Genomic DNA, 55,968 nt, shown 5'->3' on the forward strand with positions numbered 1-55,968 from the left:
GGCGTCGCGCGCGCCCGGCGCGGATGCCGAGCCGGCCGGCCCGCGGTCGCGCGGTCCGCCCTGGCGCTGGCTGTCGAAGCGCTGGCGGCTGCCCGGATCGGCGTAGGGCGTGTTGCCGCGACGCTCCGGGTTGTGCTGCCAGGCCACGCGGTTGCCATTGGCATTGCCGGCGTTGATGCGCTGGTTGACGTTGATGTTGTTGTAGCGGTTGACGTTGATGTCGACGTCGTGGCGGCCCCAGTTGAAACCGCCCCACAGGGAATCGACCGCCGCCACCCCCAGGCCGAAGCCGATGCCGGCCACCAGCGAGGTGGCGAACGCCGAGCCGGGCGGTGGCGGGTAGTAGGCGGGCGGATAGGCGGGATAGGGCCAGGTGCCGTAGACCACGGCGGGGTTGTAGCTGGGCACGTAGATCACTTGCGGATCGGCCGGCTCGATCACCACCACGGTCTTGCCGCCCGTATCGGAAGCCGTGACCTTCTGCTGCGGCGTGCTGTTCAGGTTGCCTGCCAGGCGCGCTTGCGCCCGCAGCCGCTGGACCGAGTCCATCACGTCGTCCGGCTGCGCCAGGAAGGCGTCGCCCAGCGACCGGACCCACTCCGGCTGGCGGCCCATCATGTCCATGACGGACGGAAACGCGACCAGGGATTTGACGCTCGGGTCCCAGGGCTCGGCCTGGACCGCCTGCACGGCCGGGTCGCCGGACTGGCTGGCATGCCCGGCGGACCACAGGGCCGCGGCCGCGATGTCATCGGGATAGGTCGCCCCCATCAGGATCTGCGACAGGAGGGCATCGGGATAGAGCGCCACGGGCGCCAGCAGCTGGTCCAGCTGCCCCTTGTCGAGCTTGCTCTGGGCCGTGGCGGGCAGGCACGCGGCCAACCCGAGGCACAGACAGCCGAGGAACCACGCTTGCAGTCGACGCATTTCCCGTTCTCCGTGATCGCAACGCACAAGCCACAAACCTGGAGTGAACCGCCGGATACCGCGCAGACAATATATACCGAAACCGGCGCCCGACAAGCGCCCGTTTCGGCGGTGGCCGCGGGCGCCTACAGCTTGGCGACGGACACCTCGGTGGCCTTGACGAAGGCCAGCACCTCGGTGCCGACCTGCAGGTCCAGTTCCTTGACCGAACGGGTCGTGATGACGGAAGTGACGATGCCGGCAGGCGTGTCCACGTCGACCTCCGAAACCACCGGGCCGAGGATGATTTCCTTGATCTTGCCGCGGAACTGGTTGCGGGCGTTGATGGATTGAATGCTCATGGTGCTGCTCCTGAAAAATGGAAGGATTTCCGTGGGATCCCGCTCGCGCCGGAATGGCGCTTGCCAGGAAAACCGCCCCCGCGGCCGGCGGACTAGGGCCTGTTCACACTACAAGGAGCCTCGCACAGGCCCTAGACCGCGAGACGCAGATGCCGTATCTGTATGACCGGCGCCAGGGGCCTGTCGTCCCCCGCCGCCGGCGCTTCCTGCTTCATCACCACCCGCAGCACCCTGGCTTCCAGCGCCGCGAAGGCGGCCGAGCCGCGCGACCGGGGCCGCGCCAGCTCGACGCGTTCGTCCAGCACCACGCGGCCTTCGTCGATCACCAGGATGCGGTCGGCCAGCGCCACCGCCTCGCCGACGTCGTGCGTCACCAGCACCGCGGTGAAGCCGTCACGGCGCCAGATGTCCTCGATCAGCTGCTGCATGCCGATGCGGGTCAGGGCGTCCAGCGCGCCCAGCGGCTCATCCAGCAGCAGCAGGCCGGGCCGGTGCACCAGCGCCCGGGCCAGCGCCACGCGCTGGCGCTGGCCGCCCGACAACCGCGCCGGCCAGTCGCCGCCGCGGTCGCCCAGGCCGACCTGGCGCAACACCTCGGCCGCCTGGGCCCGCGCCTGGCCGGGCAGGCCCAGCGCCACGTTCTGCAGCACGCTTTTCCACGGCAGCAGGCGCGCGTCCTGGAACATCATCCGTACCCGGCTGTCGGCCGACCACTGCGGAAAGTTGTCGAACAGCACCGGCGAGCGCGCCGGCACGCCGCCCTGCGCCGCGCTGGGCGTTTCCAGGCCGGCCAGCAGGCGCAGCAGCGTGCTCTTGCCGCAGCCGCTCTGCCCCACCACCGCCACGAACTCGCCGGGCGCGATGTCCAGGTCCAGCCCCTTGAGCACCTGGCGCTCGCCATAGCGCTTGGACAGCTGGCGCAAGGTCACGCGCAGCGCGGCCCGCGCCGGCGCGGCATCGGCCGGCTCCGGCTCGCGTTCGCCGCGCCCCGGCACGTCCAGGTGCTGCAGCAGCTCGTACTCGCTGGGGTGGATGAACATGGTCCGGCCTCCGGGCGCCGCGTCCTCAGCGGGACGCCGCCAGCTTCTGCTGGTAATCGGTCTTGACGAAGCCGGCGAACGATTTCTCGGTCACCGCCAGGAACTCGGGCGAGGCGTAGGCCGCGGCGATGTCCTTGACGAAAGGCTTGTCCAGGTCGGCCGTGCGCACCGCCACCAGGTTCTGGTAGGTGGGCGTGGTCTTCTCCAGCGCCAGCGCCTCGGTCAGTTTCAGGCCCGAGGCCAGCGCGAAGTTGCCGTTCACGAACGAGTAGTCGGTGTCTTCCAGCGAACGCGGCAGCTGTGCGGCTTCCAGCGGGATCAGCTTGATTTTCCTGACGTTCACGGCCACGTCCTTCTCCGACACCTGCAGCGGGTCGTAGCCTTCACGCAGCTTGATCCAGCCCAGTTCCTGCAGCACCACCAGCGCGCGCGCCTGGTTGGTCGGATCGTTCGGCACCGCCACGCTCACGCCCTCGGGCGCGGCGTCCACGCTCTTGTACTTGCGGCTGTAGATGGCGATGGGCGCGGTCGGCACCTTGACCAGTTCCGACAGCTCCAGCTTGTTCTTGGCGGCGAAGTTCTTCAGGTACACGATGTGCTGGAACGCGTTGGCGTCCAGCGCGCCCTGGGCCAGCGCGAAGTTCGGCTGCACGTAGTCGTTGAACTCGACGATGCGCACGGTGTAGCCCTGCTTCTCCAGGATCGGCTTGATGCCGAGCTTGATCTGGTCGCTGTAGGGGCCGGCGGTGGCGCCGAAGACGATTTCCTTCTTGGCCGGATCGGCCGCCAGCGCGCCGCCGGACAGCGACAGGACGGTGGCGGCCAGCGCCAGGCTCAGGAGATTGCGTTTGACGGACATGGGGTTCCTCTCGGGATCAGCGTTTGTCGATGCGTCGCGCGACGGTATTGCCGGCGAACTGGATGATCTGCACCAGCACCACGAGCAGCGCCACGGTCAGCACCATCACGTCGGTCTGGAAGCGGTAATAGCCATAGCGGATGGCCAGGTCGCCGATGCCGCCGCCGCCCACCACGCCGGCTACCGCGGAATACGACAGGAAGCTCACCGCCAGCACGGTCAGGGCCAGCACCAGCCCGGAACGCGCTTCCACCAGCAGCACCCGGCGCACGATCTGCAGTTCGGATGCGCCGGCGGCGTGGGCGGCCTCGATGACGCCGCGCGGCACTTCGCGCAGGCATTGCTCGACCAGCCGGGCGAAGTACGGAATCGCCGCGAACGACAGCGGCACCGCCGCCGCCACCGGGCCGATCGAGGTGCCGGCGATCACGCGGGTGAACGGCACCAGCGCCACCAGCAGGATGATGAACGGGAACGAGCGCACGGTATTGACCGTCCAGCTCAACAGCCGGTGCGCCAGCGGGCGGTCGAGCGACTGGCCCGGGCCGGTCAGGAACACCAGCACGCCGAGCGGCCCGCCCAGCAGGATCGACGCGGCCAGCGCGATCGCCAGCATCAGGAAGGTCTGGCCGACCGCCACGCCCAGCTCGGGCAACAATTGCACAAAGGTGTCCAGCATCAGGCGACCTCTTCATAGGGATGGGTGGCTTCGCGGATCAGCTCGCGGCCGAGCGCGGAGGTCAGGTGGACGCCGGCGCCGGAGATCTCGGCCTGCTCCAGCACCTGGCCGTTCTCCATCACCGCCACGTGGCGGCACAGCGCCCGCACCACCGCCAGCTCGTGCGTGACGATGACGATGGTCACGCCCAGGCGCTTGTTGATGTCGCGCAGCACGCTCAACACCGAGCGCGTGGTCTCGGGGTCGAGCGCCGAGGTCGGTTCGTCGCACAGCAGCACCGCCGGCTCGCTGGCCAGGGCGCGCGCGATCGCCACGCGCTGCTTCTGGCCGCCGGACAGCTGCGCCGGATGGCTGGCGGTCTTGTCGGTCAGGCCGACGATCTCCAGGCATTCGCGCACCCGCGCCGCGATCTGCTCGCGGCCGCGGCCGCCATGCACCCGCAGCGGAAAGGCCACGTTCTCGAACACGGTCTCGTTCTGCAGCAGGTTGAACTGCTGGAAGATCATGCCGATGTTCTGGCGCGCGGCGCGCAGCGCCGGCTTGCCGAGCGCGGTCAGTTCGGTGCCGCCGACCCGCACCGTGCCCGCGTCGGGCCGTTCGAGCAGGTTGATCAGGCGCAGCAGGGTCGACTTGCCGGCGCCGCTTTTGCCGATGATGCCGAAGGTGTCGCCGGCGCGGATCGACAGCGACACGTCGCGCACCGCGTCGAAGCGGCCGGCGCGGGTGGCGAACGACTTGCTCACCGCGTCCAGCCGGATCAGCGGCTGCGGCAGCGAGGCCAGTTCGGGAAGGGAGGAAAGATCGGTCATCGGCGAATCAAGGTGAAGGTCATGCGCATCAGGAATACGCGGTGGGTTCGGGAATCTGGTCCAGCAGCGCGTAGCGGCCCAGGTCGCGGATCTTGTAGGCCACGGGGTCGTGCAGGGTGTGCACGCGCGCGTTGCGCCAATAGCGGTCGTAGCCATAGCGCGCCGCGGTGGACGAGGCGCCGGTGACGTCGAACAGGCCGTCGCCCACCTCCAGCGCGGCGCGGTGCGCCAGCACCTTGGCCTGGGCGCCGGCCACCGCCACCTCGCCGCGCTCGTCCGCGGTCAGCGACGGCCCGCGCGCCAGCGCGGCGTCGAGCCTGAGGCCGGCCACGTCGGCCAGCGCCTGCGCCGCCTGCACCCGCAGCCAGAATTCGCCGAAGCGCTCCTGCACATAGGGGTCGTCGGCATGGCGCTGCACGCCGGACGCGAACCAGGGCCGCGCGTCGTCGCGCACGTAGCGGCGCGCTTCGCGGAAGGCGCCGCGGGCGATGCCCAGGTAGAGGTTGGTCATGATCAGCTGGGCCACCTGCGAGCGCAGCGTGGCGCGCGGCGCGGGATCCACGCCCGGCGCCTGCAGCACCTGCACCGGCTCCAGCCGCACGTGGTCGAAGCGCACGGTGCCGCTGTCGGTCTGGCGCTGGCCGAACGCGTCCCAGTCGGGGTTGACGGTGATGCCCTCGGCGCGCGTCGGCAGCGCGGCGATCAGCGCGGTGCCCGAAGCCTTGTGCCAGGCGGAAAAGGTCAGCAGGTCGGAGCCGACCGAGCCGGAGCTGAAGCTCTTGACGCCGTCGATGCGATAACCGTCCAGCTCGGCCCGCGCCACCACCCGCCGGTCGAGCGGATTGAGCGCATTGCCCCAGAACAGGTTGCGCTCGACCGTGGGCCGCAGGAAATAGTCATGCTGCGCGGGCGTGCCATAGAGCAGCACGCCGGCCACCTGCAAGTGATGGAAGCCGAACACGTGCGCCAGCGCGCTGTCGGCCTCGGCCAGCGTGCGCACCGCCGCCAGCACGGTCGACCAGCTGGCGCCGGCGCCGCCGTATTGGGTCGGCACCGACAGGCGCAGCAGGCCGCTGGCGCGGATCCGCTCGCGCTCGGCGGCGGCGTGGCCGCCCTGGCGGTCGCGCTCGACGGCGGTGGCGGCCAGTTGATCGGCCAGGGCCTGGACGGCGCGCGGGATGTCGTCGGCCGCGCGCGCCGGCGCGGCGCCGGCGGCAGGCGCGTGTGCGGTATCGGGGTCGGTCTGGATCTTGGCCATGGAGTCTCGTCGTGGAAAAGGCGGGTCAGGCCGGCCGGTAGGCCGGGTTCCAGCGCAGCAGGCGGCGCTCCAGCAGCCGCGCCAGGGTGTCGGCCGCCTTGCCCAGCAGCGCGTAGAGCAGGATGCCCAGCAGCACCACGTCGGTCTGCAGGAACTCGCGCGCGTTCATCGTCATGTAGCCGATGCCCGATTGCGCCGAGATCGTCTCGGTCACGATCAGGATCACCCACACCAGCCCCAGCGCGAAGCGCAGGCCGACCAGGATTGAGGGCAGCGCGCCCGGCAGGATCACGTCGCGATACAAACGCCAGCCCGTCAGGCCGTAGGAGCGCCCCATTTCGATCAGCGCCGGATCGACCGAACGGATGCCGTGGAAGGTATTCAGGTAGACCGGAAAGAACACGCCCAGCGACAACAGCGCCAGCTTGGCGGTCTCTTCGATGCCGAACCACAGGATGATCAGCGGAATCAGCGCCAGCACCGGAATGTTGCGGATCATCTGCAAGGTGGTGTCCAGCAAGGTCTCGGCGGTGCGCGAGGAACCGTTCAGCAAGCCCAGCGCCAGGCCCAGCCCGCCGCCCAGCAGCAGGCCCCACAGCGCCCGCAGCGCGCTAATGCGCACGTGCTGCCAGAGCTCGCCCGACGCCGCCAGCGACCACGCCGCCGCCGCCACCGCCGACGGCGCCGGCAGGATGCGCGACGACAGCCAGCCGGCCTGCGCCGACAGCTGCCACAGGCCCAGGATCAGGGCGGGGACCAGCCAGGGCGCCAGCGCCGCGCGCCAGCCGCCGGGCTTGCGGGCGTCGGCCATCAGCTGGCCGCTTCCTTGGGCACCAGCTCGGTGGCCATGACTTCGCCGAACGGCCCGGTGAGCACCGTGTTGCCGACCTGCTTGCCGCCCTTGCCGGGCAGCAGCGGGAACACCAGCTCGGCAAAGCGGTACGACTCTTCCAGGTGCGGATAGCCGGAGAAGATGAAGGTCTCGATGCCCAGGTCGGCGTATTCCTGGATGCGCGCGGCCACGGTCTCGGGGTCGCCCACCAGGGCGGTGCCCGCGCCGCCGCGCACCAGGCCGACGCCGGCCCACAGATTGGGCGAGATCTCCAGGTGCTTGCGGCCGCCGTGCTCGTCGTTGAGCTTGCCGCCGTGCAGCGCCGCCATGCGGCGCTGGCCTTCGGAATCCATCTTCGAGAACGCCGTCTGCGCGGCGCGCACGGCGTCCTCGCTCAGGTGGCTGATGAGGGCGTCGGCGGCGGCCCAGGCGGCCGCTTCGGTCTCGCGCACGATCACGTGCAGGCGGATGCCGAAGCGCACCGTGCGGCCGTGCCGCGCGGCGCGCGCCTTGATGTCGGCGATCTTCTTCGCCACGGCCTCGGGCGGCTCGCCCCAGGTCAGGTACACATCGAGCTGTTCGGCGGCCAGTTCGTGCGCGGCCTCCGACGAACCGCCGAAGTACAGCGGCGGATAGGGCTTCTGCACCGGCGGGTAGATCACCTTGCCGCCCTTGGACACCAGTTGCTCGCCCTCGAAGCTGTAGCCTTCGGCCTCGTGGCTGTTCTCCAGGATGCCGCGCCAGATGCGCAGGTAGTCGGCGGTGATGGCGTAGCGCTCGTCATGGCTGACGAAGACGCCGTCGCCCTCCAGCTCGCCGGGGTCGCCGCCGGTCACCACATTGACCAGCAGCCGCCCTTCGGACAGGCGGTCGAAGGTGGCGGCCATGCGCGCCGAGAACTGCGGCGAGCTGACGCCGGGGCGGATCGCCACCAGGAACTTCAAGCGGCGCGTGGCGCCGATCAGGCTGGACGCCACCACCCACGCATCCTCGCAGGAGCGTCCGGTGGGCAGCAGCACGCCGTCGTAGCCCAGCGTGTCGGCGGCCACCGCCACCTGGCGGAAATAGTCGTAGCCGGCCGCGCGCGCGCCGCGGCTGGTGCCGAGATAGCGCGAATCGCCGTGGGTGGGAATGAACCAGAAGACGTCCATGGAATGCCTGCCCTTGTCTATTTCAGGCCCGACGGCGCGGCGTCGAACACGTTGAGGGGTTTGGGGATCAGCTTGAGCGCGTGGAACGCATCGGCCACCTGCTGCTGTTCCTGCAGCACTTCCCGCGTGATCGGCTGCACGCCGTAGGCCAGCCGCTCGGCGGCCAGTTCGACCACCGCCTTGTCCAGCCCCAGCACCGGCTGCAGCAGCGCCACGGCCTCGGCGCGATGGTCGCGGGCCCACAGGTCGCCCTTGCGGATTTCCTCCAGCACGATCTGGATCACGTCGGGATGCGCTTTTTCGTAGGGACGCGCCGCCAGGAAGAACTGGTAGTTCTTGACCACGCCGGCGCCGTCGGCCAGCACCCGCGCGCCCAACTGCTTCTCGGCCGCGGCCTGGAACGGGTCCCAGATCACCCAGGCGTCGACCGACCCGCGCTCGAAGGCGGCGCGGGCGTCGGCCGGCGTCAGGTAGGCCACGTTCACGTCGGCATAGGGCACGCCGGCGCGCTCCAGCTGCTTGACCAGCAGGTAGTGCACGTTGGAGCCCTTGTTCAGCGCGACCTTCTTGCCCTTCAGGTCGGCCACGCTCTTGATCGGCGAGTCCTTGGGCACCAGGATGGCCTCGCTGGTCGGCGACGGCGGCTCGTTGCCCACGTACACCAGCGCCGCGCCGGCGGCCTGCGCGAACACCGGCGGCGCCTCGCCCACCGTGCCGAAGTCGATCGAGCCGACGTTCAGTCCTTCCAGCAGCTGCGGGCCGGCGGGAAACTCCGTCCACTTCACCGTGATGCCCTGCGCCGCCAGGCGCTTGTCCAGGTCGCCCAGGGCGCGCACGATGGTCAGCGTGCCGTACTTCTGGAAGCCGATGCGCAGCGTCTTGGCCTCCTGCGCCTGCGCTTGCGCGGCGGGCCACAACAGCGCGGCGCACAGCAGCGCCGCCAGCCAGCGGAAGACGGAAAGACGCGATATCCAGATGATGCTGCGCATGCAAGCCCCTTGGTTGGTTCAGACGCTGAAGCCGCCCGCGAGCGCGAGCCGGCCAAGATCGAATGCTTCGTTGACGACCACGCCGCGCGGCCGCACCTGCTCGGCCAGGCGTTCCACCGAATCCTCCAGCCGCGTCCGCACCTCGTCGTCGATCACGCTGGCGCCGTCGTCATCGATGCGCACCTGCTTGTCGGTGGCGTAGACGCCGGCCAGGATGTGGCGCGCGCCCAGCGCCGACAGCACCGGCTTGAGGCCATACTCCAGCGCCAGCAGATGGGCCGGGCTTCCGCCCGTCGCGATCGGCAGCACCACCTTGCCCGCCAGCGCCTTCTCGTCCAGCAGGTCCAGCACCGCCTTCAGCCCGCCCGAGAACGAGGCCTTGTAGACCGGCGTCGAAATCAGCACCGCGTCGGCCGCGGCCACGCGGGCTCGCAGCGCATGCGCGGCCGGGCCGGCGTAGTGGCCCTCGACCAGGTCTTCGGCCGGCAGGTCGCGCAGCCCCAATTCGCTGATGGCCAGCCCGCGCGTGCGCAGCAGCTGCGCCGCATGGCGCAGCAGGGCGGAGGAACGGGAACGCTGCGACGGGCTGCCCGCCAGGGTGAGGATGCTCATGTGGGTTGGCCGGTGTTGCGTTGAAGAATCGTGCGCGGCGCCAGGCCGGCTCAGAAGGCGGGAATCAGCGAACCCTTGAATTCGCTGTCGATGAAGGTGCGTACTTCGGGCGACTGGTAGGCGGCCACCAGTTTCTTGACCCAGGGCTGGTCGCGGTCCTTGGTGCGCACCGCGATGATGTTGGCGTAGGGACCATTGGCGGCTTCGCGGCCGATGGCGTCGCGCGCCGGTTCCAGGCCGGCCTGGGTGGCGTAGTCGTTGTTGATCGAGGCGGCGGTCAGGTCGTCGAGCGAACGCGGCAACTGCGCGGCATCCAGCGGCACCAGCTTGAGCTTGCGCGGGTTGGACACCACGTCCGAGGGCGTGGCGTTGTTCTTTTCCTCGGCCTCGGGCTTGAGGGTGATGAGCTTGTAGGCGGCCAGCAGGCGCAGCGCGCGGTTGCCATTGGACGGATCGTTCTGGATGCCGACCGAGGCGCCTTCGGGCAGGTCGTTGAGCGATTTGATCTTGCGCGAATAGAAGCCCAGCGGCGCGGTCACGGTCAGGCCGACCGGCACGATGTCGAAGCCGCGCGCCTTGATCTGGTTGTCGAGGAAGGGCTTGTGCTGGAAGGCGTTGGCGTCGAGGTCGCCGGCGTTCAGGGCGGCATTGGGAAGCTGGTAGTCGTTGAACTTGACCAGCTTGATCTCGAGGCCGTCACGGGCGGCGACCTTCTTGACGACGTCGAAGATCTTCTCGGTGGAGCCGACGGAGATGCCGACGGTGATGGTCTTTTTTTCCTGCGTGTCGGCGTGGGCCGTGCTGGTCAGGGCCAGGGCGAGGGTGGTCGCGGTGAGCAGGTGGCGAGTGAAGGACATCTTGTTTTTCCGACGAGATTCGAATGAGTTGACTGGATTCTGTCATTGCGAAATCTTTGGGAAAAATACTTAGTGGGTATGAGGATATGTGGTGTGGGTTGGTTTTTTTTGGGGTTTGGGGGTTTTGGAAATATGAGGTTATTTCGGGGAGTTTGGGTGGGTGGGGGAGCGGGCAGGGTTTGGGTTCTTAAGGCGCGCGTGGTGGGGTCGGTGGGGGATGGCGGGGCTACGATTGCGGTCCGGAGCGTTCGCTCCGGACTTCCCCTTCGTCAACCTCGTCCGCCTTCGGCTCCCTACGGTTTCCCTCGGGCGCATCTACACGCCCCGCCATCCCCCACCGACCCCGCCACGCGCTCGCGATGAGACTTAGCTACGGGCTTTGGGGCGGGTGGTTTGCTTGGCATGCTGATGCAACGTCAAGGTTGGGGGGAGAGATTTACGGGGCCCGTCCTAAAAGGCCGCCCGGGCGGCCTTTTAGGACTTACGCGGTGTCTTGCGTCTGGCCGATGGCGCTCTCGCGTGTGGGTGGGGGTGTTGGTGTTTTTATGGGGGGCTGGCGTGGATTGGAAGATCTTGCGGTGGTCGCCCTTCCTCGGCCGCGCGGGCGGCCATCGGAGGGCATCCGCGGGGTCTTGCGGTTGAGGATGCCGCTGCGCGCTTGCGAGGAGTGGTGGGGCGGGGCCCGCCTCAAACCGGCCGCGCGGGCGGCCTTTTGAGGCTTACATGACGTCTTGCGATCCGTAATGCCGCTATCGCGTGTGGCGGCGACGAGATCATTGTCTTTGCAAGGCTTGCCGGCACCGCGAGTCGTTTGTCATTGAAGATATGCCAGCACCGCAGCGCATTGCCCCAAGACATACCCGCGCCAAAGCCCTTTGCCATTGAACACCTGCCCGCACCAAGACTGTTTGTGGTCGGCGCGCGAAGCTCGTCACGCGCAACACGGCGCACATCGCGCCGACCACCACCGCCCCTCCCCCTGACGTGCGGAATCAATAGAAAACCGCTCGCCACCCGCGCACAGCGCACCCGCCCCACCTTCAAATGCACAAACGCCCAGCGTGGCCGCCCGCGCGGCCGCGATGGGCAGCCCTGCAGGTTTCATGCCCTGCACACAGCTCTAGCACCGCGACAAGCCTCGAAATCTGTAGCCCCTCGGTCGGGCGGACCCGATGGCGGGCAACCTCGATGCGCCCGAGGGAATCCGAAGGAGTCGCCGAAGGCGAGGACGAGGATGACGAAGGGGCAGTCCGGAGCGAACGCTCCGGACCGCAATCGTGGGCGCCCGCCATCGGGTCCGCCCGACCGAGGGGCGACCTACGAAGCAACATCCGCCACGCAAAAACAAGCTAAGCAATCACCCGCCGATACTCCCCAGCCACATGCTCCCCCGGCAACAACGCCCTCCCCGCCCCAAACAACTTCTCCCGCAACGTCCCCTCCGCATAAGCCGTCTTGTACACCCCCCGTTCCTGCAACTCCGGCACCACCAGATCCACGAAATCCGCATAGCACTCCGGCGTCACCGTCCTCGCCAGGTTGAAGCCGTCGATGTCCGTTTCTTCCACCCACGACGCCAGTTCATCGGCCACCTGCGACGCGCTGCCCACCAGCGCCGGGTAGCGGCCGCCCAGCGCCATGTCCGCCAGCAGATCGCGTACCGTGCGGTCCGTGCGGGCCACCGTCAGGTTCTTCACCGCCGACTCGATCGCGTTGTTCTTCACGTAGCGGATCGGCTCGTCCGCCGCATAGCGCGAAAAATCGATGCCGGTCGAACTGGCGTAATGGGCCAGGCCCGCCTCCGGGTTGGCGTAGCGCAGGTACTCCGCGTGCTTCTCGCGCGCCTCGGCCTCGGTGCGGCCCACCACCGCCGTCACGCCCATGAAGAACTTGATATCGCGCGGATCGCGGCCCTCGCGGGCCACCGACTCGCGCACGCCCGCCACCAGCTTGCGCAGGCCTTCCTTGGTCTGGCTCGACACGAACACGCATTCCGCGTGGCGCGCCGCGAAGGCCTGGCCGCGGCCCGACGAGCCCGCCTGGTACAGCACCGGCGTGCGCTGGCGCGACGGTTCCGACAGGTGATAGCCCTGCACCTTGTAATACTTGCCCTCGTGATCGATGCGCCGCACCGCCGCCGGATCGGCATAGACGCGCGCGCGCCGGTCGGCGCGCACCGCGCCGTCGTCCCAGCTGCCTTCCCACAGCTTGTAGGCCACCTCCAGGAACTCGTCGGCGCGGTCGTAGCGCTCGTCGTGCGCGATCTGTTCCGACAGGCCCATGGCGCGCGCCGCGCTCTCCAGGTAGCCGGTGACGATGTTCCAGCCGATGCGGCCATCGGTCAGGTGGTCCAGCGTCGAAAAGCGGCGCGCCAGCAGGTACGGCGCCTCGTAGGTCAGGTTCACCGTCACGCCGAAACCCAGGTGGCGGGTGGCGGCGGCCATGGCGGAGACCGTCAGCAGCGGGTCGTTGACCGGCAGTTGGATCGACTCGCGCAGCGTCAGGTCGGCCGAGTCCTGGTACACGTCGTAGACGCCGACGATGTCGGCCAGGAACAGCCCGTCGAACAGGCCGCGCTCCAGCAGGCGCGCCAGGTCGGTCCAGTAGTCCAGCGTCTTGTACCGCGTCGACGTATCGCGCGGATGCGTCCACAGGCCGTGGTTGATGTGGCCGACGCAGTTCATGTTGAACGCGTTCAGGAGGATCTGCTTCTTCGCCATGGCGTGCGGTTCCGAGGGAATCAAGTGGTGCCGACGCGGCCGGGCGCGGCGTCGTTCAGGTAGTAGTTGCCGACCGCGTGGCGCTTCCAGCGCACCGGATCGTGCAGCGTGTGGGTGCGGGCGTTGCGCCAGTGGCGGTCCAGGTTCAATTGATCGAGCGTGGCCTGGGTGCCGGCCAGTTCGAACAGCTTGGTGCCGGCGGCCAGGGCCGACTCCGTCGTCAGGGCGCGGGCCTCGGCCACCGCGATGGCGGCGGCCGCCACCAGCTGCGGTTGCGGGTCGGCGGTGGCGATGTCGAGGATGCGGCCGGCGCGGGCCACCAGCGCGCGGGCCGCGTCCAGGCGGATCGACAGGCGGCCGAACTCGCTGACGGTCAACGGATCGTCGGCGGCGCGCTCGACGCCGGCGTCGATCCACGGCCGCGAGCGGTTGCGCACGAAATCCAGCGCATCCGCCAGGGCGGCCTGGCCGATGCCCAGGTCGATCGCGGCGTGGATGATCTGCGCCAGCGGCTTGATGGTGTTGGGCGGCGCGGCCGGATCGATCAGCACCATCACGTCCGCGGCGGGCACGGCCACGTCCTTGAACAGCACGGTGCCGCTGCCCGTCACGCGCTGGCCGAAACCGGACCAGTCGTCGATCACTTCCACGCCGGGGCTGTCGCGGCGCACGAAGGCCAGCCGCTGCAGGCCGTCCTCGCCCACCGTCGCGGTGGGGATCCATTGCGCGTAGAGCGCGCCGGTGCAATAGAACTTGCTGCCGTTGATGCGCCAGCCGCCCTGGCCATCGTCCGACAGGCGGGTGCGGCGCTCGGCCGCGGTGCGCGTGCCGATCTCGGCCAGCGCGTTGCCGAAGCGTTCGCCGGCCAGGGCGCGGGCGTAGAAGCGGCGCTGCTGGTCGGCGTTGCCGTTGACCCGCAACACCTCCAGCGCGTAGTAGTGGTTCTGCGGGATCTGGCCGAGCGAGCCGTCGGCGCCGGAGATGATCGCCGTGACCTGGGCCAGCGTCACCCGCGACACGCCGGCGCCGCCGTGTTCGCGCGGCACGGTGATGCCCCACAGCCCGGACTGCGAATAGCGCTCCAGCTCCGGCAACGGCAGGCGCCGTTCGCGGTCGCGCACGGCGGCGTCGCGAGCGAAGTCGGCGGCCAGTTCGCGCGCGACGTCGAGCGCCTCGGCGTCGCTGCCGATGATCGCGGCGCGCTGCGGCGCCAGGGTCGAGATGGCGATGTCGGTCATGGCCTCAGATCCAGGAATGGCGGTTGGGGCGGCGCCCGTTCAACAGGTAATTGCCGACCGCGTGGTACTTCCAGCGCACCGGGTCGTGCAGCGTGTGGGTGCGGGCGTTGCGCCAATGGCGGTCCAGGTTGAATTCCGCCAGCGAGGCGCGGGCGCCCGACAGTTCGAACAGCGTTTCGCTGGCCGCCAGGGCGATCTCGGTGGTCAGCGCCTTGGCCCGCGCCACCGCGATCGAGGCGGCGGCCACGTCATCGGTATCCAGCGCGCGCGGCGTGGCCTCGTCCAGGTGCGCCGCGGCCTCGGTCAGCACCGCCTGCGCCGCGTGCAGGTCGATGAACAGCCGGCCCACGTCGCCGATCACGTAGGGGTCCTGGGTGGCGCGCTCGACCCCGGCCTCGGCCCACGGCCGGGCGCGTTCGCGCAGGAATTTCACGGTGTCGTTCAGGGCCGCCTCGGCGATGCCGGCGTCGATGGCGGCCTGCATCAGCTGCGCGAACGGGCCTTGCAGCGCTGGCGTCTCCAGCAGCGTCCAGGCCGGCAGCACGGTATCCGCCTCGACCCGCACGTTGTCCAGCAGCACCGTGCCGCTGGCGGTCGTGCGCTGGCCGAAGCTGGACCAGTCATCCACCACCGTCAGGCCGGGCGCGCCGCGCTCGAGCAGCACCGTCACCAGCCGGCCCTCGGTATCCAGCGCCTTGGTCGGAATCCAGTGCGCGTACAGCGCGCCGGTCGAATAGAACTTGCGGCCCGACAGCCGGTAGCCGTCGCCATCCGCCACCAGCCGCGCCTGCACGTCGCGCGCATGGCGCGTGTGGCGTTCGGGGCCGGCGTTGCCCAGCCGCCGGCCGGCCAGCACGCCCTCGTAGTAGCGCCGCTTCTGCTGCGGCGTGCCGACCTGCCGCAGCAGGTTGAGCGCGCCGAAGTGGTTCTGCGGAATCTGGCCCAGCGACGGGTCGGCCGCGCTGATGATGCGGAACACGTCGGCCAGCGTCACGTGCGAGACCTGCGCGCCGCCATACTCGCGCGGCACGGTGATGCCGCCCAGGCCGCTGGCCGAATAGCGTTCGATCTCGCGCCACGGCAGGCTGCGCGCCTGGTCGCGCTGCGCCGCGCCCTGGGCGAAGTCCGCCGCCAGCGCGTGCGCGGCGTCGATGGCCTCGCCGTCGCCGCGGATGCGGGCGGCGGGCACCACGCGCGGGGCCGCGTCGTCATCGATCGGGAGAGAGGAACTCGCGGCTTGGGGCATGGGACGATGCGGACGGAAGGGAAAGATACAGCCTATCGGCCCGCCGCGGCGCGCGGAAGGACGGATTTCTCATGCGGATATTTGGAATCGGTATATGCGCCGGAGCGCGCCCATGCCCTCCATTAGCGGCCCGCGCCCGGGCATATCCAAATCACGAAAGAGTGTTTGCGGCGCGCTTCGGCGCTTGCTTAGAGTCGAGCTTTTCCGTTGACCGCCTGGCGTTGCCCTCATGCCCGAACTGGATCTGCCCATTGCCCTGGACTACGACGGCACGCTGGAAGCGCGCCTGTTCGACGACATCCGCCTGACGGTCGCGCCGAACATTCCGGCCGCGCGCATCGAGCCGCCGCGCGACCTGGCCGGCGCCGCAGAGCGCCAGGCCGCCGGCGAGTACGCCATCTGGAACACGGTGCACGACCTGTTCATCACCCAGGTGGCGGCGCACGCCATCGCCGGCCTGTTCCGCGATGACACCGATTTCCAGTTCGCGCTGGCGCGCCAGCTGGGCGACGACGCCGCCCATGCCGAGTTTTCGCTGGCGCGGGCCACCCTGCTGCTGGATCGCGACGCCAGATCGGAGGTCGAACAGGGCGTGCGCGATGCCTGGGACCTGGTCGGCGGCTTCGCGCTGCGCAACTGGCAGAACTTCCTGGCCTGGCAGTTCCACTACGAGCACTACATCCTGGCGCGCCTGTTCGTGAACCGTCGCACCGCGCGGGTGCTGGACTTCGGCCATCGCGAATTCGGCGAGAACCGCATCCTGCCCGACGAGGAGGCGCATCGCATCCGCATCACGCAGTGGTGGCTGCGCAAGCTGGCCGGCGCCAGCGAGACCGAACGCCACGAGTGGACCGAAGGCCTGATCCAGGCCGACGAGGACGTGCAGCGCCTCCTCGGCCCCTACCTGCGCGACTCCTGGCAGCTGAACCTGCGCGCCACCGGCCTGGACACCCGCGGCCACGTCGCGCTGTACGACGCCTGGCGGCGCGAACTGCTCGCCACCCTCCTGCGCGTGGCGCCCGACGACCTGCCCGCCCTGACCAGCCTGGCCGCCTGACGCGGCCGCACTCCCCCTCACGACCGAAGGAACCCGCATGACCCAGCCCTTGCCCCCGGCGCCCGCCACCGACGCGCCGCAGGATGACGTCAACCCCCTGCGCCGCTGGCTGATGAGCGCCGGCGCGCTGATGGGCGCCGGCGCCCTCTTCCCCAATGTGATCTTCGCGCCCGCCTATGCCGACACGCAGAGCCTGCCCAACACCGTGCAGGGCGCGGTCAAGGGCGGCGTGCTGAACGCGGTGGTGCATCCCGAGCCGCCCACGCTGGCCTTCTACCTGAACTCGTCCACCCCCACCGGCGCCGTGGCCAGCAAGATCTTCGACGGCCTGGTGGAATACGGCCCCGACCTGAAGCCGCGGCCGCTGCTGGCGGAAAGCTGGAGCGTCGCCGACGACGGCAAGACCATCACCTTCAAGCTGCGCCAGGGCGTGCAATGGCACGACGGCAAGCCGTTCACCGCCGCCGACGTCAAGTGGTCGGCCGAGGAAGTCTGGCTCAAGCATGCGCCCAGCGCGCGCCGCGTGTTCCAGTACCTGCAGCGGGTCGAGACGCCCGACGACCACACGGTGGTGCTGCACCTGTCGCAGCCCACGCCGGTGGCGCTCAACGCCATCGACTCGCTGGGCGCGCCGATCCTGCCGCGCCACCTGTTCGAAGGCACCGACATCCAGAACAACCCGTACAACAACAAGCCGGTGGGCACCGGGCCGTTCGTCTTCAAGGAATGGAACCGCGGCAACTACATCGTGCTCGAGCGCAACGAGCACTACTGGCAGCCCGAGCGCCCGTTCCTGGACCGCATCGTCTGGAAGATCGTGCCCGACGTCTCGGGCCGCGCCACCGCGCTGGAGACGGGCGCGGTCTCGTACGGCGAGCGCAATCCAGTGGCGTTCACCGACGCCACCCGCCTGTCCAGGCTGCCCAAGCTGGCGGTGGACACGGCCGGCTACAACGGCTTTGCCGCCTGGCTGTGGCTGGAAGCCAACCTGCGCGATCCGATCCTGTCCAACCTCAAGGTGCGCCAGGCCATCGCCCACGCCGTCGACAAGCGGGCGCTGGTGAAGACGGTGTGGAACGGCTACGCCGAGCCCTTCGTCAGCCCGGTGCCGTCGCTGGTCAAGCCCTATCACAACCCCAACGTGCAGCAGTATCCCTACGACCCGGCGCTGGCCGAGAAGCTGCTGGACGAGGCCGGCTACCCGCGCGGCGCCGGCGGCTGGCGCTTCGCGCTGACGCACGACTACATCCCGTTCGGCGATGATTACCGCCGCACCGGCGAGTTCGTGCGGCAGGCGCTGCGCAAGATCGGCATCGACGTGACGCTGCGCGGCCTGGACCTGGCCACCTGGACCCGCAACGTCTTCACCGACTACAACTTCCAGCTCATCAGCTCGTGGGGCACGGTGCTGATCGACCCGCAGCTGGGCGTGGAGACGCGCTACTGGAGCAAGGCGGAAGCGCGCGGCACGCCCTGGTACAACGTGTCCGGCTACAACAACCCCGAGATGGACCGCGTCATCGAGGCGGCCCAGGTCGAGACCGATCCGCAAAAGCGCATCGAGCAATACAACGAACTGCAGCGCCTGGCGCAGCGCGACCTGCCGCTGATCGGCCTGTTCGAGTTCCGCTGGTTCGGCGTGTGGGACAAGCAGTTGCGCAACGTGACCGACGCCTCGTCGCACTCGCGCAACAACTTCGCCCACGTCTGGCTCGGCAAGGCCTGAGGAAGCCCCCGTCATGCTTGCGCGCCTGCCCCGCCCCGTCCGCTACCTGCTGCAGATCCTGTTCGTGGTGGCCGCCACCGGGGTGGCCAACTTCTTCCTGCTCAAGCTGGTGCCGGGCGACCTGGTGGACGTGATCGCCGCCGAGAACAGCGGCATCACCCCCGCCCACGTGGCCGAGCTGCGGCAGGCCTACGGCCTGGACCAGGGCGTGCTGGCGCAGCTGGGGTACTACCTCAAGAGCCTGGCGTCGCTGGACCTGGGCTACTCGTTCCGCTACGGCGAACCGGTGGCCCACCTGATCCTGGGCCGCCTGCCCGCCACGCTGGCGCTGATCGGCACCGGCCTGGCGCTGTCGGTGGCGCTGGGCGTGCTGCTCGGCGTGCTGGCGGCGCGACGGCCGCACGGCCTGCTGGACACGCTGCTGTCGGGCCTGGCCACGGCGGGCTATTCAGCGCCGATGTTCTGGACCGCGCTGATGCTGATCGTCGGCTTCGGCGTGCACCTGGACTGGCTGCCGGTGGGCGGCATCCGCGACGTCGGCGCCGCCTACACCGGCTGGGCGCTGTGGCTGGACTATGCGCGCCACCTGGCGCTGCCGGTGGCCACGGTGGCGATCTACTACGTCGCCATCTACGCGCGGCTGTCGCGCGCCTCCATGATCGAGACGCTGCAGGAAGACTACATCCGCACCGCCCGCGCCCGCGGCAACGGCGAGGCCCGCGTGATCTGGCGCCACGCGCTGCGCAACGCCATCCTGCCGGTGGTCACCATGCTCGGCCTGCAGAGCAGCGCGCTGCTGGGCGGCAGCATCGTGGTCGAAACCGTGTTCGCCTGGCCCGGCCTGGGGCAGCTGTCGTTCGAGGCCATCGCCAGCCGCGACGTCAACCTGCTGCTGGGCATCCTGCTGATGAGCGCGGCGCTGGTGGCGGTCATGAACATCGCCGTGGACGCCTGCTACGGCCTGCTGGATCCCCGCGTGAGGAAGACATGAAACCCGCCTTGCTGTTCCTGGCGCGCCTGCTGCGCGCGCCGTCCGCCGCCGTCGGCGCGGCGGTCCTGCTGGCGCTGGTGGCCGCGGCCGCCACGGCCGGCTGGCTGTATCCGGGCGACCCGCTCGAAATGGTCGGCGCGCCCTTCACCTGGCCCGGGACCGACGCGGCGTTTCCGGCCGGCACCGACCTGATGGGCCGCGACATCCTGGCCGGCCTGTTCCACGGCGCCCGCGTCTCGCTGCTGGTGGGCGGCGCCTCGGCCGCCATCGCGCTGGCGCTGGGGCTGCTGGTGGGCGCCATCGCCGGCTACGCCGGGCCGCGCGTGGACGCGGCGCTGATGCGCCTGACCGAACTGTTCCAGACGGTGCCCTCGTTCCTGCTGGCGATCGTGCTGGTGGCGATCCTGGGGCCGTCGCTGTCGACCATCATCTTCGCGCTGGGCGTGACCTCCTGGACCGGCATCGCGCGCCTGACGCGCGGCGAGTTCATCACCCTGCGCGAGCGCGAATTCGTGCGCGCCGCGCAGGCGCTGGGCGCCGGCCACGCCCGCATCATCTTCCGCGAGATCCTGCCCAACGCGCTGCCGCCCATCATCGTCACCACCGCGGTGCTGGTGGCCAACGCCATCCTGTCCGAGGCCGGCCTGTCGTTCCTGGGCCTGGGCGACCCCAACGTGGTCAGCTGGGGCAGCATGGTCGGCGCCGGCCGCGAAGCGCTGCGCACCGCGTGGTACATGACCGCCCTGCCGGGCCTGACCATCATGGCGGCCGTGCTGGCCCTGAACCTGCTGAGCGACGCCATCAACGACGCGCTCAATCCCAAGCTGCGGCGGCGCGCCGCCGTAGCGCCCGCCGCCCCGCTACCGACCGCCTCCCCATGAGCACACTGATCGACATCCAAGGGCTGAACGTGGCCTTCCCCGGCCACCAGGCCGTCAGCGGGCTGGACCTGCGCATCGCCGCCGGCGAGACCCTGGCGCTGGTGGGCGAATCCGGTTGCGGCAAGTCCACCACCGCGCTGGCGCTGCTCGGCCTGCTGCCGCGCCACGCCCGCGCCAGCGGCCGCATCCTGTTCGAGGGCCGCGACCTGCTGGCGCTGCCCGAACGCCAGCGCTGCGCCCTGCGCGGCGACCGCATCGCCATGATCTTCCAGGAGCCGATGACCAGCCTGAACCCGGTGCTGACGCTGGGCCAGCAGATCGGCGAGGCCCTGCGGCTGCATCGCGGCGCCTCGGCCCGGGCCGCGCGGCAACGCGCGATCGAACTGCTGGACCTGGTGCGCGTGCCCGAACCGCAGCGCCGCGTCGACGACTATCCGCACCTGCTGTCGGGCGGTCAGCGCCAGCGCGCCATGATCGCCGCCGCCATCGCCTGCGAGCCCGCGCTGCTGGTGGCCGACGAGCCCACCACCGCGCTCGACGTGACGGTGCAGGCGCAGATCCTGCGGCTGCTGGACGACCTGCGCTCGGCGCTGGGCATGGGCCTGCTGCTGATCACCCATGACCTGGCGGTGGTCGGCGACTGGGCCGACCGCGTCGCGGTCATGGTGAACGGCGAGAAGGTCGAGGAAGGCGCCGCCGCCACGCTACTGTCGCGGCCGCGCCATCCCTACACCCAGGGCCTGCTGGGCGCCTCGCTGCGCCTGGACGACGCCACCCACTACCGCCAGCGGCGCCTGCCGGAGATCCGCACCCGGCTGGACCCGGCCTCGGGACGGCCGGTCTTCGGCCTAGTGACGCCGCCGCGCCTGACCGCCGCCAACGATGCGGCGGCGGGCGACCCCCACCCCCTGCCCCTGATGCAGGTGCGCGACCTGCGGGTCGACTACGCCACCCGCCAGGGCGCCAAGCGCGCCGTGGACGGCGTGTCGTTCGAGATCGCGCCCGGCGAGACGCTGGGCCTGGTGGGCGAATCCGGCTGCGGCAAGTCGACCCTGTCGCGCACCCTGGTGCGGCTGCTGGCGCCCGCCGCCGGGCAGATCCTGCTGCGCGGGCAGGACACCGCGCGCCTGGACCGGCGCGGCCTGGCGGCCTACCGCCAAAGCGTGCAGATGATCTTCCAGGACCCCTACGCCTCGCTCAACCCGCGCCACACGGTCGGCGACATCCTGGAGTCGGCGCTGCGCATCCACCACGTCACCGACCGCCAGGAACGGCGCCGCCGCATCGCCCACATGCTGGACGCGGTCGGCCTGCCGCACGCCGCCCTGGCGCGCTACCCCAGCGAATTCTCGGGCGGCCAGCGCCAGCGCATCGGCATCGCCCGCGCCCTGGTGCTGCGGCCGTCGCTGGTGATCTGCGACGAACCGGTATCGGCGCTGGACGTCTCGGTGCAGGCGCAGATCCTGAACCTGCTGGTCGACCTGAAGGCCGAGTTCAACCTGTCGTACCTGTTCATCTCGCACGACCTGTCGGTGGTGCACTATCTGGCCGACCGGGTGCTGGTGATGCACGCCGGCCGCATCGTCGAGGAAGGCCCCAACGCCACCCTGTGGCGCGAGGCCCGCCACCCCTACACGCGCAGCCTGATCGAGGCGCTGCCGCGCGGCCTGGACGGGGAAGGGGAAACCCTGCGTCGCCGCGCCTGACAGGGCGGGGCGCGGCGCTCATCCGAATGCGGTACTGGATTGCGGGCAGGGGCGGGCCTATACTGGATTGGCCCTTGCTGGACGTTCCTTTTCTCAAAGGAGACGCAACATGTACAGGCATCTGCTCATCGCCGTGGACGGCTCCCTGCTGTCCGAATCGGCGTTCAAGAAGGCGCTCGTTTTCGCCAAGGAAATGAACGCCTCCATCACCCTGTTGCGCGCCATCCCGGAAGATCACCTGACGGTCTACCAGGCCGAGATGCTGGGCGCGCACCAGGCCCAGCACACCGACCAGGCCCGCAAGAACGCCAGCGCCTATCTCGACGGGCTGGAGACCGAGGCGCGCCACGCGCTGGTGCCGTGCGAGACCGCCGTCGCCGTCAACGACCATCCACACGAGGCCATCGTCGACACCGCGCAGCAGCGCGGCTGCGACCTGATCGTGATGGGATCGCATGGCCGCCACGGCATGACCGGCTTCCTGCTCGGCAGCGAGACCCAGCGCGTGCTGGCGCGCACCAAGCTGCCGGTGCTGGTGTTCCGCTAGGCGGGCGTCGCCTTACGGCATCGCCGCCGCGGCCGGCGCGTGCTGGAAGGTGAAGCTGTCGGCGTAGACGTGATCGAGGCTGGCCCCGCGCCCCGCCAGCAGCGCGGTCGCCTCGCTGATCATCGCCGGCGCGCCGCACAGGTAGATGGCGTGCTCGGACAGGTCGCCGTGGTCCGCCAGCACCGCCTGTTGCACATGGCCGCGCCGCCCCTGCCAATCGGCGCCGGCGCGCGACAGCACCGGCACGAAATTGAACTCGTAGAGGCGCCCGGCCCAGCCCGCGATCTGGTCGCGCAGATACAGGTCGGCCTCGGTCCGCATGCCCCAGTAGAGCGTCACTGGCGGGCAATCGTCGCTGTCCAGCAGCGATTCCAGGATGGCCTTGATCGGCGCGATGCCGGTGCCGGTCGCCATCATGATCATCGGCCGCCAATCTTCCTCGTGGTAGCTGAACACCCCCAGCGGCGCCTCGATCTCGAGCGCCGCGCCCGGCCGCGCCTGGCCCAGCCACTGGTCGGTGTAGCGGCCGCCCGGAATGCGGCGCACGTGGAAATCCACCAGGTTGCCGGCGGGCGCCGAGGCCATCGAAAAACTGCGGGTGGCGCCGTCCGGCAGCACCACGTTCATGTACTGCCCGGGCGCGTAGTCCAGCGGCGCATCCGGCGGCAGCGCCAGCGTCAGGTGGATGACGTCGTCGCACAGCGCCGCGATGCGGTGCACGGTGGCATCCAGCCGGCGCGGCTCGGCGAATTGGCGCCGGTTGGCGACGCTGATGCACAGGTCGCCGCGGGGCCGCGCCTGACAGGCCAGGGCATAGCCCTGGGCCGCCTCTTCCGGCGTCAGCGCCATCGGGAACTCCTCGTAATCGACCGCCCCTTCGGCCAGCTTGATGCGGCAGGTGCCGCAGCCGCCGAAGGTGCATTCATGCGGCAGCCGGACCGCGGCGCGCTCGGCCGCCGCCAGCACGGATTCGCCGGGCTCGGCCTCGAAGGTCTGGCCGGTCTCGAGCAGATGAATGCGATGTGCCATGGAATTCCCCGCCTGCCGGCGCTTATTTCTTGATGTCCGCCTGCACCAGCACCTTCAGGCCGCGCGGCTCCAGCATTTCGGCCAGCGCCGTCAGCGCCGCCAGGCCCGCCTGGGTGTCCTGTTCGCCGTTGCCGCCGCTCAGGCCCACGCCGCCAATGACCTCGTCGTTGACCACGATGGGAAAGCCGCCCACGAACGCCGCGAACTTGCCCTCGAAGCTCCACTGGATGCCGAAGGCCTCGTTGCCGGGCAGCGCCGGCCCGTTTGGCGGCGTGGTGAACAGGTGCGTCGAACGCTTGTGGCCGGCGGCGGTGAAGGCCTTGTTCCAGGCGATCTGCGGGCCGGTGATGCGGGCGCCGTCCATGCGCTCCAGCGCGATCGGGTAGCCGCCGTCATCGACGATGCACACCGATTCCAGCACGCCGATCTGTTCCGATCGGGCGATGGCCGCGCGCACCATGGCGCGCGCTTCTTCCAGTTCCAGGCGATAGATCTGCTTCATGTCTGTTCTCCAAAGGGCCGTCAGCCGGCGCGGTAGACGGTCTTGATCTGGGTGTAGAACTCCAGCCCGACCCGGCCCGATTCGCGGAAGGTCGAGGTGCTGGAGCTTTTCAGGCCGCCGAACGGCGCGTTGATGAGATTGCCGGTGGTGGTGCGGTTGATCTTGACGGTGCCGGCCTGGATGTCGCGCGCGAAGCGATGGGCGTAGCGCGCGTCGCGGGTGGCGATGGCGGCGGCCAGGCCGTACTCGGTGTCGTTGGCGCAGGCGATGGCCTCGTCGTAGCCGTCCACCGCGATCAGCGCCAGCACCGGGCCGAAGATTTCCTCGCGCGCGATGCGCATCTGCTGCGTCACGTCGGTGAACAGGGCCGGGGTCACGTAATAGCCGCGCTCGAAGCCCGGACCGTCCAGGCGCTCGCCGCCGATCAGATGGGTGGCTTCCTGCTTGCCCAGCGCGATGTAGCTCAGCACCGTGTCGAGCTGCTTGCGGGTGGCCAGCGGCCCCAGGTCGAAATTGCCCTCCAGGCCGTTGCCGATGGTCAGCTTGGCCATGCGCGCCAGCAGCTTCTCGGTGAACGCCGGCAGCACCTTGCGATCGACCAGCAGCCGGCTGGTGCCGGTGCAGGCCTGGCCGCTGAGCGAGAACCCGCCCTTGACCGCCAGGTCCACCGCGCGATCCAGGTCGGCGTCGGCCAGCACGATCAGCGGGTTCTTGCCGCCCAGCTCCATCTGCGTGCGCGTGGTCAGGCCGGCGCCGCGGTGGATCTGCTCGCCGGCGGAGGTCGAGCCGGTGAAGGAAATGGCGCGCACCGCCGGCGCGGTGGTGATGGCCTGCCCCACCTTCGAGGCCGGCCCCGTCACGAAATTCAGCACGCCCGGCGGCAACCCCGCCTCGATCAGCGCCTGCGCCAGGCGGTAGCCGGACAGCGGCGCGTCCGACGACGGCTTGAACACCACGGTATTGCCGGTGATCAGCGCCGGCGCGATCTTGCGCGCCGGAATCGAGATCGGGAAGTTCCACGGCGAAATCACCGTCACCACGCCCAGCGGCTCGCGCTGGCTGTAGACCACCATGTCCGGATCGTCGTTGACGAAGGTCTCGCCGGTGAACGACTGCCCTTCCACCGCATAGAACCGCAGGGTCTGGGCCGAGCGCAGCACTTCGTCGCGGGCCAGCGCCAGGCCCTTGCCTTCCTCGCGGGTCAGTTCGCGCGCCACGCTGTCGGCGCGGTCCTCCAGCAGTTGGGCAGCGCGGAACAGGATGGCGGCGCGCTTGGAGATCGGCGTGTCGCGCCAGGCGGGAAAGGCGGCGGCGGCCGCCGCCACGGCGCGGGCGCCATCGGTGGCGTCCGATTGCTGGAACCGCCCCACCACGTCGGCGCTGTCGGCCGGGTTCAGGTTCGGCGCCGTCGCGCCCGAGGCGCAGGCGACCCATTCGCCGCCGATGTGATTCAGAAATGCCTGCTGCGAAAGCTCGTCCACGGAAGTCCTTCCTTTGCCGGGCTGGCCGGGATGCCCGGAAATTGGCCGTCTGAGGTAATTTCTGAACATTGTATACTTTAATCTAAATGGTTCGATCCGCGTAAACCCGAACGGGCGTCAATGCCAGATCAGCACGGCGCAGATCGTCGACACGAACAGCGCCAGCAGCACGGGCAGCAGCAGCGCCCGCACCAGCGACAGCACGTGGACGCGCGCAAACCCCGCCACGGCGATCAATGACGACCAGGCGATCAGGGTGCCGCCGCCGGTCCACACCGCGCCCATCTGGCCCACCGCCGCCAGTGTGGCCGGGTCCACGCCCACCACCGGCCCCAGCGCGCCCGACAGCGTGCCCGTCAGCGGCAGGCCGGCGAAACCCGAGCCGTCGATGCCGGTGATCATCCCCACCAGCAGCACGCCGAACGCCACCAGGAAGTGGTTCTCGGGAATCAGGTGCTGGCCCGCCGAGATCACTTCGAACAGCAGCCCCGGGGCCTGCGCCTGCGGCATGCCCAGGATCTGCGCGGCGGTCTCGTTGGCGCCGACGAAGAAGAAGCCGGCGATCGGCAGCACCGAGCCCATCGCCTTGAAGGCGAACACGAAGCCGTCGGTGACGTGCTCGGGGCAGACGTCCAGCATCTTGCGCGGCCCTTCGGCGGCCAGCGTCACCAGCATCATCACCACGAACGCCACGCCGCCCACCAGGGCCGCCGCGTCGCCGCCGCGCAGCGCCGGCAGCGACGGGAACAGCCGCGGCAGCACCATCACCGCGATCACGCCCAGGAAGGCCAGCGGCGTCACCACCGCGAACACGCGCGACCAGCGCACCCGGCGCCGTTCCTCGTCGTCCAGCCCCGGCCCGCGCGGCAGCGCCGGGTTGGCGCCCATGGTGCCGCGCGCCAGCTCGGCCTTGTCGAACGAGCCGGACTGCTCGATCTCGGCCAGGCTGCCGTCCTGGGCGCGCGCCTGCCAGGCCGACAACAGGCCCGGGTCGGCCGGCACGATGTGCTTGCGCACCAGCAGGTAGGCGACGGTCAGCGCCACCGCGCCGGTGATCAGCGACAGCACCAGCGCGCGGTCCGCCACCACCGCGGCGCTGACCGCCGCGCCGGCGGCCTTGGCGCTGATGCCCGGCGCCACGCCGATCACGTAGTCGGACGACAGCGCCATGCCCTGCCCGGCGATGGCGATGGCCATGGCGCCCGCCAGCGGCGGCAGCCCGGCCGCGATGGCCGCCGGCAGCAGGATCGCGGACACCAGCGGCACCGCCGGCGTCGGCCAGAAGAACAGCGAGATCACATAGGTACAGAGGGCGATGATGACGAACGACGAATGGCCGCCGCGCATCACTCGCCGGAACGGCTGCACCATGCGCACGTCCGCCTGCAGCGTCTTGAGCGCGTTGAGCAGGGCGGTCATGAAGGTGATGACCAGGAAAATGTTGAAAAGCTCTTTGGCGGCCACGAAGCTGGCCGAGAAGATGCCGATCAGCGCGCTGATCGGGTTGCCGGTGATGGCCAGCACCACCAGAAAAGTGCCGATGACCGACGGCACCACCACGTTGGCCCGCAGGACCATCGTCAGGATGATGGCGGCGACGCTGGCCAGGTACATCCAGTGAGCGGCGTTGAGGACGACGTCCGATTGCATGCGCTATTCCCCTTGTGACGTGGCTGTTGAGATCGCCACTTCGGTATACTATATTTCGTTATGCGCCATACCAACCGAAATATGCGCCGCCTAGGGAAACCGATAATTCTGAAATTTCCATGAATATCCCAGGAAAATCAGTGCATTAAGTTGGGGCGCAAGCCCAATCTTGGTGCACGACCGGTTTTCAGTCAGACTACCGTATACATAAAAGAGACTTCTGACATGCCCGTCGCCCTTCCCGATCTCTGGCATTACGCGGCCATGGCCGCGGTCGTCTTCGGCGCCGCGCTGGCGCAGGGCGTGGGCGGCATCGGCTTCGCCATGTTCGCCGCGCCGGTGGCGGCGCTGTGCTTCCCGCAGCTCGCCCCCGGCCCGCTGCTGACGCTGGGCGGCTTCATCTCGCTGCTGACCGCGCTGCGCGAACGCGGCGCGATCGACTGGCCGGCGGTCGGCTATGCCCTGACCGGGCGCGCCGCCGGCACCTTGATCGCCATCTACGCCATGGCGCGCTTCGCGCCGCAGGCGCTGGGCCTGCTGTTCGCCGCCATGATCCTGGCGGCGGTCGTCCTCAGCGCCGCCGGCCTGCGCTTTGCCGCCACCCCGGGCCGGGTCTCGGGCGCTGGCGTGGCCTCGGGCATCATGGGCACCATGACCTCGGTCGGCGCCCCGCCGATCGCCCTGGTGCTGCAGCACGCCGAGCCGCCGCGGCTGCGCGCCACGCTGGGCATGGTGCTGTTCCTGGGGTCGATCTTCTCGCTGGCGATGCTGGCGCTGGCCGACCGCTACACCGGTTACCACGCCGCGCTGGCGCTCAGCCTGGCGCCGTTCCTGCTGGCCGGCTTCGCCGTTTCCGGCCGGCTGCGCTCGCGGCTGCCGCCGCGCGCGGTGCGCGCCGTGCTGCTGGTCGCCTGCGCCCTCGGCGCGCTGGGCGTGATCGCCAAGGCCCTGTGGGCCGGCTGACGCCGCCCGCCGACGCCGTGGGCGCCCCGCCCGGTAATACAATGAAGACTGTATCCATTCCGCCAGACCTGCTCGCCATGACCACTTCGCCCGTCAGCTCGCAAGCCGTAGACACGCAGCAATCTGCTCCGCTGAAGATCGGCGAGCAGCATCCGCAGTTGTTCGCGGTCATCCGCGACAAGCTGCGCGAGCGCATCCTCAGCGGCGAATTCACGCCCGGCGACCGCCTGGTCGAAGGCCGCCTGTCGGAAGAAATGGGCGTGTCGCGCATCCCGGTGCGCGAAGCGCTGCGGGCGCTGGCCGCCGAAGGGCTGGTCACCATCGAACCGCGCCGCGGCGCGTCGGTGTCGGTGCTGTCGGACGCGGTGGCCTACGACATGGTGGAAGTGCGCGCCACGCTGGAAGGCCTGAACGCCAAGCTGGCCGCGCAGCGCCGCGACGACAAGACCGTCGAACGCCTGCAGGCGTTCCTGCGCGAAGGCACCGAGGCCGCGCGCAGCGAGCAGCTGGACAAGTTCCTGGCGCTGAATTCGCAGTTCCACGAAATGCTGGCCACCATCGGCGGCAACGTGGTGCTGACCGACCTGATGCGTTCGCTGCGCGACCGCACCGCGCTCTTGTTCGCCCCCAGCAACATGCACCGCGCCAAGCAGAACTGGGACGAACACTCGCAGATCCTGAACGCCGTCATCGCCGGCAACGGCGACCTGGCCGCGCTGCTGGCCAGCCAGCACGTGCACAACGCCGCCAAGGCCTACACCGAGACGCGCCAGGCGCACTCGTCGGCCGCCTGAGCGCGGCCGCGGCCATCAGGCGCGGCCGTCGCGGCGCCGTGACGATGACCGCGCGGCGCTCATGACGCGGCCGGCTGCGCCTCAGCGTCCGTCACCACGCCCTTGCCGTCGCGCACCACCCAGGACACGGCCACGTCGCCCAGCACGAAGGTCTGGCAGGCCATGCGATAGCCGGCCTCGAAGTCTTCGGGCCGCAGGTGCTTGCGTTCCTTGGGCTTGATGGCGTCGGTGTTTTCCAGCCCCTGCTCGATGCGGCACTTGCAGGTGCCGCACAGGCCGCCGCCGCACTTGAACGGAATGCCGCCCTTTTCCTTCAGCGACACCCGCAGCAGATTGCTGTTCTCCGGGGCCTGGGCCACCTTGCCGCCATTCGATAGAAACGTGATCTTGACCATGCTGCTCATTGCTCCGCGGCGACGCGGTCGGGATGCCGCGTCAGGGTGGTATCGATGCTGCCGAAGCGGGTCAGGTGGATAAGCTCCTGGCGCGCGGCCTCCAGCGAACCGAAGGCCTCCAGGAACTTGGACGGCACCCGGTTCACCACATAGGGCGGCGTTTCCTCGGTGACCACCAGCCGGCTCGGTCCGCGCAGCCGCGCGATGCTGAAGACGGCGCGCAGGCGGCCATCGCAGGCGTAGTCGTAGGTCTCGACGATCTCGGCCAGCGCGTCCGCCTCGGTGCGGTACACGCCAGGCTTGGACGTCAGGATCACGAACACGGCGTCATTCGCGTCGCGGGTCATGCGCGGTTCCTTTGCAGATTGCGTTCGGGAAGGGCCTGGCGGCTAGCGCTGCTCGGCGGCGGCAACGACCTCGCGCGGCGCCGCCGCCTCGACGTCCTGCGCCAGTTCGATATCGTGGTCGAGCCACAGCTGGCAGGCCAGTCGGTAACCCGCGTCGATGCGCTCGCCCAGCTGCTTCTTTTCCTTCCAGTTCACCGGCGGCAGGTGTTCCGCCCCCGACAGCACGCGGCAGGCGCATTTGGCGCACTTGCCCATGCCGCATTCGTAACGCAGGTGCGGAAAGGGAAACTGCCGGATGCCGGCGCGCACCACCAGGTTGGCGTTGTCCGGCACCACCCCGGTATGGGTCTGGCCGTCTTTGTGGAATACGACGGTAGGCATGGATCAGGTATCCAGTGGCGCCCGCCGCGGTCCGCGCGGACGGCGCGGGCGGCGGCGGCGGGCAGGGGACTCAGGCGGCCAGGCCCAGCTCGGGCAGCGCGATTTCCTGCTGCACGTAGTCGGTATAGAGCGCGGTGGTGTACAGCAGCCGCATCTGCGCGCCGATCTCGCAGATCTTCAGGCAGCGCTGCTGCAGCTCCACCGTGTTGGCGTGCTCCAGCACGATCTGGTAGCCGCGCTCGCCATGGATCTCGTCGGACACGATGTGCAGGTCGAAGAACTCGACTTCCTCATCGGTGAAGCCATATTTCTCGCGCAGGGTCGGCGTCTGCTTGCGGTAGATCGACGGCACCTGCGATTCCAGGCCCACCACCAGGCCGGCCACGGCCACGATCGGGTCTTCGCGCATCGCCACGGCGTAGCACCAGCTTTGCAGCGCCCGCGTCGTGGGCGACATGTTGTCCGGATTGGTGACCCGTTCGCGGGTGGTGCCGCAGGCCTCGGCGAAGCGGATCAGCAGATCGGTATGGCGGTCGCCGCCGATTTCCTCTTCATACATGTTGGCCAGCAGGAAATCCTTGGCCTCGGTGTAGGTGTCGGGCGTGCGGGCGTACAGGTAGCCCAGGTAGTCGGCGAACGGGCCGACGTAGTGGTAGTGGTTCTCGGCCCAGCGCGACAGGTGTTCGCGGCTGAGCTTGCCTTCGGCCCAGGCGATCGAAAACGGCGAGGCGTTGGCGCTCTTGCCCTTGATTGCGTTTTCCAACGCGGTACGGAATTCATCTCGGTTCATCAGTTCAGCCATGACGCGCTCCAGGTCTGGTGAGGGAGGGGCGGCCGAAGTCTTCGACCGATGATGAACATTGTATACCGTCTACCGTTTTGATCGACTAGGGTATTCCCGCTGCGGATCGTTCATAAAAGGGACGGTCCCTCTGATATCAAGGACTTGGCGTGGGCAACCGGGGTTGGCGGCATGGGCGGCCGACTGGTACAATGAATACACTTTCAATGCAATACGGAAATACCATGACCACCCGCCATCCCCTGGGAGACGCCCCCATCGGCCAGCAGCTGCTGGCTCACTACGCCGGCCGCGATGCCGTGCGCCATGCCACGCCCTTGTTCCCCTCGTCGTGGTCGGAATGCCTGGCGCCGTTCCGCAACGCCCGGCTGCGGCCGCAAGCCGCGCCGTCGGTCCAGGCCGACAAGCGCACGCCAGCCATCCAGGCGGGCTGACGCCGGTCGCCCTCCATCAGGACGGGCGCGATCCATCCGGGGCGCCTTGCGCGCGCCCGGCCAGCCCCGATGGCCTAGGTCCCGGCGGCCTGGGAGCCGACCGGTTGACGGCCCGAGCGCCACCGACGCCGCGCCCCGGCCAGCAGCAGCACCAGGAAGAACCCCAGCGTGTAGGCCAGCACGTCCCACCAGTCCGGCACGCTGCCCAGCAGGATGCGCAGCACCGGCTGTTCCAGGCGCCAACCGAACAGCCGCGCCAGGTACTGGCCGAACTCGACCGCGTAGCCGGTCAGCAGCGCCGCGACCGCCAGCGGCAGCACGCCCGCGCGGATGAAGCTGCGATACACCAGATAGGCCCAGCCCACCGCCAGCACATCGCCCACGAACCCGCGCAACAGCGGGTAGGGCTTGCCCAGGGTGGCGATCAGCACCTCCACCACGGTCACGGCGAGCAGGGCGGCGAACGCCGATCGGTTGAAGGTCAGTCGCATCGGGAGGTCAGGCGCGCTGGGCGCGGAAAACGCGGTTATTGGAACGGCCGACGCAACTGTTAACGCATTTGTCAGGCCGGCGGGCGTAGCCTGATTCGACCACGCCGCAGGCGAGGGTACTAGAAAAACACAAGGAGACATGCATGAGCGCATTCGATACGGATGGGCGCAGGCGCTTCCTGCGCCAGGCCTGTACCCTGGGCGCGACCGGCACGCTGGCCGGCCACGCCCTCACCAGCCTGGCGGCCCCCGCCACCGTCACCCTGCCGTTCGCCAATGGCGAGCGCGACCTGATCGCCTACCCCCAGAAACGCCCCCTGATCCGCCAGACCTCGCGGCCGCCGCAGCTGGAAACGCCGTTCGCGGTGTTCAACGACAGCGTGATCACGCCCAACGACGCCTTTTTCGTGCGCTACCACCTGGGCAACATCCCCACCGCTATCGATGCCACCGCCTACCGGCTGCGCATCGGCGGCTCGGTCGGCACGCCGCTGGAACTGTCGCTGGCGGACCTGAAGCAGCAATTCGGCCAGCCGGTCGAGCTGGTGGCCGTGACGCAGTGCTCCGGCAACAGCCGCGGCTTCTTCGAGCCGCGCGTGGGCGGCGGCCAGCTCGGCAACGGCGCCATGGGCAACGCCCGCTGGCTCGGCATCCCGCTCAAGCGCGTGCTGGAGAAGGCCGGCATCCAGGCCGGCGCGCGCCAGGTCACGTTCCAGGGCCTGGACCGGCCGGTGCTGCAGGGCACGCCCGCCTTCGTCAAGGCGCTGGACGCGGCCCATGCGCTGGACGGCGAGGTGATGCTGGCCTACGCCATGAACGGCGCCGACCTGCCGATGCTCAACGGCTATCCCGTGCGGCTGGTGGTGCCCGGCTATTACGGCACCTACTGGGTCAAGCACCTGGCGGACATCCAGGTGCTGGACAAGGAGTTCGACGGCTTCTGGATGCAGAAGGCCTACCGCATCCCCGACAACGACTGCGCCTGTACGCCCGCGGGCAAGGCGCCGGACAAGACCCGTCCCATCGGCCGCTACAACGTGCGCAGCTTCATCACCAGCCTGGCCGATGGCGCCCGCGTCGCCAAGGGCGCGCGCGTGCAGGTGCGCGGCATCGCCTTCGACGGCGGCCGCGGCATCCGCGAGGTGCAGTTCTCGGCCGACGACGGCAAGACCTGGCGCGCCGCCACGCTGGGCCAGGACCTGGGACGCTATTCCTTCCGCGAATGGCATGCCGAGTTCACGCCCACCCAGGCCGGCCGCTACGCGCTCAAGGCGCGCGCCACCAACCAGGCCGGCGAGACCCAGCCGCTGGAGCCGCTGTGGAATCCGGCCGGCTACATGCGCAACGTGGTCGAAACCGTGCGCATCGACGCCGCCTGAGCCAGGAGCCCGCCATGATCCCCTTTGCCCGCCTGGTCCTGGCGCTGGCCGCCGCCAGCGCCGCCGCGCCCGCGTTCGCCCTGGACATCCAGCTGCCCCAGGAAACCGCCACGCTGCATCCCGGCACCGGCCCCGGCGCCCAGGGCGCCACCCTGTGCCTGATGTGCCATTCGGTCGATTACCTGTCTTCGCAGCCGCCCATGCCGCTGGGCTTCTGGGATGCCGAGGTCAAGAAGATGGTCGGCACCTATGGCGCGCCGATTCCGGCCGAACAGGTGCCCCTGATCGTCGAGTACCTGAACCAGGCCTACCCCGGCCCGGCCCCGGCCAAGCCCTGAGCGCGTCCCGCGCGCCGCGCGTCTCCGGGGCGCGCGGCGCCTTGCCTTAACCCGGCCTCTCAATAGGCGTACCATTGGACAGCCCCCACCCGCCGTCGCCGGGTGATCACAGAGGCCTCCATGCTCCAGCCCGTCTCGGCCAACAACGATCTTCCCCCCACATCGCCGGGCGCGCCCGCCGCCGCCCCCAAGCCGGTCCTGCGGGTCAGCACGCTATCCCCCTTTGCCTTCCCGGCGTTCCGCATCATCTGGATCGCCAACCTGTTCGCCAACCTGGGCACCTGGGCGCAGTCGGTGGCCGCGGCCTGGGTCATCACCACCGAGCAGAGCAGCCCGCTGATGGTCGCCATGATCCAGGTGGCCGCCGCCTTCCCGCTGGTGGCCCTGTCGATCCTGACCGGCGTGCTGGCCGACAACTATGACCGCCGCAAGGTCATGCTGGTCGGCATGCTGCTGGAGCTGGCCGGCGGCATCTTCATCACCGTGCTGGCCTTCATCGGCCTGCTGCACCCCATCACCCTGATCGTCTCGGTCTTCTGCATCGCCATCGGCAGCGCCATCGTCACCCCCGCGTGGCAGGCGGCGGTGGGCGAACAGGTGCCGCGCGAGCACATCGGCAGCGCCGTGCTGCTCAACAGCGTCAACTACAACGTGGCGCGCGCGGTCGGGCCGGCCATCGGCGGCCTGCTGCTGGGCGCGGCCGGCGCGCCCGTCGTGTTCCTGCTGAACTGCGTCTGCTACGGCGGCCTGATCTGGGCCATCTGGCGCTGGCGCCGCGACGTGGCGCCGCGCCGGCTGCCGCCGGAACGCCTGCTGGAAGGCGTGGTCGCCGCGCTGCGCTACACCCAGCACTCCACCGTGACGCGGGTGGTGATGCTGCGCGCGTTCGCCTTCGGCCTGTCGGCCAGCGCGCTGTGGGCGCTGCTGCCGCTGCTGGCCTACGACCACGAGGACGGCAACGCGCTGCTGTACGGCTACATGCTGGGCGCGCTCGGCGTCGGCGCCATCCTCGGCAGCGCCGTGGTGCGCCGGCTGCAGGCGGCCTGGGGCGCCAGCGGACTGGTGAGCGTGGCGGCCGGGCTGCTGGCCGCCTGCCTGCTGATCCTGGGGCTGACCAGCACGCTGTGGCTGGCGTTTCCGGCGCTGCTGGTGTCCGGCGCCTGCTGGATCGGCGTGCTGGCCACCTACAACACCACCGTGCAGATGCTGGTGCCCGACTGGGTCAAGGCGCGCTCGCTGGCGCTCTACCAGACGGCGATCTTCGGCGGCCTGGCGGCGGGCTCGTTCATGTGGGGCCACTTCGCCGGCACCATGGGCGTGTCCGGCGCGCTGTCGGCGGCGGGCGTGATGCTGGCCATCACCGTCGCGCTGCTGTACCGCTCGCGGCTGCCGGAGCAGGTCAACACGCAATCGCTGGCGCGCGCCGACACCACCGAGCCGGCGCTCTCGGCCGCCGGCTTCAACACCCAGCACGGCGCGGTGCTGGTGGCGGTGGAATACCTGATCCCCAAGGAAAAGCTGTCGGCCCTGATCGACGCGGCGCGGCCCTTGCGCCTGCTGCGGCTGCGCAATGGCGCGCAGCAATGGCAGCTGTTCCGCGACCTGGAGCGCGAGGGCGTCTGGCGCGAGGTCTTCCTGGTGGAAAGCTGGATGCAGTACCTGCGCATGATCGACCGCATGACGCTGGCCGACAAGATGGTGCTGGACGGCCTGCTGGCGCTGCATGACGGCGACAAGCCGCCGGTGGTGTCGCGCAACGTCAGCTACCTGGCGATGAACGAGGCGCAGGGCTTCTCGCTGCGGCGCGAGCCCGAATCGCTGTAGGGGCGATCCCGGCGCCGGCCCTCAGAACGTGATCGTGACCAGGATCGTGTCGCTGTAGTTGCCCGGCCGCGGCGTGGTCTGCGCCGGCACGCGGCCATAGACCGTGAACTGCTGGTTGGCTCCCGTGCCCGTGCTGTTGAGCGCGGTGCCGCCGGTCACGCCATCGCCCCAGACCGTCGCGTAGTTCGAATCATGGTAGAGCTGATAGCTGACGGTATCCGCGGCGGTCGCGTGCTTCATCTTGCGCGCCAGCACGTTGCCGGCCACCGAGCCGCCGTTGAGCGCGACGGCGAAGGCATTGTTGTTGGTGCACAGCACCGTGATCTGGGCCGTCGCCGTCACGGCCTGCTTGAGCAGCCCCTGCGGCGCGAACGCCATGTTGGTCGTATTGATGGAGCAGTTCTTCTGCACCGTCGCCTGCACCGTCAGCGGCACGTACAACGTCTGGCTGGGCGCGGCGATCGGACAATTCACCAGCAGGCTCGCCAACAGCCCCCAGGAGATGTCGACGCGTATCGTGTTGGTGTAGCTCTCGCTGTACAGCGTGTTGGCGTTGCCGACGGTCGACACGGTGGTCTGGCTGCCCGGCAATTTGGCGTAATAGGCGAACGACGTCGACGCCGACCCTGTCGACAACACCGGCCCGGCCAGCAGCACCGAGGTCGGCGCCGAGGTGGTCGCATTGCCCCAGACCTGGCTGTGGCCGCTGTCGGTGTACAGGTTGTAGTTCATGCGATAGGCGCCCGAGCCCAGCGCCCGCGCCGCCGTCGACGGGCTGGTGGTGCCCACCCCGGCGGAAAAGCACAGACGCGCGCCAAACGCGAGCGCGGTGAAATTGCACGTCACCGCCACGGTGTTGCTGTCGGCGTAGGTATCGGTGGACAGCAGCGGATTGACCGGGCCGAAGTTGGTCGTATTGGTGGTCGCGGCGCCCAGCGAACACGAGGTCGCCTGGGCATCGGCCGACCATCCCGCCCCCAACGCCACCCCCAGCGCGAACAGGATGGACTTCATTGGCCGGGCTCCTTCAACGGCTGGCAAGTGAACGGCCCCAGCGTGGGCAGCGGCCGCGCGGGATCGTGCCGGTACGGGAACTCCACCACGCACGACACGCCGCCGCCCTTGACCCGCAGATGGTTCTCCGCCTGCAGGTCCTCGACAAAGGCGATGCCGTCGTAGCCCACCACCGACTGCTTGCCGCTTTCGATGTGCGCGACCTGCGCGCCCACCGGCACCGCCGCGCCGTCGGGCCGCCGCAGGATGACCGAGGCCGCCGCGTAGCGCTGCAGTTCGAACTTGACCAGCACGCCGGAACCCGACTGCGGCACCGCCACCGCCTTGGTCGTCTCCAGCTTCATGTCCACCGGCAGTTCATCGGGGTCGATGGACAGCCGGTTGACCTGGTAGGAATTCAGGTCCGGCACCAGCAGGTGGCCGGCGCTGTTGGTGCGGCCGAGCTTGCGGTTTTCGTGCAGCACCGAGACATCCGGCGTGCCGTCGGTGCTGACCAGCGCGAAGCCATCGTTGATGCGGCGCGAGGGCGTCAGCGCGCCGTCCATCAGCACCACGGCGCCGGTGGCCTGCAACGCCGCCTGGCTCTTGCCGCCGTAGTCCTGGCCCAGCGCGGTCAGCTGGCCATAGCGTCCCAGGAACTGCACCTTGCCCTGGTTGTACTGCCGGCCGCCGCTGCGGCCGTTCTCCACGCCCCAGCCCCAGCCGCCGTCATAGTCCACATTGTGCTGCGCGCCGACGCTGTAGATGCTCTGGTCGCCCTGCCGGCCCACCGAGGCGCTGGCCTGGGTGTTGTCGCCCAGCAGGATGGAAAAGCCAAGATAGACACCGTGCGAATTGGTTTGCGAGAAATCGTTGTACGCGCTCAGGTTCATCGAAACGCGGCTGTGCAGGTTGGCGGTGTACGAGGCCGATCCGATCCGGGCGGCGGGCGTCTGCGGCATGCGGAATCCGATATAGCTGAACGCGACGCTCTGCGAGGTCGTCAGCGGCAGCGAGAAGGTCACGCGGTCGGTCTGGCGCGGCATCGGCGCGTCCTCGCGCGAGCCCAGGTCGCCATAGTCGCCCAGCGCGCGCACGGTCTGCAGTTCGACGCTGAACGCGGGCTCGACATACTGGTAGCCCACGCTCACCTGGCCGCCGTTGTAGTGCCCGGCGCTGCCCGACAATGCGCCGTTGACCACGCCCGCCTGGCCCAGCCGGACCAGGGCGCCGGCGCCGACGTTGTAGACGCCGGCGCTCATTTCGGAATGGCCCTCCAGCGTCAGCGCGTCGTCCAGGCCGTAACGGCCCGAGGCGGTGACGGCGGGACGCTTGTCGTAGTCGAAGGAGCGCACGCTGAACTGGCGCCGCGCCACGCCCATCTCGATGGAATAGCTGGAAAGCCCGGCCGCCAGCATGCGCGTGTCGATGTAGAGCGGCACCGAAGTGCTGACGCTGCGCCCCAGCGCGTCGCGCGTGACCAGCGTGGCCTGGCCCGAGCCGGTGATGCCCGGGATCTGGTTGACCACGAACGGCCCGGCCGGCACATTGCCCGAATACTGCTGCACGCCGTTGACGTACAGCGACACCGACGACGGCACCACCGACGACGCGCTCAGCGACGATACCGGAAACGTCACCAGGTCCGGACGCAACGCGAAATTTCTCCCCCACTGGATGCCGGCCACCCGCACCGAGCGCGACCAGTTCAGGGACGAGGTGATGGTGTCGCCGATCCGCAGCGTGCGCAGCGTGTCCTGGTTGGAATGGGTCCAGTAGGTGTCGTAGCGCACATAGCGGTCGGCGCGTCCGCCCAGATAGGTGGTGCCGGTATTGCTGAGCGTGCCATGGCTGTCGAAATAGCGCTGTTCGCTGTACAGCGACACGGTGCTGTAGGCATCGGTCTGCGCATAGGCCTCGTAGTTCACCAGCAGGCCGCGCCCCGCGGTCGCGCGCGGCGTCTGCGGCAGGCCGCGGGTATCCACCTGGAACGGTTGGCGCAGCCCGTCGGGGACCACCAGGTTCACCGATTGCATGGCGGCGTTGTAGGTGTAGCGCAGCCCGGCGACGTCATCGAGCCGGATCTCGCTGTCGCGCGCCGCGCCCATCTTGCTCACGTCCACGCCGACCGACCCCAGCGCGCCGGGGCTGGCCGACAGGCGGCCCTGTGCGTCCCGGAAACGCAACAGCTGCGTCGTGTTCACGCCGTTGATACTCACCTCCAAATAGACATCGCGTTCGGCGATATCGCCGAACGACACCAGTTGGATGGGCAAATCCGCCGCCACCGCCGACGCTCCGAACAGCACGAGCGCGAAGCGGCATGCGCAGCGCCCGCATGCACGGATAGCGCGTACTGCCATGGGCTGCCTTCTCTTACCCCGAGGCCGCCGACAAGGCGGCGCGGGACGCAATCAGTCAGTCGGTTCGCGGTGTCACGGTGACGGGATTGCCGTTCACCAGCGCTTTGATCCTTACCTGTCCGGGCGCGGCCTGCCTGGCGGGAAAGCGCCACTCGCGCTGACGCTGCGCCAGGGCATAACCCAGCAGCCCGTCGACCTTGCCCAGCTGCGCATCGGCGCCGCCCACGACCTGCAGGGCCGCCACCTGCGCATAGCGGGTGCCGGTATTGGCGAGTCGCAATACCCATTCCTTGCCGTCGCGCGCCAGGTGCCAGGCCAGCTCCGGCGTCGGTTCGGGCGTGGCGCCGGCCACGAAGACCGGCACCGAATAGCGCATGCGCAACACCACGCCATTGACCAGCGGCGTGGACGGATCGGGAATCTCGTCGATCACCAGCCGGTAGCTCTGCTCCAGCGGCGCCACGTCCTTGCCTGCCCGCACCAGCCGCACCAATTGCTCGCCTTTGGGCGGCACCTGGATAATGGGCGGACTGGCCTGGATCGCCTCGGTCGGCGCCAGCACGTCATCGCCCTGGGCCTGGTCCCAGGCGTAGACGCGCACCTGGCCGTAAATGGGCGTGATGCCTGGATTGCGCAGCATGATGCCGGTGGCGCTCTGCTGCGGCGGCAGGTCCACCAGCACGGGCGATATCTGCAGCGTCGCCGCCCGCGCCGGCACGGCCAGGACGCTCCAGGCGAACGCCGCACCGACCAGTATGCGGAAAAGACGGCCCGCGAATGGGCGGGCCACTAGAAATACACCGTCGCGGTCACGGTCGAGGAATACGTATCGGGCGCCGGCGTGCTCTGCACGGGCACCGTGCCGTTCACGGTCAGCGCCTGCGATGAGCCATTGCCGACGCCGCCGACGCGATCGGTGGAGCCGGTATCGCCCCAGACCACCGTCTGGTTGGGCGCCGGCTGGTACAACTGGTATTGCACCGTGCTGGCGGTATTGCCCGTCCCGGTCCCGTTCATATAACGGGTGGCGAAGGTGGATCCCGAACCGCTGCCGGCGCTCAGGCCGACGGTATAGGGCGTGGTATTGGTGCAGGTCACGTTGACCGTGGTATTGCCCGTCACCGCGGTGGTGAGCAGGCCGTGACTGCCGAAGCTCAGGTTATTCGCGGCAATGGTGCAATTGGCCGTAATGGTCAGCGTCACCGTCATGTTGGCCGTGGTCTGGGCCAACGCCGCCTGGGGCAGGGCGCCGGCCGCCGCCAGTGTCAAAGTCAGAGTCGTCGCGCACAAGGACAAGCGTTTCATGAATCACTCCCACGAAATACTGCTGCACTGTCAGACCTGCATAACAACCATGGTACGGCGAATAAAGTAGGCGGGCACAATTTGGTTAAATTCAAACCCGCATCGCTTACCACTTCTCACCAAACGGATTAAGAATCCCGGACAACGAATTGAATTGTCTCTATGAAAACACGATTAATCCGGGATTGGATATTTTGTTGTAATTCAGCACATTAGAGAATTTCAATTAGTAACAGACGTCCTGAAAAATGCGGGAATTGCCGGCGGCGAGATTATGCTTTGATGATTATTCCGCCGCCGCCACGGGTGACCGCCCGGTCGCATTAATGCCGAGCGGCCGATAATCACCCCGCGCGCGCCATTGCGCTCGCCCGCCATGCGCGCGCCACGCCCGGTCGACGGCGCGGTCATGCGCGCCCGGCTGACGAAGCGTTGAATCGACATGTCGCACTAGAATCAACGCTCACCCACAGCCGTCGGCCCCGGCGTTTCGCCGCGCGTCTCCTCATGTTCTCCTTCTCAAGCAACACCATCCATCCGGCGGGCCGCGGCCTGCCGGCGTCCGAACGCCTGGGCGCGCTGCTGGCGGTCATGCTGGCGGTCTGCATGGCCAGTCTCGACACCGCCATCGCCAACACCGCGCTGCCGACCATCGCGCGCGACCTGCAGGCCAGCGACGCGGGCTCCATCTGGGTCATCAGCGGCTACCAGCTGGCGATGGTCGCGGGCCTGCTGCCGGCGGCGGCGCTGGGCGAGATCCTGGGGCACCGGCGCGTCTACATGGTCGGCATCGTGGTGTTCACGCTGTCCTCGCTGGCCTGTGGGCTGGCGCCGTCGCTGCCGGTGCTGGTGGCGGCCCGCATCCTGCAGGGCCTGGGCGCGGCTGGCGTCATGAGCGTGAACGCGGCCCTGCTGCGCTTCATCTATCCGGCCCCGGTGCTGGGTCGCGGCATGGGCCTGAACGCGATGGTGGTGGGCCTGTCGTTCGCCGCGGGGCCGACCGCGGCCTCCACCATCCTGCTGCTGGGATCGTGGCACTGGCTGTTCCTGATCAACGTGCCGATCGGCCTGCTGGCGGTGGCGCTGGGCCTGCGCGGCCTGCCCCTGACCACGCGCGCGCCGCACGGCTTCGACGGCCTGGCGGCGGCGCTCTGCGCGCTGACGCTGGGCCTGTTCGTGCTCGGCTCGAACGAACTGGCGCACAGCGCGCCGTGGCCGCGCGTGACGCTGGAATGGGGCCTGGCGGCGGCCAGCCTGTGGCTGCTGATGCGGCGCCAGGCCGGCCACCCCGCGCCGATCCTGGCGGTGGACCTGTTGCGCCGGCCGCTGTTCGCGCTGTCCGCCGCCACCGCCGTGTGCGCATTCGCGGCGCAGGCGCTGGCGTTCGTGTCGCTGCCGTTCCTGTTCCAGACGGTGCTGGGCTACACCCAGGTGCATACCGGCTTTCTCATCACGCCGTGGCCGGTGGTGGTGGCGATCATGGCGCCCATCGCCGGCCGCCTGTCGGACCGCTATCCGGCCGGCATCCTCGGCGGCGTGGGGCTGGCGCTGCTGGCCCTGGGCATGGCGTCGCTGGCCGTGCTGCCGGCCGCGCCCTCGGCCTGGGACATCTCGTGGCGCATGGCGCTGTGCGGCGCCGGCTTCGGCTTCTTCCAGTCGCCCAACCTGCGCGCCATCATGACCTCGGCGCCGCCGTCGCGCGCGGGCGGGGCCAGCGGCATGATCGGCACGGTGCGGCTGCTGGGGCAGGCCACCGGCGCCGCGCTGGTGGCGGCGTGCTTCAACGTGTCGACCACCCATGGCGCCGTGATCGCGCTGTGGCTGGGCGGTTTGTGCGCCGCCCTGGCCAGCCTGGCGAGCTTCGCGCGGCTGCGCTTTGGCGCGATCGAACCGGCCGAAGCGCCCGCCGCACGGTGAAAAGACACTTTTATTACAGTTAATGTCGTTATATATCGTGGATCAATCGACACATACGTAAGATGTGCAACACGCGCTAAATATCAAAGGGGGCCGGGCCGTTGTCCGGGGTGAGGCAGTCTCCTACCCCCCTAGAAAGACGCGTATGACACAGTTCCTGAAAGACATCACCATCCGCCGCATGATCCTGAGCACGCTGCTCATGATCAGTGTCCTGTTCGCCGGCCAGGCGACCATCAGCGTCAACGGCCTGCGCCACGCCGGCGAGGCCCTCGAAGCCAGCAACGACCTGCTGAACGAAGTTTCCTCGCTGTCCCTCATCAACGACCAGATCATGCGCGCCCGCCTGCGGCTGGCGCGGCAGCTGGAGTACGCCCGCGACGGCCTGGCCGCGCCGGCCGCCGAAGAAGGCCGCGCGATCGACGCGGCGCTGCAGGAAGCCCGCAAGAACCAGCAGGCGTTCCTGGAGTCGGCCAAGAACGATACCCCCGCGTCGATCCTCGACCCGTTGCGCAACGACTTCGACGCGCTGGTCAACGGCGGCATCGCGGTGCAGCGCAATTTCCTGGCGCAGGATGACATCGAGAAGGCCCGCGCCCATGCTTCGGGGCCGGTCGTCACCGCCAGCCGCGCCTTCGGCAAGAGCATCGAGAACTACCAGGCCTACGCCAGGCAGCGCCAGGAAGACCTGATCGCACGATCCAGCGTCGAACGCCGCGACGCCTATGTCGGCATCGGCATCGTGCTGGGCATCAGCCTGCTGTTGCTGGTGCTGGGCGACCGCTATGTCGTGCTCTTCATGCAGCGGCCGCTGAACGTGGTCAAGCGCCACTTCCAGCACATCGCCTCGGGCGACCTGACCGCGCCCATCGCGACCTACGGCAACAACTGCGTCGGCCAACTGATCCCGTATCTGCAGGAAATGCAGGCCAGCCTGGTCCAGACGGTGCATTCGGTGCGCGACGGCGTGGCCGAGATCAACACCGGCTCCAGCGAGATCGCCGCGGGCAACCAGGACCTGTCCAGCCGCACCGAGCAACAGGCCGCCTCGCTCGAGGAGACCGCGGCCAGCATGGAACAGCTGCTGTCCACCGTCACCAGCAACGCCGACAACGCGCGCCAGGCCAACGCCATGGCCGCCGAGGCCTCGGAAGTGGCCCGCCGCGGCGGCGCGGCGGTGCAGAGCGCGGTCGCCACCATGCGCGAGATCGCGCAGGACTCGGGGCGCATCGAGGACATCGTCGGCGTGATCGACGGCATCGCGTTCCAGACCAACATCCTGGCGTTGAACGCGGCGGTCGAGGCCGCGCGCGCCGGCGAGCAGGGCAAGGGTTTCGCGGTGGTGGCCGGCGAGGTGCGCTCGCTGGCGCAACGCAGCGCCAGCGCGGCCAAGGAAATCAAGCAGCTGCTGGGCGCCTCGGGCGAGACGGTGCAGGCCGGCGCGGTGCAGGTCGAGACCGCCGGCCGCACCATGGAGGAAATCCAGGCGGCGATCGAGCGGCTGACCACGCTGGTCGGCGACATCGCCAGCGCCTCGCACGAACAGGTGACCGGCATCGACCAGGTCAACACCGCCGTCACGCAGATGGATCAGGTGACGCAGCAGAACGCCGCGCTGGTCGAACAGGCCGCCGCCGCGGCGGCCTCGCTGGAATCGCAGGCGCAGCGCCTGCAGCAGTCGGTCAGCACCTTCCGGCTGCCGGCCGGCCAGCAGGAATACGCGCCGCCGGCCCTGCCGGTGCGTGAACGCCTGGCGCTGTCGGCCTGATCCCCGCGCGCGGCGCCGGCCTCGGGCCGGCGTCGCCGCGTCAGTCCAGCGCGGTCGCGCAGACCGGCTCGCCGTGGCGGATGACCCGCTTGGGCAGTTCGCCGCCGATCCAGTACGCCAGCTCGGCGGGATGCGCGATGTCCCACGCCACGAAGTCGGCGACCTTGCCCGGCGCCAGCACGCCGTGGCTGGCCTGCAGGCCCAGCGCGCGCGCCGCGTGGACCGTGGCGCCCGCCAGCGCCTCCTGTGGCGTCAGGCGGAACAGGGTGCACGCCATGCTCAGCATCAGCCGCAGCGACAGCGCGGGCGAGGTGCCCGGATTCAGGTCGCTGGAGATCGCGATCGGCACGCCGTGGCGCCGCAGCAGGTCGATCGGCGGCAGCTGCGTTTCGCGCAGCGCGTAGAACGCGCCCGGCAGCAGCACCGCCACCGTGCCGGCCGCCGCCATGGCGCGCACGTCGGCCTCGGTCAGGTATTCCAGGTGATCCGCCGACAGCGCGCCATGGCGCGCGGCCAGGCTGGCGCCATGCAGCGACGACAGCTGCTCGGCGTGCAGCTTCACCGGCAGGCCCAGCTGGGCCGCGGCCTGGAACACGCGCTCGACCTGCGCCGGCGAAAAGGCCAGGTGCTCGCAGAAGGCGTCCACCGCGTCCACCAGCCCCTCGGCCGCCAGCACCGGCAGCATGCGGCGCGCGACCTCGTCGATATAGTCATCGGCGCGGCCGGCGAATTCAGGCGGCAGCGCGTGCGCCGCCAGACAGGTGGCGCGCACGGTCAACGGCAGGGTCTGCCCCAGGTGGCGCGCCACCCGCAGCATCTTGCGTTCATTGGGCAGGTCCAGGCCGTAGCCGGACTTGATCTCCAGCGTGGTCACGCCATCGCGCAGCAGGTGCAGCGCGCGCCGCCGCGCGCTGGCGTACAACTGCGCCTCGGTGGCGGCGCGGGTGGCGCGCACCGTGCTGGCGATGCCGCCGCCCTGGGCCGCGATCACCGCGTAGTCCACGCCCTGCAGGCGCTGTTCGAATTCCTGGCTGCGATCGCCGCCGAACACCAGGTGGGTGTGGCAGTCGATCAGCCCCGGCGTCACCCAGGCGCCGCCCAGGTCGTGCTCGGCCGCCTCGTCGCCGCGCGGCAGGTCGGCTTCCGGGCCGACCCACTCGATATGTTGGCCGCGCGTCACCAGCGCGGCGCGTTCGACGGCGGCGTATTCGCCGCCGGCCATCGTCGCCACGTGGCAGTTGCGCCAGATCTGTTTCATGGGCGTGCTCCCGTCATCGTCGATGCGCTCACAGGCTGGGCAACAGGCCGGCCGGCATCAGCGCATTCAGGTGGCGGCCGGCGATCAACCGGCTGGCGGCCTCGATGTCGGGCGCGAAGAAACGGTCCTTCTCGTAGTGCGCGACCTGCTCGCGCAGCAGGCCGCGCGCGCGCTCCAGCTTGGGCGAGGTCTTCAACCCCGCGCGGAAGTCCAGTCCCTGGCAGGCGCCCAGCCACTCGATCGCCAGGATGTCGCGCACGTTGTCGGCCATCGGCCAAAGCCGCTTGCCGGCGTTGGGCGCCATCGACACGTGGTCTTCCTGGTTGGCCGAGGTCGGCAGGCTGTCGACGCTGGCCGGATGCGCCAGCGCCTTGTTGTCGCTGGCCAGCGCGGCCGCCGTGACCTGCGCGATCATGAAGCCCGAATTGACGCCGCCGTTGCTCACCAGGAACGGCGGCAGCTGCGACATGTGCTTGTCCATCATCAGCGAAATGCGGCGTTCGGACAGCGCGCCGATCTCGGCCAGCGCCAGGGCCAGGTTGTCGGCCACCAGCGCCACCGGCTCGGCATGGAAGTTGCCACCCGACAGCACGTCGCCCTGTTCGGCGAACACCAGCGGGTTGTCGGACACGGCATTGGCCTCGATCTGCAGCACCTGCGCCACGTGGCGGATCTGCGTCAGGCACGCGCCCATGACCTGCGGCTGGCAGCGCAGCGAGTAGGGGTCCTGGACCTTGTCGCAATCGACGTGCGAATGGCCGACCTCGCTGTCTTCGGTCAGCAGGTCGCGGTAGACGGCGGCCACGTCGATCTGGCCGGGCTGGCCGCGCGCCTCGTGGATGCGGGCGTCGAACGGCACGCGCGAGCCGAGCATCGCTTCCACGCTCAGGCTGCCGCAGACCAGGCCGGCGGCCAGCAGGTCCTCGGTCTCGAACAGGCCGCGCAGCGCATAGGCGGTCGACACCTGGGTGCCGTTCAACAGGGCCAGGCCTTCCTTGGCGGCCAGCGTCAGCGGCGCCAGGCCAGCTCGGGCCAGCGCGGCCTTGGCCGGCAGCCACTCGCCGTCGCAGCGGGCGCGGCTTTCGCCCAGCAACAGCAGCGACATGTGGGCCAGCGGCGCCAGGTCGCCCGAGGCGCCCACCGAACCCTTGAGCGGGATGTGCGGATAGACGCCGGCATTGACCAGCGCGATCAGGCTGTCGATGACCTGGCGGCGGATGCCCGAGCGGCCGCGCGCCAGGCTGTTGATCTTGAGCACCATGATGAGCCGCACCATGGCGTCGTCCAGCGGCTCGCCCACGCCGGCCGCGTGCGACAGCACCAGCGAGCTCTGCAGCGCCTGCAGGTCCTCGCGCGCGATCTTGGTGGAAGCCAGCAGGCCGAAGCCGGTGTTGATACCGTAGGCGGTGCGGCCCTCGGCGATGATGCGTTCGACGCAGGCGACGCTGGCGTCGATCGGGCCGTAGGCGGCCGGGTCCAGCGTCACGCGGCCCGCGTGCTGGTACACCTGGCGCAGTTGCGCCAGGGTCAGGTGGCCGGGGTTCAGGTGCAGATCCATTTCTTATTCTCCAGGACGGATGTTCGGTGTCATGCGATGTCGTGTCCGCGCCGGACCGGGCGGGGCGCGGGCGCCTGCCCGCGGCGGGCGAACACGTAATAGAGCAGGCCGGGCACGATCAGCCCGATGATCCAGGAAATGTCGACGCCGCCCAGGCGCGCGACCATCGGGCCGGTGTAGAGCTTGGTCGAGATGAAGGGCATCTGCACCAGCACCCCGAACACGTACACCAGGATGCCGGGCCAGTTCCAGCGGCCATAGCGGCCGTCCGGATCCGACAGTGCCGCCACATCGTAGCGCTCGCGGTTGATGAAGTAATAGTCCACCAGGTTGACGGCGCTCCAGGGCGTGAAGAAGGCCAGCAGGAACAGGATGAACGACTTGAATGCGTTCAGGAACGAATGCTGGCCCGCCAGCGCCACGCAAGTGGCCGCGCCGACGATCAGCACCACGAATACCAGCCGCTGGCGCCGCGAGATATCCACATGGCCGCGAAAGCCGCTGATGATGGTGGCGATGCACATGAAGCTGCCGTACGAGTTCAGCGTCGAGATCGTGACCTTGCCAAAGGCGATGCTGAAGTACAGCAGCGCCGCGGTGGCGCCGGCGCCGCCCAGGCCGACGATGTAGGCCACCTCGCGGCCGGCGAACTGCCCGGCCGCCATCGCCGCCGCCAGCACGCCCAGCGTCATCGCGATCTGCGCGCCCACCACCGACCCCAGGCCCACCGCCAGAAAGGTCTTGAACGACGAGGTGCGGCTGGGCAGGTAACGCGAGTAGTCCGCCACGTACGGGCCATAGGCGATCTGCCACGAGGCCGCCAGCGACACCGCCAGCAGGAACGAGGCCCAGCTGAAATGACGGATCTGCAGCAGCTGGCCGACGTCGCCCAGCACGATCACGCGGCTGAAGAGGTAGACAAACGCGATCAGCCCCAGCACGCTGGCGACCCGCCCGATGAGGTGGATCATGCGGTAGCCGAACACCGTCACCAGCACGATGACGGCCGCGAACAGCAGGATACCGGCGCTGTCGCTGACGCCCAGCAGCTGGCCGATGGCCTGACCCGATAGCACGGTGCCGGTGGCCGTGAACCCCAGGTACATCAGGCACACCAGCACGATCGGGATGGCCGCGCCGTAGACGCCGAACTGCACCCGGCTGGAGATCATCTGCGGCAGGCCCAGCTTGGGGCCCTGGGCCGCGTGCAGCGCCATGACGGCGCCGCCGAACACCTGGCCGATGAACAGCCCGATCAGCGACCAGAACACGTCGCCGCCCAGCACCACGGCCAGCGCGCCGGTGACGATGGCGGTGATCTGCAGATTGGCGCCCAGCCACAGCGTGAACTGGCTGTAGAGCCGGCCGTGGCGCTCGGTCTCGGGAATGAAGTCGATCGAGCGCCGTTCGATCAGCGACCCGCGGTCCTGCCCCATGCGTTGTCTCCTTGCGGGCGCCGCGCCGCGACGCCCGGTTCTTGGCGGTGCGCGCCGGCCGCGGCTCAGCGCTGGGCGTTGACCATGGGCAGGTCCAGGCCCTGCTCGCGGGCGCAGTCGATCGCGGCCTGGTAGCCGGCATCGGCATGACGCATCACGCCGGTGCCCGGGTCGTTGGCCAGCACGCGGGCGATGCGTTCGGCCGCGGCATCGGTGCCGTCGCACACGATCACCATGCCGGCATGCTGCGAGAAGCCCATGCCGACGCCGCCGCCGTGATGCAGCGACACCCAGGTGGCGCCGCCCGCCGTGTTCAGCAGGGCGTTGAGCAGCGGCCAGTCGGACACCGCGTCGGAACCGTCGCGCATGGCCTCGGTTTCGCGGTTGGGGCTGGCGACGGAGCCGGAATCCAGATGGTCGCGGCCGATCACCACCGGCGCCGACAGCTCGCCGCTGCGCACCATCTCGTTGAACGCCAGGCCCAGCTTGGCGCGCTGCCCCAGGCCGACCCAGCAGATGCGCGCCGGCAGGCCCTGGAAGCGGATGCGCTCGCGCGCCATGTCGAGCCAGCGATGCAGGTGCGCGTCATCGGGGATCAGTTCCTTGACCTTGGCGTCCGTCTTGTAGATGTCCTGCGGATCGCCCGACAGCGCGGCCCAGCGGAACGGCCCCACGCCGCGGCAGAACAGCGGGCGGATGTAGGCGGGCACGAAGCCCGGGAAATCGAAGGCGTTGGCGACGCCTTCCTCCTTGGCCATCTGGCGGATGTTGTTGCCGTAGTCGAACGTCGGCACGCCCTGCCGCTGGAACGCCAGCATGGCTTCGACGTGGACGGCCATCGACTGCTTGGCGGCCTTGACCACGGCGGCCGGCTCGCGCTTGGCGCGTTCGCGGTATTCGGCCCAGGTCCAGCCGGCCGGCAGGTAGCCGTTGAGCGGATCGTGGGCGCTGGTCTGGTCGGTGACCATGTCCGGGCGCACGCCGCGCCGCACCAGCTCGGGCAGCACCTCGGCGGCGTTGCCGCACAGCGCCACCGACACCGCGCGGCCTTCCCGGGTGTAGCGGGCGATGCGGGCCAGCGCGTCATCCAGGTCGGCCGCCTGTTCATCGACATAGCGGGTGCGCAGGCGGAAATCGATGCTGGCCTGCTGGCATTCGATCGTCAGCGAGCAGGCGCCGGCCAGCGTCGCCGCCAGCGGCTGCGCGCCGCCCATGCCGCCCAGGCCGGCGGTCAGCACCCAGCGGCCGGCCAGCTTGCCGCCGTAGTGCTGGCGGCCCGCCTCGACGAAGGTCTCGTAAGTGCCCTGCACGATGCCCTGGCTGCCGATGTAGATCCAGCTGCCGGCGGTCATCTGGCCGTACATGGCCAGGCCCTTGGCGTCGAGTTCGTTGAAATGCTCCCAGGTGGCCCAGTGCGGCACCAGGTTGGAATTGGCGATCAGCACGCGCGGCGCGTTGGCGTGGGTCTTGAACACGCCGACCGGCTTGCCCGACTGCACCAGCAGGGTCTCGTCGTCCTCCAGGCGCTTGAGCGTCTCGACGATCTTGTCGTAGCAGTCCCAATCGCGCGCGGCGCGGCCGATGCCGCCGTAGACCACCAGTTCCTTGGGATTCTCGGCCACGTCCGGATCGAGGTTGTTCATCAGCATGCGCAGCGGCGCTTCGGTCAGCCAGCTCTTGGCGGTGAGCTGGTTGCCGCGCGGCGCGCGGATCTCGACGTCGCGGTATCGGTTCGATTGTTCCAAGGCAGTCTCCATGATCGACGCCGCGGCGCGATGCGCGGCCTGTTGGCGGAATCATAGGATGCCTATGCTTGTATATACAAGCTGATTGGACCAGGTTCCTGATCAGGGATTTCCCGTACGACGCCGCGCTCGGCGGGCGTCGCAAGGCGGCATCAGCCCTGGCGCGGCTGCAGCTCGATCAGGCAGGCGTCCAGGACCGTGGCGGATTCCAGGCGGTATTCGGCCAGGCCTTCCGCGCTGTCCAGATGCAGGCAGTCGTAGCGCGCGGGCGACGGCAGCAACAGGCCATCGCGCCGCGCCGTGAGCGCGTCGCCGGCATTGAACAGCAACACGATGCTGGCCGCGCTGTGGAAGGTCCAGTCGCGCGCGCCGCCGATCCATTGCAGCCGCGCGTGGTAATGGCGTGGCGAATAGATCAGGTTGAAATCACGGATAGGGCCATCCAGCAGCCGGCAATCGACCCGCGCGTCGCCGGAGAACGCATAGGCCTGCCGCGCCAGCAGCGGCGCCTTCTCGCGACCGTCGACGGTCAGCGCGATGCCCGCGCCTTCCAGCACGGTGATGACGCGCTGCAGGCCGCTGAACGCGGAAAAGCCGCCCGCCTGCGCCACGTCGGCGATCGACAGGCGCCAGGTGAACGCGGCGCTGCTGCCGCCGGCGTTGCACGCCACTTCCTGGGTGGTGCCGCCGCCATTGCGCCACGGCATGCGGGGATAGTCCTGTGCCCGATACAGGCGCACGTCAAGCGAAGTCATGTGGAGAATTTTCCTTCCAGGCGATGGCGCGAACCGGGGTGGATCAGGCGCGCCAGGGTGACGGCGCGTTCGCCCGACCAGGTGCGCCGGCGGATCAGCAGGCAGGGCTCGTTGCGGTCGATCTGCAGCAGCTGGCATTCGCGCGGCTTGGCGACGATGGCCTCGACCACATGTTCGCCCTCGGTCAGCGGCGCCACCCGCGTCAGGTATTCATAGGGCGTGTGGCGGGTGAAGTCCTGCTTCAGGTAGTCGGGCGCCAACCGCACGTTGACGTAGCGGTCTTCGAGCTGGATCGGCACGTCGTCCTCGAAGTGCACAATGAGCGAATGGAACACCGGCTGGCCTTCGCGGATGTCGAGCGCGGCGGCCTGTTCGCTGCCGGCGGCTTCCTCGGCCAGCCGCACCACGCGGCTGTGGTGGCGATGGCCGCGGGCCGTGATCTCGTCGGCGATATTGTTGACCGCGAACAGCGCCGAACGCGTCTTGGGCTGGGCCACGAACGTGCCCACGCCCTGCATGCGCACCAGCAGGCCCTCGGCCGTCAGCTCGCGCAGTGCGCGGTTGATGGTCATGCGGGAATAACCCAGCTCCTGCACCAGCTCGCTTTCCGAGGGCACGCGGTAATGCGCCGGCCACGCGCCGCTGCGGATCTGCTGGGCGATCATCTGCTTGAGTTGCGCATAAAGCGGCGCGGGCAGGGCGTTGGCCTGGGCCGGCAGGCTGGGCGGATTGGAAGCCACGGAATATCCTGTGTCGTGCCGTTGGACGAAAACCGATTATAGGGGCCACTAGACATGTACAGACAGGCGGCCCGCGCTGGACGCGACCTGCCTGGCCGCGTATACTCCCCCCCTGTATCTACCGGAGCCCGCCGTGCCCCATTCCCCCGCAGAGAAAAAGCGCGTCACCACGCGCCTGCGCCGCATCCAGGGCCAGGCGCTGGCGCTGGAACGCGCCGTCAACGAAGGCACGGAATGCGGCGCGCTGCTGCAACAGCTGGCCGCCCTGCGCGGCGCGGCCACCGGCCTGATGGCCGAAGTGCTCGAAAGCCACCTCCGGGAGACCTTCCTCCAATCCGCCCAGGGCGGACGGCCCGGCGCCACGATCGAACCCGAAGCGGAAATCGATCAGATCATGCGCATCGTCCGTTCCTATCTGAAATAACGCCATCGACCTCGTGGAGCAAAGCTATGAAATCACGCGCAGCAGTCGCATTCGGACCCGGCAAGCCGCTGGAAATCGTTGAAATCGACGTCGCGCCGCCGCAGCGCGGTGAAGTGCTGGTGCAGATCACCCACACCGGCGTCTGTCACACCGACGCCTTCACCCTCAGCGGCGACGACCCCGAAGGCCTGTTCCCCGCCGTGCTGGGCCATGAAGGCGCCGGCGTGGTGGTCGAAGTCGGCGAAGGCGTGACCTCGCTCAAGCCGGGCGACCACGTCATCCCGCTCTACACGGCCGAGTGCCGCGAGTGCAAGTTCTGCCTGTCCGGCAAGACCAACCTGTGCCAGAAGGTGCGCGCCACCCAGGGCAAGGGCGTGATGCCCGACGGCACCTCGCGCTTCAGCTACGAGGGCAAGCCGCTCTACCACTACATGGGCTGCTCGACCTTCAGCGAATACACCGTGGTCAACGAGATCTCGCTGGCCAAGATCAACCCGGCCGCGCCGCACGAAAAGGTCTGCCTGCTGGGCTGCGGCGTCACCACCGGCCTGGGCGCGGTGCACAACACCGCCAAGGTCAAGGAAGGCGACACCGTGGCCGTGTTCGGCCTGGGCGGCATCGGCCTGGCGGTGATCCAGGGCGCGGTGCAGGCCAAGGCCGGCCGCATCATCGCGGTCGACACCAACCCCAACAAGTTCGTGCTGGCCAGCGCCATGGGCGCCACCGATTGCATCAACCCGAAGGACTACGACAAGCCGATCCAGGAAGTGATCGTCGAACTCACCGACGGCGGCGTGGACTTCTCGTTCGAGTGCATCGGCAACGTCCACGTGATGCGCGCCGCGCTCGAATGCTGCCACAAGGGCTGGGGCGAGAGCATCATCATCGGCGTGGCCGGCGCCGGCCAGGAAATCAGCACGCGCCCGTTCCAGCTGGTCACCGGCCGCGTGTGGCGCGGCTCGGCCTTCGGCGGCGTCAAGGGCCGCACCCAGCTGCCCGGCATGGTCGAGGACGCGATGAGCGGCAAGATCGACCTGGATCCGTTCGTGACCCACACGCTGCCGCTGGACCGCATCAACGAGGCCTTCGACCTGATGCATGAAGGCAAGTCGATCCGCACCGTGATCCACTACTGATCGCGCCCCGCGCGGTTGAAAAGCCCGTCGCGCAAGCGGCGGGCTTTTTTTCATGACAGCGGCAAGTCAATCCGCGCGTCGATCATGACACGTCTGTCATTCATCTTCACGTAATCCTGGCCCGCGACCATGCATCCCTCCGAAAACAGAGGGATGCACGCGAATGATCACGTGGAAGAGGAATGCCGGCGCGGCGGCATTGAGCCTGGTGGCGCTGCTGGCCGGTTGCGGCGGCAGCGACGACGACGATACGCCGGCCAGCCCGGCGCCGGTCGCCAGCCGGCCCATGGAACTGACGATCCTGCACATCAACGATCATCATTCCAACCTGGACAGCAGGAAGAAGGATCTCAAGCTCAAGAACGCCGCCGGCGCGCGCGTGACGGTCAACACCGACGTCGGCGGCTTTCCGCGCGTCACCGCGGCCTTCGCCGCCCTGGCCGCGGCATCGCCCAACGTGCTCAAGCTGCACGCCGGCGACGCCACCACCGGCACGCTGTACTTCAACCGCGCGGGCGAACCCGGCGAAGCCGACGCAGCGCTGATGAACACGGTCTGCTTCGACGCCATGACGTTGGGCAACCATGAATTCGACAAAGGCGACAGCGGCCTGAAGCGCTTCATCGATCTGCTGCATGCTGGCGCCTGCCAGACGCCGGTGCTCAGCGCCAACGTCACCTTCGGCGCCAACTCGGCGCTCAATCCCTCGCGCGCCCCGGGCATGGTCAAGCCCGCCATCGTGGTGCAGCGCGACGGCCAGCCGATCGGCCTGGTCGGCCTGACGATCGCCAACAAGACCCAGCAATCGTCCAGCCCCGACCCTGGCACCCTGTTCTCCGACGAGACCGCCGCCGCGCAGCAGCAGATCGACGCGCTGCGCGCCCAGGGGGTCAACAAGATCGTGGTGATGAGCCACATCGGCTATGACTACGACAAGCAGATCATTCCCAAGCTCAGCGGCGTCGACGTGGTGGTTGGCGGCGACTCCCACACGCTGCTCGGCCCCGACGCGCTGACGACCTACGGCGTCGGCTCGCCCGCCGGCGCGTACCCCACCGAACTGCGCAACAAGGACGGCAAGCGCGTCTGCCTGGTGCAGGCCTGGGAATACTCGCAGGTGGTGGGCGAACTGAAGGTCAGTTTCGACGCCAATGGCGATGTGACGGCCTGCGCCGGCACTCCCCATGTGCTGCTGGGCGACACCTTCAAGATCGGCGGCGCCGCACCCGCCGCCGCCGACCAGACCGCCATTCTGGCCGACGTGGCCGCCAGCGGCTTCCTGCGCCTGCAGCAGCCGGATGCGCACGCCACGGCCGTGCTGCAGCCCTTCAAGACCAAGGTCGACGCGTTCAGCGCCAGCCTGGTGGCGACGGTGCCGCAGGAACTGTGCTCGCGGCGCGTCCCCGGCGGCCCCGGCTCGCGCGACTACAGCCGTTCCAGCGTCGCCTGCAACACCCTGGGCAACGTCAACCTGCACGGCGGCGACATCCAGCAGTTGGTGGCGCAGGCCTATCTGGAAGTGGCCAACACCAACTACGGCGGCGCCGACATCTCGTTGCAGAGCGGCGGTGGCGTGCGCATGCCGTTGCTGGGCAACGTGACCGCGGCCAGCGTGATCGAAGTCGTGCCCTTCGGCAACATGCTGTGGCGTCTGGATGTCACCGGCGCCGAGGTCAAGAACATGCTGGAAGACGGCATGCAGGCGGTCTACGGCCCCGGCGGTTCGACCGGCCCGTACCCCTACGCGGGCGGCTTGCGCTGGGACGTGAACGCCGCGCTGGCCGAAGGCAGCCGCGTGTCGAACATCGAGGTGCGCGACAACGTCAGCGGCAACTGGCTGCCGCTGGACCTGAACCGCACCTACAAGCTGTTCGTCCTGAGCTTCAACGCCACCGGCGGCGACGGCTACAAGACCCTGGCCAACGTGCCGGCGGCCCGCCGCCAGGACATCGGCGTGCTCGATGCCGACGTGCTGCAGGCCTACATCGACAAGCAGGCCAAGAACCCCGTGTCCGGCCTGCCGGTGCTGAACCTGCTGCCGATCAGCCTGTACAGCACCAAGACGTACAGCGAGTGAGCCGGCGCTCCGGCCGCGCTATCACGGCGCGGCCGGAGCCCTAGCCCAGGCAGGCCGCGCTGTTCTGCACGGCCGTGCTCACCAGCACCCCCGCCGACATCAGCTTGTAGCGCAGGCGCGGCGCGCGCAGCGGGCCGGCTTCGTCATAGATCCGCTCGGTCTCGCGCACGAAGGCCTCCAGGGAAAAGTCCCGCACCGCCCTGCGGCGCGCGGCGGCCGCCATCCAGTCGAGCAGGATGCGGTTCTCCAGGATCTCGGCCAGCGTCTCCGCCACCCGTGGCGGCGCCGACACCGGCACGATCCAGCCATTGCCGCCTTCGGTGACGTTCTCGGCCAGGCCGCCGGTATCGCTGACGATGACCGGCTTGCCCGCCGCCATCATCTCGCGGCAGGCAAAGGAAATCGTCTCCAGGCGCGACGACAGCACGAAGCCCACATCCATCGCCGCCAGCAGCGGCCGCACGTCGCGCAGCAGGCCGGTGAACACCACCGCGCCGGCCATGCCCAGCGCCTCGACCCGCCGCAGATCGGCGGCGGCGGGCGGCAGGCCGGCGATCAGCACGGCGATCTGTCCGCGCTGGTCTGGCGGCAGCAGGGCCACGGCGGCGACCATGTCCAGCCAGTTCTTGTAGCTGGCCGTGCCGGCGTGGCTGCCGACCACCAGGCGGTCCCGCAATGCCGGCGGCAGCAATGCCTCGCGCGCCCGCGCGGCCTCGTCCGGCGCCGCCGGACGGTAGTGCGCCGTGTCCACGCCGTTACGCACCAGCCGCAGGTCCTGCGGGCGGAAGGCCGAGCGGCCCATGCCCTCGTAGGTGTGCTGGCTGACGCAGATGACGCGGTCGGTGGCCAGCGCGGCCCGCAGCCGCGCGCCCAGGCTGCGGGGATGGCGGCCATTGTGCTGGGTGTAGACCATGAACGGCCGCAGCGGCCCGAGCCCCACGGCCGCCAGCATGCAGAGGCGATGATCCGCCGAGCCATTGACGTGCACCACGTCGAACGCCTCGGCCCGCAGCAGCGCGCGCAACTGGCGCAACGTGCGCCACTGCCGCGCCGGCGCGCCCTTGAACTGCAGCGCCACCGTGCGCACCCCTGGCAGCGCGGCCGCCTCGTCCAGCAGCCGGCTGCCGCGCGGCGCCGCCACCGTGACGTCGGCCCGCGCGCCCAGCGCGCGCGCCAGCGACATGACGTAGGTCGTGTGGCCGCCGCCATCACCCAGG

At 69.3% G+C, this 55,968-nt stretch carries 52 protein-coding genes (1 of these 52 only partly in view); 17 read left to right on the forward strand and 35 right to left on the reverse strand.

What is annotated here, in order from left to right:
- The 15 genes from H0523_RS12420 to H0523_RS12490 form a co-directional block, all read right to left on the reverse strand.
- On the reverse strand, window positions 1-927 hold a 927-nt coding region (locus H0523_RS12420; RefSeq protein WP_180180068.1), incomplete at its 3' end, for a DUF3300 domain-containing protein.
- A gap of 125 nt (window positions 928-1,052) precedes the next feature.
- Window positions 1,053-1,268 carry a TOBE domain-containing protein gene (locus tag H0523_RS12425; RefSeq protein ID WP_006227327.1) on the reverse strand — a complete coding sequence of 72 codons (216 nt, stop codon included), beginning with the start codon at window positions 1,266-1,268 and terminating at the stop codon, window positions 1,053-1,055.
- 131 nt (window positions 1,269-1,399) lie between these two features.
- Window positions 1,400-2,308, reverse strand: a complete 909-nt coding sequence (locus tag H0523_RS12430) for an ATP-binding cassette domain-containing protein (protein WP_054434998.1) — start codon at window positions 2,306-2,308, stop codon at window positions 1,400-1,402.
- A gap of 25 nt (window positions 2,309-2,333) precedes the next feature.
- On the reverse strand, window positions 2,334-3,167 hold the full coding sequence (locus H0523_RS12435) for a MetQ/NlpA family ABC transporter substrate-binding protein (RefSeq protein ID WP_054434996.1): 834 nt from the start codon (window positions 3,165-3,167) through the stop codon (window positions 2,334-2,336).
- 16 nt (window positions 3,168-3,183) lie between these two features.
- Complete coding sequence (locus H0523_RS12440) at window positions 3,184-3,846, reverse strand: methionine ABC transporter permease (RefSeq protein WP_054434994.1); 663 nt, start codon at window positions 3,844-3,846, stop codon at window positions 3,184-3,186.
- Window positions 3,846-4,655 (reverse strand): methionine ABC transporter ATP-binding protein, encoded by an 810-nt coding sequence (locus H0523_RS12445; RefSeq protein WP_054434991.1) that lies wholly within the window; start codon window positions 4,653-4,655, stop codon window positions 3,846-3,848. The genes H0523_RS12440 and H0523_RS12445 overlap by 1 nt, the downstream gene beginning before the upstream one ends.
- Before the next feature lie 28 nt (window positions 4,656-4,683).
- A complete protein-coding gene (locus H0523_RS12450; RefSeq protein WP_054434989.1) occupies window positions 4,684-5,913 on the reverse strand; it encodes an acyl-CoA dehydrogenase family protein in 1,230 nt (409 codons plus the stop codon).
- Between the two features lie 25 nt (window positions 5,914-5,938).
- On the reverse strand, window positions 5,939-6,724 hold the full coding sequence (gene ssuC, locus H0523_RS12455) for an aliphatic sulfonate ABC transporter permease SsuC (RefSeq protein WP_054434987.1): 786 nt from the start codon (window positions 6,722-6,724) through the stop codon (window positions 5,939-5,941).
- Window positions 6,724-7,896, reverse strand: a complete 1,173-nt coding sequence (gene ssuD / locus H0523_RS12460; RefSeq protein ID WP_054434985.1) for an FMNH2-dependent alkanesulfonate monooxygenase — start codon at window positions 7,894-7,896, stop codon at window positions 6,724-6,726. Before ssuD ends, ssuC begins: the two co-directional genes overlap by 1 nt.
- Window positions 7,897-7,913: 17 nt before the next feature.
- Complete coding sequence (locus H0523_RS12465; protein ID WP_054434983.1) at window positions 7,914-8,885, reverse strand: sulfonate ABC transporter substrate-binding protein; 972 nt, start codon at window positions 8,883-8,885, stop codon at window positions 7,914-7,916.
- Between the two features lie 18 nt (window positions 8,886-8,903).
- The gene (gene ssuE / locus H0523_RS12470; RefSeq protein WP_054434981.1) at window positions 8,904-9,497 is read right to left on the reverse strand and encodes an NADPH-dependent FMN reductase; all 594 of its coding nucleotides are present in this window, start codon (window positions 9,495-9,497) and stop codon (window positions 8,904-8,906) included.
- Between the two features lie 50 nt (window positions 9,498-9,547).
- Window positions 9,548-10,354 (reverse strand): MetQ/NlpA family ABC transporter substrate-binding protein, encoded by an 807-nt coding sequence (locus H0523_RS12475; protein WP_054434979.1) that lies wholly within the window; start codon window positions 10,352-10,354, stop codon window positions 9,548-9,550.
- Window positions 10,355-11,703: 1,349 nt separating this feature from the next.
- Complete coding sequence (locus H0523_RS12480) at window positions 11,704-13,074, reverse strand: LLM class flavin-dependent oxidoreductase (protein ID WP_054460575.1); 1,371 nt, start codon at window positions 13,072-13,074, stop codon at window positions 11,704-11,706.
- Between the two features lie 20 nt (window positions 13,075-13,094).
- Complete coding sequence (locus H0523_RS12485) at window positions 13,095-14,312, reverse strand: SfnB family sulfur acquisition oxidoreductase (protein WP_082385647.1); 1,218 nt, start codon at window positions 14,310-14,312, stop codon at window positions 13,095-13,097.
- A 4-nt stretch (window positions 14,313-14,316) separates the two neighbouring features.
- A complete protein-coding gene (locus H0523_RS12490; protein WP_054433975.1) occupies window positions 14,317-15,558 on the reverse strand; it encodes an SfnB family sulfur acquisition oxidoreductase in 1,242 nt (413 codons plus the stop codon).
- A 229-nt stretch (window positions 15,559-15,787) separates the two neighbouring features.
- Between H0523_RS12490 and H0523_RS12495 the strand changes: the two genes are divergently transcribed.
- The 6 genes from H0523_RS12495 (at window position 15,788) to H0523_RS12520 (ending at window position 22,466) form a co-directional block, all read left to right on the forward strand.
- Complete coding sequence (locus tag H0523_RS12495) at window positions 15,788-16,615, forward strand: hypothetical protein (RefSeq protein WP_054433976.1); 828 nt, start codon at window positions 15,788-15,790, stop codon at window positions 16,613-16,615.
- Window positions 16,616-16,652: 37 nt separating this feature from the next.
- Entirely contained in the window at window positions 16,653-18,341 is a 1,689-nt protein-coding gene (locus H0523_RS12500) for an ABC transporter substrate-binding protein (RefSeq protein ID WP_054433977.1), read from the forward strand.
- A gap of 13 nt (window positions 18,342-18,354) precedes the next feature.
- Complete coding sequence (locus H0523_RS12505) at window positions 18,355-19,332, forward strand: ABC transporter permease (RefSeq protein ID WP_054433978.1); 978 nt, start codon at window positions 18,355-18,357, stop codon at window positions 19,330-19,332.
- Complete coding sequence (locus H0523_RS12510; RefSeq protein ID WP_054433979.1) at window positions 19,329-20,213, forward strand: ABC transporter permease; 885 nt, start codon at window positions 19,329-19,331, stop codon at window positions 20,211-20,213. Before H0523_RS12505 ends, H0523_RS12510 begins: the two co-directional genes overlap by 4 nt.
- Window positions 20,210-21,919 carry an ABC transporter ATP-binding protein gene (locus tag H0523_RS12515; protein WP_054433980.1) on the forward strand — a complete coding sequence of 570 codons (1,710 nt, stop codon included), beginning with the start codon at window positions 20,210-20,212 and terminating at the stop codon, window positions 21,917-21,919. Before H0523_RS12510 ends, H0523_RS12515 begins: the two co-directional genes overlap by 4 nt.
- Window positions 21,920-22,028: 109 nt before the next feature.
- Window positions 22,029-22,466 carry a universal stress protein gene (locus H0523_RS12520; protein WP_054433981.1) on the forward strand — a complete coding sequence of 146 codons (438 nt, stop codon included), beginning with the start codon at window positions 22,029-22,031 and terminating at the stop codon, window positions 22,464-22,466.
- Between the two features lie 12 nt (window positions 22,467-22,478).
- Here H0523_RS12520 and H0523_RS12525 read toward each other — a convergent pair whose 3' ends face one another.
- From H0523_RS12525 to H0523_RS12540, 4 genes are all read right to left on the reverse strand, one after another.
- The gene (locus tag H0523_RS12525; protein ID WP_054433982.1) at window positions 22,479-23,495 is read right to left on the reverse strand and encodes a 2Fe-2S iron-sulfur cluster-binding protein; all 1,017 of its coding nucleotides are present in this window, start codon (window positions 23,493-23,495) and stop codon (window positions 22,479-22,481) included.
- 22 nt (window positions 23,496-23,517) lie between these two features.
- Complete coding sequence (locus H0523_RS12530) at window positions 23,518-23,997, reverse strand: GlcG/HbpS family heme-binding protein (RefSeq protein ID WP_054433983.1); 480 nt, start codon at window positions 23,995-23,997, stop codon at window positions 23,518-23,520.
- Window positions 23,998-24,017: 20 nt separating this feature from the next.
- Window positions 24,018-25,478, reverse strand: a complete 1,461-nt coding sequence (locus H0523_RS12535; RefSeq protein WP_054433984.1) for an aldehyde dehydrogenase family protein — start codon at window positions 25,476-25,478, stop codon at window positions 24,018-24,020.
- Between the two features lie 117 nt (window positions 25,479-25,595).
- Window positions 25,596-27,128: a hypothetical protein gene (locus H0523_RS12540; RefSeq protein WP_054433985.1), complete on the reverse strand. Its 1,533-nt coding sequence runs from the start codon at window positions 27,126-27,128 to the stop codon at window positions 25,596-25,598.
- Window positions 27,129-27,353: 225 nt separating this feature from the next.
- On the opposite strand from H0523_RS12540, the gene H0523_RS12545 reads away from it, so the two are divergent.
- Complete coding sequence (locus H0523_RS12545; protein WP_054433986.1) at window positions 27,354-28,091, forward strand: sulfite exporter TauE/SafE family protein; 738 nt, start codon at window positions 27,354-27,356, stop codon at window positions 28,089-28,091.
- Between the two features lie 77 nt (window positions 28,092-28,168).
- Window positions 28,169-28,885, forward strand: coding sequence for a GntR family transcriptional regulator (locus tag H0523_RS12550; RefSeq protein ID WP_054433987.1), 717 nt, complete (start codon window positions 28,169-28,171; stop codon window positions 28,883-28,885).
- A 59-nt stretch (window positions 28,886-28,944) separates the two neighbouring features.
- Here the strand turns inward: H0523_RS12550 and H0523_RS12555 are convergent, their stop codons facing one another.
- The 4 genes from H0523_RS12555 to H0523_RS12570 all read right to left on the reverse strand — a co-directional run bounded on the left by H0523_RS12555 (window position 28,945) and on the right by H0523_RS12570 (window position 30,810).
- Entirely contained in the window at window positions 28,945-29,289 is a 345-nt protein-coding gene (locus H0523_RS12555; RefSeq protein ID WP_054433988.1) for a 2Fe-2S iron-sulfur cluster-binding protein, read from the reverse strand.
- Window positions 29,286-29,627 (reverse strand): ferredoxin, encoded by a 342-nt coding sequence (locus H0523_RS12560; protein WP_082380514.1) that lies wholly within the window; start codon window positions 29,625-29,627, stop codon window positions 29,286-29,288. The genes H0523_RS12555 and H0523_RS12560 overlap by 4 nt, the downstream gene beginning before the upstream one ends.
- A gap of 42 nt (window positions 29,628-29,669) precedes the next feature.
- Window positions 29,670-30,008: a 2Fe-2S iron-sulfur cluster-binding protein gene (locus H0523_RS12565; protein WP_054433989.1), complete on the reverse strand. Its 339-nt coding sequence runs from the start codon at window positions 30,006-30,008 to the stop codon at window positions 29,670-29,672.
- 70 nt (window positions 30,009-30,078) lie between these two features.
- A complete protein-coding gene (locus tag H0523_RS12570; RefSeq protein ID WP_006387284.1) occupies window positions 30,079-30,810 on the reverse strand; it encodes an iron-containing redox enzyme family protein in 732 nt (243 codons plus the stop codon).
- Window positions 30,811-31,034: 224 nt separating this feature from the next.
- Here H0523_RS12570 and H0523_RS12575 point away from each other — a divergent pair, with 224 nt between their 5' ends.
- The gene (locus tag H0523_RS12575; RefSeq protein ID WP_054433990.1) at window positions 31,035-31,244 is read left to right on the forward strand and encodes a hypothetical protein; all 210 of its coding nucleotides are present in this window, start codon (window positions 31,035-31,037) and stop codon (window positions 31,242-31,244) included.
- Between the two features lie 74 nt (window positions 31,245-31,318).
- On the opposite strand, the gene H0523_RS12580 is transcribed toward H0523_RS12575, so the two are convergent.
- Window positions 31,319-31,735 (reverse strand): ribosomal maturation YjgA family protein, encoded by a 417-nt coding sequence (locus tag H0523_RS12580; RefSeq protein ID WP_054433991.1) that lies wholly within the window; start codon window positions 31,733-31,735, stop codon window positions 31,319-31,321.
- A 143-nt stretch (window positions 31,736-31,878) separates the two neighbouring features.
- Between H0523_RS12580 and sorA the strand changes: the two genes are divergently transcribed.
- The 3 genes from sorA to H0523_RS12595 all read left to right on the forward strand — a co-directional run bounded on the left by sorA (window position 31,879) and on the right by H0523_RS12595 (window position 35,276).
- A complete protein-coding gene (sorA, locus tag H0523_RS12585; RefSeq protein ID WP_054433992.1) occupies window positions 31,879-33,114 on the forward strand; it encodes a SorA family sulfite dehydrogenase catalytic subunit in 1,236 nt (411 codons plus the stop codon).
- A gap of 14 nt (window positions 33,115-33,128) precedes the next feature.
- On the forward strand, window positions 33,129-33,452 hold the full coding sequence (sorB, locus tag H0523_RS12590) for a SorB family sulfite dehydrogenase c-type cytochrome subunit (protein ID WP_054433993.1): 324 nt from the start codon (window positions 33,129-33,131) through the stop codon (window positions 33,450-33,452).
- A gap of 120 nt (window positions 33,453-33,572) precedes the next feature.
- Window positions 33,573-35,276: an MFS transporter gene (locus H0523_RS12595; protein ID WP_054434028.1), complete on the forward strand. Its 1,704-nt coding sequence runs from the start codon at window positions 33,573-33,575 to the stop codon at window positions 35,274-35,276.
- A 21-nt stretch (window positions 35,277-35,297) separates the two neighbouring features.
- Here the strand turns inward: H0523_RS12595 and H0523_RS12600 are convergent, their stop codons facing one another.
- From H0523_RS12600 to H0523_RS12615, 4 genes are read right to left on the reverse strand one after another with little or no spacing between them, the layout of a single operon-like run.
- On the reverse strand, window positions 35,298-36,290 hold the full coding sequence (locus H0523_RS12600) for a Csu type fimbrial protein (RefSeq protein ID WP_054433994.1): 993 nt from the start codon (window positions 36,288-36,290) through the stop codon (window positions 35,298-35,300).
- Window positions 36,287-38,632: a fimbria/pilus outer membrane usher protein gene (locus tag H0523_RS12605; RefSeq protein WP_082380513.1), complete on the reverse strand. Its 2,346-nt coding sequence runs from the start codon at window positions 38,630-38,632 to the stop codon at window positions 36,287-36,289. The genes H0523_RS12600 and H0523_RS12605 overlap by 4 nt, the downstream gene beginning before the upstream one ends.
- A gap of 55 nt (window positions 38,633-38,687) precedes the next feature.
- Entirely contained in the window at window positions 38,688-39,422 is a 735-nt protein-coding gene (locus tag H0523_RS12610) for a fimbrial biogenesis chaperone (RefSeq protein ID WP_231689818.1), read from the reverse strand.
- A complete protein-coding gene (locus H0523_RS12615; RefSeq protein ID WP_054433995.1) occupies window positions 39,422-39,937 on the reverse strand; it encodes a spore coat protein U domain-containing protein in 516 nt (171 codons plus the stop codon). The genes H0523_RS12610 and H0523_RS12615 overlap by 1 nt, the downstream gene beginning before the upstream one ends.
- A 507-nt stretch (window positions 39,938-40,444) precedes the next feature.
- Here H0523_RS12615 and H0523_RS12620 point away from each other — a divergent pair.
- Together H0523_RS12620 and H0523_RS12625 are read left to right on the forward strand one after the other, a co-directional pair.
- Window positions 40,445-41,854 (forward strand): MFS transporter, encoded by a 1,410-nt coding sequence (locus H0523_RS12620; protein WP_054433996.1) that lies wholly within the window; start codon window positions 40,445-40,447, stop codon window positions 41,852-41,854.
- Between the two features lie 145 nt (window positions 41,855-41,999).
- Window positions 42,000-43,622: a methyl-accepting chemotaxis protein gene (locus H0523_RS12625; protein ID WP_054433997.1), complete on the forward strand. Its 1,623-nt coding sequence runs from the start codon at window positions 42,000-42,002 to the stop codon at window positions 43,620-43,622.
- A gap of 40 nt (window positions 43,623-43,662) precedes the next feature.
- Here H0523_RS12625 and hutI read toward each other — a convergent pair whose 3' ends face one another.
- The 6 genes from hutI to hutC all read right to left on the reverse strand — a co-directional run bounded on the left by hutI (window position 43,663) and on the right by hutC (window position 51,114).
- On the reverse strand, window positions 43,663-44,880 hold the full coding sequence (gene hutI, locus H0523_RS12630) for an imidazolonepropionase (protein ID WP_054433998.1): 1,218 nt from the start codon (window positions 44,878-44,880) through the stop codon (window positions 43,663-43,665).
- 28 nt (window positions 44,881-44,908) lie between these two features.
- Window positions 44,909-46,438, reverse strand: a complete 1,530-nt coding sequence (gene hutH / locus H0523_RS12635; RefSeq protein WP_054433999.1) for a histidine ammonia-lyase — start codon at window positions 46,436-46,438, stop codon at window positions 44,909-44,911.
- 29 nt (window positions 46,439-46,467) lie between these two features.
- Window positions 46,468-47,874: a purine-cytosine permease family protein gene (locus H0523_RS12640; protein WP_054434000.1), complete on the reverse strand. Its 1,407-nt coding sequence runs from the start codon at window positions 47,872-47,874 to the stop codon at window positions 46,468-46,470.
- 65 nt (window positions 47,875-47,939) lie between these two features.
- Entirely contained in the window at window positions 47,940-49,631 is a 1,692-nt protein-coding gene (gene hutU, locus H0523_RS12645) for a urocanate hydratase (protein ID WP_054434001.1), read from the reverse strand.
- Window positions 49,632-49,771: 140 nt separating this feature from the next.
- Entirely contained in the window at window positions 49,772-50,374 is a 603-nt protein-coding gene (locus H0523_RS12650; RefSeq protein ID WP_054434002.1) for a HutD/Ves family protein, read from the reverse strand.
- Window positions 50,371-51,114 carry a histidine utilization transcriptional repressor HutC gene (gene hutC, locus H0523_RS12655; RefSeq protein ID WP_180180069.1) on the reverse strand — a complete coding sequence of 248 codons (744 nt, stop codon included), beginning with the start codon at window positions 51,112-51,114 and terminating at the stop codon, window positions 50,371-50,373. The genes H0523_RS12650 and hutC overlap by 4 nt, the downstream gene beginning before the upstream one ends.
- Before the next feature lie 133 nt (window positions 51,115-51,247).
- On the opposite strand from hutC, the gene H0523_RS12660 reads away from it, so the two are divergent.
- The 3 genes from H0523_RS12660 to H0523_RS12670 all read left to right on the forward strand — a co-directional run bounded on the left by H0523_RS12660 (window position 51,248) and on the right by H0523_RS12670 (window position 54,751).
- Window positions 51,248-51,538 (forward strand): metal/formaldehyde-sensitive transcriptional repressor, encoded by a 291-nt coding sequence (locus H0523_RS12660; RefSeq protein WP_006392430.1) that lies wholly within the window; start codon window positions 51,248-51,250, stop codon window positions 51,536-51,538.
- Window positions 51,539-51,564: 26 nt separating this feature from the next.
- Window positions 51,565-52,674, forward strand: a complete 1,110-nt coding sequence (locus H0523_RS12665) for an S-(hydroxymethyl)glutathione dehydrogenase/class III alcohol dehydrogenase (protein ID WP_008164710.1) — start codon at window positions 51,565-51,567, stop codon at window positions 52,672-52,674.
- 163 nt (window positions 52,675-52,837) lie between these two features.
- The gene (locus H0523_RS12670; protein WP_054434003.1) at window positions 52,838-54,751 is read left to right on the forward strand and encodes a bifunctional metallophosphatase/5'-nucleotidase; all 1,914 of its coding nucleotides are present in this window, start codon (window positions 52,838-52,840) and stop codon (window positions 54,749-54,751) included.
- A 40-nt stretch (window positions 54,752-54,791) separates the two neighbouring features.
- On the opposite strand, the gene H0523_RS12675 is transcribed toward H0523_RS12670, so the two are convergent.
- On the reverse strand, window positions 54,792-55,968 hold the 3' portion of the coding sequence (locus H0523_RS12675) for a glycosyltransferase family 4 protein (protein ID WP_054434004.1). It continues 26 nt past the right edge of the window; 1,177 of the gene's 1,203 nt are visible here — the last part of the coding sequence; the start codon falls outside the window, past its right edge; its stop codon occupies window positions 54,792-54,794.

Source organism: Achromobacter insuavis (assembly GCF_902859645.1).
Taxonomy (GTDB): Bacteria; Pseudomonadota; Gammaproteobacteria; order Burkholderiales; family Burkholderiaceae_B; genus Achromobacter; species Achromobacter insuavis.

Excerpts from the sequence above, each read along its gene's own strand:
- H0523_RS12425 (WP_006227327.1), bottom strand. The coding sequence starts at position 1,268 with ATGAGCATTCAATCCATCAACGCCCGCAACCAGTTCCGCGGCAAGATC.
- H0523_RS12430 (WP_054434998.1), bottom strand. The coding sequence starts at position 2,308 with ATGTTCATCCACCCCAGCGAGTACGAGCTGCTGCAGCACCTGGACGTG.
- H0523_RS12435 (WP_054434996.1), bottom strand. The coding sequence starts at position 3,167 with ATGTCCGTCAAACGCAATCTCCTGAGCCTGGCGCTGGCCGCCACCGTC.
- H0523_RS12440 (WP_054434994.1), bottom strand. The coding sequence starts at position 3,846 with ATGCTGGACACCTTTGTGCAATTGTTGCCCGAGCTGGGCGTGGCGGTC.
- H0523_RS12445 (WP_054434991.1), bottom strand. The coding sequence starts at position 4,655 with ATGACCGATCTTTCCTCCCTTCCCGAACTGGCCTCGCTGCCGCAGCCG.
- H0523_RS12450 (WP_054434989.1), bottom strand. The coding sequence starts at position 5,913 with ATGGCCAAGATCCAGACCGACCCCGATACCGCACACGCGCCTGCCGCC.
- ssuC (WP_054434987.1), bottom strand. The coding sequence starts at position 6,724 with ATGGCCGACGCCCGCAAGCCCGGCGGCTGGCGCGCGGCGCTGGCGCCC.
- ssuD (WP_054434985.1), bottom strand. The coding sequence starts at position 7,896 with ATGGACGTCTTCTGGTTCATTCCCACCCACGGCGATTCGCGCTATCTC.
- H0523_RS12465 (WP_054434983.1), bottom strand. The coding sequence starts at position 8,885 with ATGCGCAGCATCATCTGGATATCGCGTCTTTCCGTCTTCCGCTGGCTG.
- ssuE (WP_054434981.1), bottom strand. The coding sequence starts at position 9,497 with ATGAGCATCCTCACCCTGGCGGGCAGCCCGTCGCAGCGTTCCCGTTCC.
- H0523_RS12475 (WP_054434979.1), bottom strand. The coding sequence starts at position 10,354 with ATGTCCTTCACTCGCCACCTGCTCACCGCGACCACCCTCGCCCTGGCC.
- H0523_RS12480 (WP_054460575.1), bottom strand. The coding sequence starts at position 13,074 with ATGGCGAAGAAGCAGATCCTCCTGAACGCGTTCAACATGAACTGCGTC.
- H0523_RS12485 (WP_082385647.1), bottom strand. The coding sequence starts at position 14,312 with ATGACCGACATCGCCATCTCGACCCTGGCGCCGCAGCGCGCCGCGATC.
- H0523_RS12490 (WP_054433975.1), bottom strand. The coding sequence starts at position 15,558 with ATGCCCCAAGCCGCGAGTTCCTCTCTCCCGATCGATGACGACGCGGCC.
- H0523_RS12495 (WP_054433976.1), top strand. The coding sequence starts at position 15,788 with ATGCCCGAACTGGATCTGCCCATTGCCCTGGACTACGACGGCACGCTG.
- H0523_RS12500 (WP_054433977.1), top strand. The coding sequence starts at position 16,653 with ATGACCCAGCCCTTGCCCCCGGCGCCCGCCACCGACGCGCCGCAGGAT.
- H0523_RS12505 (WP_054433978.1), top strand. The coding sequence starts at position 18,355 with ATGCTTGCGCGCCTGCCCCGCCCCGTCCGCTACCTGCTGCAGATCCTG.
- H0523_RS12510 (WP_054433979.1), top strand. The coding sequence starts at position 19,329 with ATGAAACCCGCCTTGCTGTTCCTGGCGCGCCTGCTGCGCGCGCCGTCC.
- H0523_RS12515 (WP_054433980.1), top strand. The coding sequence starts at position 20,210 with ATGAGCACACTGATCGACATCCAAGGGCTGAACGTGGCCTTCCCCGGC.
- H0523_RS12520 (WP_054433981.1), top strand. The coding sequence starts at position 22,029 with ATGTACAGGCATCTGCTCATCGCCGTGGACGGCTCCCTGCTGTCCGAA.
- H0523_RS12525 (WP_054433982.1), bottom strand. The coding sequence starts at position 23,495 with ATGGCACATCGCATTCATCTGCTCGAGACCGGCCAGACCTTCGAGGCC.
- H0523_RS12530 (WP_054433983.1), bottom strand. The coding sequence starts at position 23,997 with ATGAAGCAGATCTATCGCCTGGAACTGGAAGAAGCGCGCGCCATGGTG.
- H0523_RS12540 (WP_054433985.1), bottom strand. The coding sequence starts at position 27,128 with ATGCAATCGGACGTCGTCCTCAACGCCGCTCACTGGATGTACCTGGCC.
- H0523_RS12545 (WP_054433986.1), top strand. The coding sequence starts at position 27,354 with ATGCCCGTCGCCCTTCCCGATCTCTGGCATTACGCGGCCATGGCCGCG.
- H0523_RS12550 (WP_054433987.1), top strand. The coding sequence starts at position 28,169 with ATGACCACTTCGCCCGTCAGCTCGCAAGCCGTAGACACGCAGCAATCT.
- H0523_RS12555 (WP_054433988.1), bottom strand. The coding sequence starts at position 29,289 with ATGAGCAGCATGGTCAAGATCACGTTTCTATCGAATGGCGGCAAGGTG.
- H0523_RS12560 (WP_082380514.1), bottom strand. The coding sequence starts at position 29,627 with ATGACCCGCGACGCGAATGACGCCGTGTTCGTGATCCTGACGTCCAAG.
- H0523_RS12565 (WP_054433989.1), bottom strand. The coding sequence starts at position 30,008 with ATGCCTACCGTCGTATTCCACAAAGACGGCCAGACCCATACCGGGGTG.
- H0523_RS12570 (WP_006387284.1), bottom strand. The coding sequence starts at position 30,810 with ATGGCTGAACTGATGAACCGAGATGAATTCCGTACCGCGTTGGAAAAC.
- H0523_RS12575 (WP_054433990.1), top strand. The coding sequence starts at position 31,035 with ATGACCACCCGCCATCCCCTGGGAGACGCCCCCATCGGCCAGCAGCTG.
- H0523_RS12580 (WP_054433991.1), bottom strand. The coding sequence starts at position 31,735 with ATGCGACTGACCTTCAACCGATCGGCGTTCGCCGCCCTGCTCGCCGTG.
- sorA (WP_054433992.1), top strand. The coding sequence starts at position 31,879 with ATGAGCGCATTCGATACGGATGGGCGCAGGCGCTTCCTGCGCCAGGCC.
- sorB (WP_054433993.1), top strand. The coding sequence starts at position 33,129 with ATGATCCCCTTTGCCCGCCTGGTCCTGGCGCTGGCCGCCGCCAGCGCC.
- H0523_RS12595 (WP_054434028.1), top strand. The coding sequence starts at position 33,573 with ATGCTCCAGCCCGTCTCGGCCAACAACGATCTTCCCCCCACATCGCCG.
- H0523_RS12600 (WP_054433994.1), bottom strand. The coding sequence starts at position 36,290 with ATGAAGTCCATCCTGTTCGCGCTGGGGGTGGCGTTGGGGGCGGGATGG.
- H0523_RS12605 (WP_082380513.1), bottom strand. The coding sequence starts at position 38,632 with ATGGCAGTACGCGCTATCCGTGCATGCGGGCGCTGCGCATGCCGCTTC.
- H0523_RS12615 (WP_054433995.1), bottom strand. The coding sequence starts at position 39,937 with ATGAAACGCTTGTCCTTGTGCGCGACGACTCTGACTTTGACACTGGCG.
- H0523_RS12620 (WP_054433996.1), top strand. The coding sequence starts at position 40,445 with ATGTTCTCCTTCTCAAGCAACACCATCCATCCGGCGGGCCGCGGCCTG.
- H0523_RS12625 (WP_054433997.1), top strand. The coding sequence starts at position 42,000 with ATGACACAGTTCCTGAAAGACATCACCATCCGCCGCATGATCCTGAGC.
- hutI (WP_054433998.1), bottom strand. The coding sequence starts at position 44,880 with ATGAAACAGATCTGGCGCAACTGCCACGTGGCGACGATGGCCGGCGGC.
- hutH (WP_054433999.1), bottom strand. The coding sequence starts at position 46,438 with ATGGATCTGCACCTGAACCCCGGCCACCTGACCCTGGCGCAACTGCGC.
- H0523_RS12640 (WP_054434000.1), bottom strand. The coding sequence starts at position 47,874 with ATGGGGCAGGACCGCGGGTCGCTGATCGAACGGCGCTCGATCGACTTC.
- hutU (WP_054434001.1), bottom strand. The coding sequence starts at position 49,631 with ATGGAGACTGCCTTGGAACAATCGAACCGATACCGCGACGTCGAGATC.
- H0523_RS12650 (WP_054434002.1), bottom strand. The coding sequence starts at position 50,374 with ATGACTTCGCTTGACGTGCGCCTGTATCGGGCACAGGACTATCCCCGC.
- H0523_RS12665 (WP_008164710.1), top strand. The coding sequence starts at position 51,565 with ATGAAATCACGCGCAGCAGTCGCATTCGGACCCGGCAAGCCGCTGGAA.
- H0523_RS12670 (WP_054434003.1), top strand. The coding sequence starts at position 52,838 with ATGATCACGTGGAAGAGGAATGCCGGCGCGGCGGCATTGAGCCTGGTG.